This is a genomic window from uncultured Butyricimonas sp. (genome assembly GCF_959596855.1).
GTDB classification, from domain to species: Bacteria; Bacteroidota; Bacteroidia; order Bacteroidales; family Marinifilaceae; genus Butyricimonas; species Butyricimonas muris.
In genome coordinates, this window is sequence record NZ_CAUFYA010000001.1 from 173,015 (window position 1) to 230,685 (window position 57,671).

At 45.0% G+C, this 57,671-nt stretch carries 46 protein-coding genes, 1 tRNA gene and 1 pseudogene (2 of these 48 running past the window's edge); 32 read left to right on the top strand and 16 right to left on the bottom strand.

The features are described from left to right. The 11 genes and pseudogenes from Q5866_RS00630 to Q5866_RS00680 form a co-directional block, all read left to right on the top strand. A protein-coding gene (locus Q5866_RS00630; protein WP_303178117.1) for a SusC/RagA family TonB-linked outer membrane protein crosses the window boundary here: on the top strand, positions 1 to 2,644 show its 3' portion. The gene continues 1,022 nt to the left of window position 1, outside the view; the window shows 2,644 of its 3,666 coding nt (coding positions 1,023-3,666); its start codon lies beyond the left edge, outside the window; the stop codon is at positions 2,642 to 2,644. Positions 2,645 to 2,656: 12 nt separating this feature from the next. Further along, entirely contained in the window at positions 2,657 to 4,234 is a 1,578-nt protein-coding gene (locus Q5866_RS00635; RefSeq protein ID WP_186974908.1) for a RagB/SusD family nutrient uptake outer membrane protein, read from the top strand. An 11-nt stretch (positions 4,235 to 4,245) separates the two neighbouring features. Then, positions 4,246 to 5,265 carry a hypothetical protein gene (locus Q5866_RS00640; RefSeq protein WP_186974907.1) on the top strand — a complete coding sequence of 340 codons (1,020 nt, stop codon included), beginning with the start codon at positions 4,246 to 4,248 and terminating at the stop codon, positions 5,263 to 5,265. Positions 5,266 to 5,421: 156 nt separating this feature from the next. After that, a complete protein-coding gene (locus Q5866_RS00645) occupies positions 5,422 to 6,804 on the top strand; it encodes a TolC family protein (protein ID WP_292265052.1) in 1,383 nt (460 codons plus the stop codon). 91 nt (positions 6,805 to 6,895) lie between these two features. Next, the gene (locus tag Q5866_RS00650) at positions 6,896 to 7,798 is read left to right on the top strand and encodes an HlyD family secretion protein (protein WP_292265049.1); all 903 of its coding nucleotides are present in this window, start codon (positions 6,896 to 6,898) and stop codon (positions 7,796 to 7,798) included. A gap of 7 nt (positions 7,799 to 7,805) precedes the next feature. Then, complete coding sequence (locus tag Q5866_RS00655; protein ID WP_292265046.1) at positions 7,806 to 8,741, top strand: ABC transporter ATP-binding protein; 936 nt, start codon at positions 7,806 to 7,808, stop codon at positions 8,739 to 8,741. Continuing rightward, positions 8,734 to 9,465 (top strand): annotated as a pseudogene (locus Q5866_RS00660) (ABC transporter ATP-binding protein); the annotation flags it as partial. The gene Q5866_RS00655 and the pseudogene Q5866_RS00660, both read left to right, overlap by 8 nt. Position 9,466: 1 nt before the next feature. Next, the gene (locus tag Q5866_RS00665) at positions 9,467 to 10,591 is read left to right on the top strand and encodes an ABC transporter permease (RefSeq protein WP_099291359.1); all 1,125 of its coding nucleotides are present in this window, start codon (positions 9,467 to 9,469) and stop codon (positions 10,589 to 10,591) included. Then, positions 10,588 to 12,021, top strand: coding sequence for an ABC transporter permease (locus tag Q5866_RS00670; RefSeq protein WP_292265043.1), 1,434 nt, complete (start codon positions 10,588 to 10,590; stop codon positions 12,019 to 12,021). Before Q5866_RS00665 ends, Q5866_RS00670 begins: the two co-directional genes overlap by 4 nt. Positions 12,022 to 12,049: 28 nt before the next feature. Then, entirely contained in the window at positions 12,050 to 14,716 is a 2,667-nt protein-coding gene (locus Q5866_RS00675; RefSeq protein ID WP_292265040.1) for a zinc-dependent metalloprotease, read from the top strand. 6 nt (positions 14,717 to 14,722) lie between these two features. Further along, on the top strand, positions 14,723 to 15,823 hold the full coding sequence (locus Q5866_RS00680; RefSeq protein ID WP_292265039.1) for a thioredoxin family protein: 1,101 nt from the start codon (positions 14,723 to 14,725) through the stop codon (positions 15,821 to 15,823). 52 nt (positions 15,824 to 15,875) lie between these two features. On the opposite strand, the gene Q5866_RS00685 is transcribed toward Q5866_RS00680, so the two are convergent. Next, a complete protein-coding gene (locus tag Q5866_RS00685) occupies positions 15,876 to 16,982 on the bottom strand; it encodes a bifunctional 3-deoxy-7-phosphoheptulonate synthase/chorismate mutase type II (RefSeq protein WP_186974900.1) in 1,107 nt (368 codons plus the stop codon). Between the two features lie 601 nt (positions 16,983 to 17,583). Here Q5866_RS00685 and polA point away from each other — a divergent pair. The 17 genes from polA to Q5866_RS00770 all read left to right on the top strand — a co-directional run bounded on the left by polA (position 17,584) and on the right by Q5866_RS00770 (position 39,398). Next, on the top strand, positions 17,584 to 20,283 hold the full coding sequence (gene polA, locus Q5866_RS00690) for a DNA polymerase I (protein ID WP_186975006.1): 2,700 nt from the start codon (positions 17,584 to 17,586) through the stop codon (positions 20,281 to 20,283). Positions 20,284 to 20,296: 13 nt separating this feature from the next. Next, positions 20,297 to 21,070 carry a DUF4271 domain-containing protein gene (locus Q5866_RS00695; protein ID WP_186974899.1) on the top strand — a complete coding sequence of 258 codons (774 nt, stop codon included), beginning with the start codon at positions 20,297 to 20,299 and terminating at the stop codon, positions 21,068 to 21,070. 36 nt (positions 21,071 to 21,106) lie between these two features. Continuing rightward, positions 21,107 to 21,871: a uroporphyrinogen-III synthase gene (locus Q5866_RS00700; protein ID WP_186974898.1), complete on the top strand. Its 765-nt coding sequence runs from the start codon at positions 21,107 to 21,109 to the stop codon at positions 21,869 to 21,871. A 152-nt stretch (positions 21,872 to 22,023) separates the two neighbouring features. Continuing rightward, positions 22,024 to 22,449 (top strand): ribonuclease P protein component, encoded by a 426-nt coding sequence (gene rnpA, locus Q5866_RS00705; RefSeq protein WP_186974897.1) that lies wholly within the window; start codon positions 22,024 to 22,026, stop codon positions 22,447 to 22,449. After that, positions 22,409 to 22,630 (top strand): membrane protein insertion efficiency factor YidD, encoded by a 222-nt coding sequence (gene yidD, locus Q5866_RS00710; RefSeq protein WP_099291350.1) that lies wholly within the window; start codon positions 22,409 to 22,411, stop codon positions 22,628 to 22,630. The genes rnpA and yidD overlap by 41 nt, the downstream gene beginning before the upstream one ends. A gap of 60 nt (positions 22,631 to 22,690) precedes the next feature. Beyond that, positions 22,691 to 24,340, top strand: coding sequence for a S41 family peptidase (locus tag Q5866_RS00715; RefSeq protein WP_186974896.1), 1,650 nt, complete (start codon positions 22,691 to 22,693; stop codon positions 24,338 to 24,340). A 69-nt stretch (positions 24,341 to 24,409) separates the two neighbouring features. Beyond that, positions 24,410 to 24,480 (top strand) — tRNA-Gln (locus tag Q5866_RS00720). A gap of 76 nt (positions 24,481 to 24,556) precedes the next feature. Next, positions 24,557 to 25,099: a sigma-70 family RNA polymerase sigma factor gene (locus tag Q5866_RS00725; protein WP_186974895.1), complete on the top strand. Its 543-nt coding sequence runs from the start codon at positions 24,557 to 24,559 to the stop codon at positions 25,097 to 25,099. 83 nt (positions 25,100 to 25,182) lie between these two features. After that, positions 25,183 to 26,373 (top strand): FecR family protein, encoded by a 1,191-nt coding sequence (locus Q5866_RS00730; protein ID WP_186974894.1) that lies wholly within the window; start codon positions 25,183 to 25,185, stop codon positions 26,371 to 26,373. Between the two features lie 89 nt (positions 26,374 to 26,462). Beyond that, entirely contained in the window at positions 26,463 to 29,918 is a 3,456-nt protein-coding gene (locus Q5866_RS00735; protein ID WP_303178127.1) for a SusC/RagA family TonB-linked outer membrane protein, read from the top strand. Between the two features lie 12 nt (positions 29,919 to 29,930). Further along, positions 29,931 to 31,412 carry a RagB/SusD family nutrient uptake outer membrane protein gene (locus tag Q5866_RS00740; protein ID WP_186974892.1) on the top strand — a complete coding sequence of 494 codons (1,482 nt, stop codon included), beginning with the start codon at positions 29,931 to 29,933 and terminating at the stop codon, positions 31,410 to 31,412. A 24-nt stretch (positions 31,413 to 31,436) separates the two neighbouring features. Next, positions 31,437 to 32,786: a hypothetical protein gene (locus Q5866_RS00745; RefSeq protein ID WP_186974891.1), complete on the top strand. Its 1,350-nt coding sequence runs from the start codon at positions 31,437 to 31,439 to the stop codon at positions 32,784 to 32,786. A gap of 23 nt (positions 32,787 to 32,809) precedes the next feature. Further along, complete coding sequence (locus tag Q5866_RS00750; RefSeq protein ID WP_303178130.1) at positions 32,810 to 34,207, top strand: TlpA disulfide reductase family protein; 1,398 nt, start codon at positions 32,810 to 32,812, stop codon at positions 34,205 to 34,207. Between the two features lie 10 nt (positions 34,208 to 34,217). After that, complete coding sequence (locus Q5866_RS00755) at positions 34,218 to 35,084, top strand: fimbrillin family protein (RefSeq protein WP_186974890.1); 867 nt, start codon at positions 34,218 to 34,220, stop codon at positions 35,082 to 35,084. 23 nt (positions 35,085 to 35,107) lie between these two features. Further along, positions 35,108 to 36,571: a fimbrillin family protein gene (locus Q5866_RS00760; protein ID WP_186974889.1), complete on the top strand. Its 1,464-nt coding sequence runs from the start codon at positions 35,108 to 35,110 to the stop codon at positions 36,569 to 36,571. A 410-nt stretch (positions 36,572 to 36,981) separates the two neighbouring features. After that, positions 36,982 to 37,782 (top strand): ABC transporter ATP-binding protein, encoded by an 801-nt coding sequence (locus Q5866_RS00765; RefSeq protein WP_255469400.1) that lies wholly within the window; start codon positions 36,982 to 36,984, stop codon positions 37,780 to 37,782. After that, positions 37,779 to 39,398: a hypothetical protein gene (locus Q5866_RS00770; RefSeq protein WP_227217630.1), complete on the top strand. Its 1,620-nt coding sequence runs from the start codon at positions 37,779 to 37,781 to the stop codon at positions 39,396 to 39,398. The genes Q5866_RS00765 and Q5866_RS00770 overlap by 4 nt, the downstream gene beginning before the upstream one ends. Before the next feature lie 71 nt (positions 39,399 to 39,469). On the opposite strand, the gene Q5866_RS00775 is transcribed toward Q5866_RS00770, so the two are convergent. The 4 genes from Q5866_RS00775 to Q5866_RS00790 form a co-directional block, all read right to left on the bottom strand. Next, on the bottom strand, positions 39,470 to 41,104 hold the full coding sequence (locus Q5866_RS00775; protein ID WP_099291347.1) for a Zn-dependent hydrolase: 1,635 nt from the start codon (positions 41,102 to 41,104) through the stop codon (positions 39,470 to 39,472). A 168-nt stretch (positions 41,105 to 41,272) separates the two neighbouring features. Then, positions 41,273 to 42,049 (bottom strand): hypothetical protein, encoded by a 777-nt coding sequence (locus Q5866_RS00780; RefSeq protein WP_186974887.1) that lies wholly within the window; start codon positions 42,047 to 42,049, stop codon positions 41,273 to 41,275. 222 nt (positions 42,050 to 42,271) lie between these two features. Further along, positions 42,272 to 43,096, bottom strand: a complete 825-nt coding sequence (locus tag Q5866_RS00785; protein WP_099291345.1) for an outer membrane beta-barrel protein — start codon at positions 43,094 to 43,096, stop codon at positions 42,272 to 42,274. Between the two features lie 29 nt (positions 43,097 to 43,125). Continuing rightward, the gene (locus tag Q5866_RS00790) at positions 43,126 to 43,653 is read right to left on the bottom strand and encodes a hypothetical protein (RefSeq protein WP_099291344.1); all 528 of its coding nucleotides are present in this window, start codon (positions 43,651 to 43,653) and stop codon (positions 43,126 to 43,128) included. 71 nt (positions 43,654 to 43,724) lie between these two features. On the opposite strand from Q5866_RS00790, the gene dusB reads away from it, so the two are divergent. Continuing rightward, positions 43,725 to 44,711 (top strand): tRNA dihydrouridine synthase DusB, encoded by a 987-nt coding sequence (gene dusB, locus Q5866_RS00795; RefSeq protein WP_186974885.1) that lies wholly within the window; start codon positions 43,725 to 43,727, stop codon positions 44,709 to 44,711. Positions 44,712 to 44,718: 7 nt separating this feature from the next. Here the strand turns inward: dusB and Q5866_RS00800 are convergent, their stop codons facing one another. Continuing rightward, positions 44,719 to 45,453 (bottom strand): MIP/aquaporin family protein, encoded by a 735-nt coding sequence (locus Q5866_RS00800; protein WP_303178136.1) that lies wholly within the window; start codon positions 45,451 to 45,453, stop codon positions 44,719 to 44,721. A 35-nt stretch (positions 45,454 to 45,488) separates the two neighbouring features. After that, on the bottom strand, positions 45,489 to 46,988 hold the full coding sequence (gene glpK, locus Q5866_RS00805) for a glycerol kinase GlpK (RefSeq protein WP_099291340.1): 1,500 nt from the start codon (positions 46,986 to 46,988) through the stop codon (positions 45,489 to 45,491). A gap of 293 nt (positions 46,989 to 47,281) precedes the next feature. On the opposite strand from glpK, the gene Q5866_RS00810 reads away from it, so the two are divergent. Together Q5866_RS00810 and Q5866_RS00815 are read left to right on the top strand one after the other, a co-directional pair. Beyond that, positions 47,282 to 47,812, top strand: coding sequence for an NAD(P)H-dependent oxidoreductase (locus Q5866_RS00810; RefSeq protein WP_186975003.1), 531 nt, complete (start codon positions 47,282 to 47,284; stop codon positions 47,810 to 47,812). Positions 47,813 to 47,824: 12 nt separating this feature from the next. Continuing rightward, positions 47,825 to 48,439 (top strand): nitroreductase family protein, encoded by a 615-nt coding sequence (locus Q5866_RS00815; protein ID WP_227216941.1) that lies wholly within the window; start codon positions 47,825 to 47,827, stop codon positions 48,437 to 48,439. A gap of 33 nt (positions 48,440 to 48,472) precedes the next feature. Here the strand turns inward: Q5866_RS00815 and zupT are convergent, their stop codons facing one another. The 9 genes from zupT to pyrH form a co-directional block, all read right to left on the bottom strand. Next, positions 48,473 to 49,285, bottom strand: a complete 813-nt coding sequence (gene zupT, locus Q5866_RS00820) for a zinc transporter ZupT (protein ID WP_186974881.1) — start codon at positions 49,283 to 49,285, stop codon at positions 48,473 to 48,475. Positions 49,286 to 49,369: 84 nt separating this feature from the next. Then, a complete protein-coding gene (gene gltX / locus Q5866_RS00825; protein WP_303178141.1) occupies positions 49,370 to 50,899 on the bottom strand; it encodes a glutamate--tRNA ligase in 1,530 nt (509 codons plus the stop codon). Positions 50,900 to 50,909: 10 nt separating this feature from the next. Beyond that, complete coding sequence (locus Q5866_RS00830; protein WP_303178143.1) at positions 50,910 to 51,194, bottom strand: hypothetical protein; 285 nt, start codon at positions 51,192 to 51,194, stop codon at positions 50,910 to 50,912. Then, a complete protein-coding gene (locus Q5866_RS00835) occupies positions 51,194 to 51,376 on the bottom strand; it encodes a hypothetical protein (RefSeq protein WP_099291336.1) in 183 nt (60 codons plus the stop codon). Before Q5866_RS00835 ends, Q5866_RS00830 begins: the two co-directional genes overlap by 1 nt. Beyond that, positions 51,367 to 52,509 (bottom strand): 1-acyl-sn-glycerol-3-phosphate acyltransferase, encoded by a 1,143-nt coding sequence (locus tag Q5866_RS00840; RefSeq protein WP_099291335.1) that lies wholly within the window; start codon positions 52,507 to 52,509, stop codon positions 51,367 to 51,369. Before Q5866_RS00840 ends, Q5866_RS00835 begins: the two co-directional genes overlap by 10 nt. Before the next feature lie 290 nt (positions 52,510 to 52,799). Continuing rightward, complete coding sequence (locus Q5866_RS00845; RefSeq protein WP_186974877.1) at positions 52,800 to 53,996, bottom strand: pyridoxal phosphate-dependent aminotransferase; 1,197 nt, start codon at positions 53,994 to 53,996, stop codon at positions 52,800 to 52,802. Positions 53,997 to 54,054: 58 nt separating this feature from the next. Continuing rightward, positions 54,055 to 54,753: a Crp/Fnr family transcriptional regulator gene (locus tag Q5866_RS00850; RefSeq protein WP_303178146.1), complete on the bottom strand. Its 699-nt coding sequence runs from the start codon at positions 54,751 to 54,753 to the stop codon at positions 54,055 to 54,057. Between the two features lie 9 nt (positions 54,754 to 54,762). Continuing rightward, positions 54,763 to 56,646: a 1-deoxy-D-xylulose-5-phosphate synthase gene (gene dxs / locus Q5866_RS00855; protein WP_227216942.1), complete on the bottom strand. Its 1,884-nt coding sequence runs from the start codon at positions 56,644 to 56,646 to the stop codon at positions 54,763 to 54,765. 71 nt (positions 56,647 to 56,717) lie between these two features. Continuing rightward, positions 56,718 to 57,422, bottom strand: a complete 705-nt coding sequence (gene pyrH, locus Q5866_RS00860) for a UMP kinase (protein ID WP_099291331.1) — start codon at positions 57,420 to 57,422, stop codon at positions 56,718 to 56,720. Between the two features lie 120 nt (positions 57,423 to 57,542). Here pyrH and Q5866_RS00865 point away from each other — a divergent pair, with 120 nt between their 5' ends. Then, positions 57,543 to 57,671 carry the 5' portion of a glycosyltransferase gene (locus Q5866_RS00865; RefSeq protein WP_303178149.1) on the top strand. It continues 600 nt past the right edge of the window, so the window shows 129 of its 729 coding nt (coding positions 1-129); the start codon lies at positions 57,543 to 57,545; its stop codon lies off the right edge, out of view.

A 57,671-nucleotide genomic window follows, 5' to 3' on the forward strand; every position in this document is an offset into this window, starting at 1 on the left:
GGGTAAGGAGGGGCCTCCTACCGTACGTTACAGTTTCAGCGGAACGCTTTCTCGCAAACCGCGTTACTCGGACCGCAACGTGAACGTGATGAATTCGGCCGAGCGGGTGGCTTACTCCCGAGAAATTTTGGAGAAGAAGATGGAATATAGTGACAAGAACACGTGGATCGGTTACGAGAAGGCTTTCGAGGATTACCGTAACGGTTTGATGACCTTCGAGCAGTTCCAACAGCAAACAGAATATTACGAGACATTGGACACGGATTGGTTCGACGTGCTTTGCCGGGATGCTTTTTCGCATACTCATTCTCTCTCTTTCTCCGGGGGCTCGAAGACCGCCAAGTATTACGCTTCGGTGGGATACAACCGCCAGAACGGGGTGCTACAGAAAGAATTCGGGGATCGCTACACGGCCTCAATGAAAGTGACGTTGAATTATGATCGTTTTAATGCGACTTTTGATTTGAAAGGGAACGTGCAGAAGCAGGAGCACACGCCGTCGGATGTGGGGTTGATGGATTTTGCTTACAATACGAGCCGCGCCATACCGGTGTATAACGAGGATGGGTCGCTCTATTTCTATCCCAAAAAAATGGTTATGGGGGGAGATAATGCAGGAGAAGCGTGGTTCAATATCTTGAACGAACGGGATAATTCTTACGAGAACATCGACAAGAATCAGTTGTCGTTCTCGGTGAATGCCAATTATAACATTTTGGAAAACTTGAAATTGACGGGTGTGTTTGCCTACTCTATTTCCAACACGGATGATGACGTGTATCACGGTGCCACAACGCATTATGCCAAGTCGCTCGCTAAAAAGGGGTATTCATTAGATGATTTTACGGATCGTGGAAAAAACGGGGAGTACGATAAGGGTAGTTTCCGACAACATACTAATTTGCCGTACGGGGGTGAATTAAAAACGAATTCGACTAAGAACGAAAACTACAACTTGCAGAGTCGGTTGCAGTATCATATCTATTTGGATGAGGAGCAAGATCACATGTTGTCCGCCATGGCGGGATTTGAATTGACTTCTTCCCGCTACACGGGATTATCCAAAACATTCCGGTGCTACGTGCCGGAGCGGGGATTGCAAGTGGGCAATGTGGATTTCAAAGAATATGGTGAATACACGAAATGGTTGACCACGGATGCTAATGCCTTGGGTAAATTTAAGGACACGGAATCGAATAAACTTCGTTTTATGGGAGTGTTGAATTATAGTTATCAGAATCGCTATATCTTTAACGCTAATATGTCGGTGGATTATTCCAACCAGTTCGGTGACCGGGCGAGAGACAAGTTTTTGCCGATTTGGTCGGTTTCCGGTCGTTGGAATATGCACGAGGATTTATTGAAAAACGTGTATTGGGTGAACGACCTTGCCTTGACCGCTTCTTTCGGGTACCAGGGAACAACGCAAGCATCGCAGATTCCGGATTTGATTATGGTGAAAGGGGAGTTGGATCCGGCGTTCAATGAATTCGGTTCAACCATCAAATCTTTCCCGAACCCGGATTTGAGTTGGGAAAAGACGATGTCGTTGAACAGTACGTTGCACTTCTCGTTGTTCAACCATAAACTCAGTGGAACGCTTTCTTATTTCTACAAGAAGACGACGGATGCTTTCTTGAACAAGAAGGTGATGCAGGTGAACGGGGTATCCTCTTACTCGGTGAACGAGGGAACCGTGACGAACCAGGGTGTGGAGGTGAGTTTGAATATCAACCCGATCAACACCACCATGGGGGGAGGAAACCGGGATGGCTTTATGTGGCGTATCGACCCGCAGCTGGGAGGTATTGTCAACAAGTTAATCAACCGGGCGCTGCAGTCGAATGCCGAGGATCCGTTGCACGACGAGTACACCTACATGGATTTCTTGAACGGGAATGCACACGTGTCGGGAAAACCGTTGAACTCCTTCTACTCGTATGAATTCACGGGGTTGAGTGCCGATGACGGTCGCCCGACGTTTGCCCGCGTGGGAGAGGAGTATTTTGCCGAGTATGTCGATATGCCGAAGGCGGATGTCTTCACCAAGGTGATGCGCTATTCCGGTTGCCGCGTGCCTGTGTTGCAGGGAGGTATCTCCAACACTTTCTCGTGGAAAGGGTTCGTGCTGGACTTCAACCTGACGTACAGCCTGGGTTCCAAGGTTAGGTTGTTGAAGTTGTTTAACCCGGATGCCAAGTCGTTGGCGGTGTCGCCCATACAGAACTTGCGCAAGGAGATGGTGGACCGCTGGCAAGTGCCCGGGGACGAGAAGTACACGAATATCCCGGGGATATTACCTAAGAAAGCGTATGAAAATACACTCAATCAGGTTTGGTGGAGAGGAGAGCCTTACGCATTTGCCAAGAATATCTGGGAGATGTATAACTATGCCGACGTGCGGGTGATCAGTGGTAACTACTTGAAATTGCAGCGGTTGAATTTGCGTTACGTTTTCTCGGATGAGGTTTGCAAGAAGTTGCGTTGCAAGTCGATGTACGTGTCACTGTCCGGAACGAACCTCTTTACCTGGGCTGCGAAGGAGCTGAAAGGACAGGATCCCTCCTCGCAATCTGGTTCGGCAGACAAGATAAACGTGGCGGTACAGCCGACCTACTCGCTGAGCGTGAACGTGTCATTTTAAAACAGGTGAGTTATGAAAAGATATTTTATTGGAATTTGGGTATTGCTTTTGGGATTGACCGGTTGCTCCGATTTTTTGGAGGAGCAGTCGAATGAATACGCTTACGCCACGACTTGCAAGGATTTGAACGAGTTGCTGGTGGGGAGCGGTTACATGAAAAACGAGGTGATTAGTGGTACTAACGCACTAAAACCCAGTAATAAAACGGGGGTCTATTTCCCTTGGTTGAATGTGATGGATGACGACGCAGAGGAGTTTGTGAAGGGGGATTACAACGATACCGATCCCTCCACTATGTTGCGTGGTTTTTATGCGTGGGAGAAAGATCCGTGTAATACTTCCGGTGTATTGTATAACGATCCCACTTGGGGACGCTTGTACGAGCATATCGCCGTGGTGAACGTCATCCTGAACAAGGCAGAGGAGTTTACCAAGGAATCGGAGGCGGATCGCAATGCGGTGAAGGGGCAGTGCCATTTCTTGCGTGCCTCGTTCTACTACCTGTTAGTGAACCTGTATGCCAAGCCGTACGATCCCGTGACGGCAGAGCGGGACCCGGGGGTGCCCATCAAGTTGACGCACTACGTGGAGGATATTGAATACGAACGTTCAACCGTGGATAACGTGTATCAGCAAATCGTGAGTGATTTGAATGCAGCCATCGATTATTTGAAAGATTACGAACCGACTACCGTTCGGCGTGTCGGGTTGGATGCCGCTCGCACTTTCTTGAGCCGCGTGTATTGCTACATGGGGAAATGGGAGCTGGTGCCGGAGTTGTGTAATGCGGTGATTAACGGGAACAAGTATAGCTTGAAGAACCTGCCCGGGGCAGGAGTGAAGGATACTTCTTGGCTTGATGCCAATTCGCCCGAGATTATTTTCACGCAAGGGAGCAATAGTATCAACCGGGTATTCCCGCTCGTGAAAGGAAAGACGAATTCAGCCGCTTTCCGCGTGTCGGAGGAACTGGTGTCCTTGTTCGACAAACACGGCGTGAAGGATGGCGAAGCGAACGACTGCCGGAAAAAATTCACTCTTTTCCGGGAAGAGGTGCCTGCCAATGAAGGATTCTCGGGTTTCTATATTCCCCGTAAGGTAGGGGCTGCTCCTGTCAATGAAAAGAGTTTGTTTGTTTCGGATAACTTCACGTTGCGCCTGTCGGAGGTGTACTTGAATCTGGCAGAGGCATTGGCGATGACGGATCAGGAGGAGCCTGCCCGCGAAGCGTTGAAAAGTTTGTTGAAATACCGCGTGAAGGATTTGCAGCCGATCACAGCCACGGGCGAGGATTTGATCAAGTATATTCGCGACGAGCGTCGCTTGGAGCTTTGCTTTGAAGGACAGCGTTGGTTCGATTTGCGCCGTTATGCGGTTAGTCCGAAATATTTGGAAACGAAGAGCATCAAGCACAACGTGTACGGGAACTCGTATGGCGGTAACGGTACGCCCGGTATATTGGAGGGGTACTATCTGCTCCCGACCTACCCGGACGGGGGATGGGTATTGCCGATACCTGCCGTGGAAGTGGAACAAAGCGAGGGTAGCCTTGAGCAAAACAGCCGTGAAGATTGTCTCTTGTATAATTAAAATGGAAAGTTATGATGAAGATAAAAACGTTAGTTTGTGGATTGCTGTTAGGAGTATTAGGATATTCCTGCGGCGATAACGAGGCGGGTTCTGCATCGCACTTGGATGAGAATTGGTATAAGATTGAGTACGATCCGAATGCGGGGGAACTGGATCAGTTGATATATGACGTGTATGCGAACACGGGTTTCCCCATTTTCTACTCGGACACGATCGGGTGGAGCACCCGTTACGACCACGGGGGTAATTCTTACACGCATTATGAAATATTTAAGCCCGGGTATAGCTTTACGGGTTCCCTTGGTTCAATCGTGTTTACGATTCAGCGGGACGAGAGTAAGATTCAGATGATGGTGGAATTGCTGCGGGATTATGTGATAGAACCTTACATGAACAAGGAGTACGGGTCTAATTTTAAAGGGAAATACGGGCCGCACGCATTCTTGGTGTTGGATACCTTGATGAAGGGTAAGGTAGCGGATTCTTTGTATCGGGATTTGGGTGTGCTGGCATTGAGTTCCCGGTTCACAATGTCGAGGGGGAAAGTGAAAAACTTTATTCCCGTGGAGCAGATGACCGAGGAGGAGAAAAAGGGGTATGGTTGGCGATTGGCCATGTACGAGTTGAAGTATTTCTTTGAAGTGACGTACAAGGAGGAGTTGCAGGCTTATTTTAATATCCCGAAAGAAACACCGGATTTTTATGAAAAGTGGGATAAGAAGGATCTTTTTGAGTTAGGAGCACAGTATAATACACAGTACAAGGATTTGGTGGTTCCTGATTATCTTAGCGAGTTAAGGACAAACCCGAGGAGATACGGTGTTTTGCGATATGCTAAAGTAGACCAATATGGTGTTACTTTCCCGAGTACATTGCAAGACCTTATGGATTTTATGGAGATGATTTACACGAAGACAGATACTGAAATCCGGGCAGAGCATGGCGAATACTCGATGATTATTAAACGATACGAGGCATTATTGAATTTATTGAAGAAAAGCGGTTTGACACAATTTATCAAAGAGCAATAAGACAGATCAGTTCATTTAGTGAGAGAGGCGTCCGGGCAGAGTTCCGGGCGTCTTTTTTTTGCGATAAATTTTGGGAAGCGTGTACCCTGTTTTATGGAGGTGTTCGTTTTAATTTAAAATTTAGATAAGTATGTGTTCAGCTAACAATTGGAGTTTATGAGAAAGAGAGCGTTTTCTTTTGTGTGTATTATAATGTTAAGTGCTTCGCTTCGGGGGCAGGAAGTGGCTAGGGGTGGTCAACCGGAGCGGGTGATCACGATCGAGGAGTGTCAGCAGTGGGCGATGGATAATTACCCGGCGATACGGCAACATGGGTTGTTGGATCAGGCACGGGAATACACGTTATCGAATATTTCGAGGGTGTATATGCCGGAGTTTAGTTTGTCGGGAGTGGCGTCGTGGCAGTCGGAGAAGATGGAGTTGGATTTGAAGATGCCGGATAAGGTGAATATCAGCGTGGATTTGAACGAGGTTGCTCAAGGGCAGAATCTTAACTTGCCGACGATGAACGTACCGGTGTCGATTCCCCAAATGACGATTCCCGTGAGTGACCGGGATCGTTATAATGTGTCGCTGTCGTTAAAGCAGGCGTTGTGGGCAGGGGGAAGGATGAAGGCGGGAAAAGAGATGGCAAGCCGGGAGGTCGATATGATGCATGCTGGATTGGATGCCCAGTTATACGAGATCAAGGATAAGGTGAAACAGTTGTATTTCGGTTTATTGACGATAGAGGGGAGGGAGAAACAGTTGAATCGGGCGGACGAGATTTTGGATAGCCTGCGGGTACGAGCCGAGGTGGCTTTGAAAGAAGGGGTGATTTACGAGACGGATTTGGATGTGATAGACGTGGAGCGTATAAAATACAAACAGTTGCGGGTTGAACTGGAAGCCAAGCGGGAGGCTTGTCTGAACGTGTTATCGACTTTGATTCACCGACCTTTGTCGAAAGAAACCAAACTACAAGTTCCAGTAGTGGAGAGTCGTTTTGGAAATGGCGAGGTGAAGCGTCCGGAGTTGAGATATCTGGATAGCAAGATCAAGCGGCTGGATGCCGATTTGAAGATGCAGAATGCCGAGAACATGCCTAAAATCGGTTTGTTTGCGATGGGGGGATACGGTAAATCGGGATTGAACACGTTTGACAGTGATTTTAAGCCTTATTTTATCGGCGGGGTGATGGTAAGTTGGAATTTCGGAAAGTTGAATACACGAGGGAATGACCGGAAATTGATTAAGGTACAACAAGAGAGCGTGAGAAACCAACAAGAGAGTTTTATTTTCAACACGAAGATGGAAGTATTGATGCAGGATGCGGAAATCAGAAAATTGCAGGAGTTGGTAAAAAGTGACGAAGAGGCTGTGCGCTTGCGAGAGAGTATCCGGCAGGCATCCGAGGTGAAGTATGCGAATGGGGTGTACACGATCTCGGAGTTGATCACGGATGTGAATCAGGCGTTGATAGCACAGCAGGAAAAGGTACTGCGGGAGGTAGAGCTGAAGATGATGGTCTATTCAAAGAAAATAACGTTAGGTTTATAAAGTTCATAACGATTTATGATTTTGGATTTGAGATTTATGATTTCAAATTTTATTAAAGGATTTACGATTAGAGAATTAAATGTTTTTGGAGATGAAGAATACGATATTGGGTTTAGTAATTTTGGCTTGTCTGGGAGTTGGTTGCAAAGATAAAATGGAAGAGCGGGATGCATCGGGAATGTTTGAAACGAGAGAGGTAATCGTGTCGTCGGAAATGAGTGGAAGAGTGGAGCGATTGGAGGTAATGGAAGGGGATTACATAGAGGCGGGCAAGGTGGTCGGTTTGATAGACACGATGCAGTTGCATTGGTTGAAGGTACAGGCACAACAGGCGGTGAAGGCGGTGGACGAACGAATCCCGAATTTGGATAAGGTATTGGAGGTGTATCGTTTGAAGGTGGAGAAAGGGGAGAAAGAGTTGAAAAGGGTGGAGCGTTTGCTGGAAGGCAAGGCGGCTACACGGAAACAGTATGATGACGTGAAAGCGATGGTGGACGAGGGGCGTTCGGCTTTGGTGGGACAAACACATCAGGCGGAGGTGATGATAGCAGGGGCAAAGGCGGAAAGTGCGACAATAGCCCTGAAAGTAGATCAAGTAAACGATCAGATCCGGCGTTGCATGATTGTAAACCCTATCGAGGGGACTGTACTGGCGAAGTACACGGAAGAGAAAGAATTGGCAGCCCCGGTAAAGGCTCTGTATAAAATCGGGGATTTGAAAAACATGACGCTTCAGGTTTACTTGGAAGGCGGGCGTATAGGCGGATTAAAAGTCGGCGATCCGGTACGGGTATTTGCCAAATTGGGTGGCGGAGAAGAACGGGAATACCGGGGAAAAATATCTTGGATAGCCTCGGAAGCCGAGTTTGTTCCCAAAACGGTACAGACACAGGATGAACGGGATAATCTGGTATACGCCGTGAAAATCCATGTAGAGAACGACGGTTTCCTGCGGGTAGGGATGTATGCCGACGTGAAGTTTAACACGCTATAAATAAATTATGATTGTAGCGGAGAATATCAGTATGAAGTACCGGCAGGTATTGAAAGAGATCGTCGCCCTGAAGGAGATTTCTCTGGAGGTGAAGAAGGGGGAAGTGTTCGGCTTGATCGGACCTGACGGGGCGGGCAAGAGTACGCTGTTCCGGATATTGACGACGCTTCTTTTGCCTACCGGGGGGCGGGCTTCCGTGGGAGGATTCGACGTGATCGGCCAGTACCGGGAGGTGCGGAATATCGTGGGGTATATGCCGGGGAAGTTTTCCCTGTACCAAGACCTGTCGGTGGAGGAGAACCTGCGTTTTTTTGCCAGCGTGTTCGACACGACGTTACAGGCAAATTATGACCAGATAAAAGATATATACGAGCAACTGGCTCCTTTTAAAAACCGGAAAGCGGGAGCTTTGTCCGGAGGGATGAAGCAAAAATTGGGGCTATGCTGTGCCTTGATCCATAAACCGAAGGTATTGTTTTTGGACGAGCCGACGACGGGAGTCGACCCGATATCTCGGAAAGAATTCTGGGACGTGTTGAAGCGGCTGAGTGAGGACGGGATATCTGTACTGGTGTCGACGCCTTACATGGATGAAGCCCGGTTGTGTGACCGTATCGGTTTGATTTTCCACGGGGGTATGTTGGCGGTGGATACGCCGGACCGGTTGATCCGGAAACACGATAAAAAACTGGTCGCATTCCGGGCACGGGATATGTACCGGTTATTGCGGGACATCCGGGAAGAACCGGGGGTTTATTCCTGTTTCACGTTCGGGGATTCGCTTCACACCACGTTCAAGGAGAACGATTATCCCGTGGAACGGTTTGCGGCTTCCTTGAGAGGTGCGGGGCATACCGGGGTGGAATGGAACGAGATAGAGGCGGGTATAGAAGATTATTTTATGATGTTAACAAACGATATTAGCGATGGAACGGGTTATTGAAGTAGAGCGGCTGGCGAAGAAATTCGGGAGTTTCACGGCGGTGGACCATATCAGTTTTCACGTGGAGCGGGGGGAGATATTCGGGTTCCTCGGGGCGAATGGCGCGGGCAAGACCACTGCCATGCGGATGTTATGCGGGTTGAGCAAACCGACTTTCGGGACGGGACGGGTGGTGGGATTCGATATTGCCCGGGAGTCGGAAAAGATAAAGAGCAGAATCGGCTACATGAGCCAGAAATTCTCGTTATACGAGAGTTTGACGGTGCGGGAGAATATACGCTTGTACGGGGGGATTTACGGGATGCAACGTTCGGAGATTCGGGATAAAATGGATAAGGTGCTGGGGAATCTCGGTCTTTTGAAAGAACGGAACACGCTGGTACGTTTGCTGCCGCAAGGGGTAAAGCAACGTCTGGCGTTTTCGGTGGCGGCATTCCACGAGCCCCAGATCGTGTTTTTGGACGAACCCACCGGTGGGGTGGACCCCGCCGTGCGCCGGATGTTTTGGGAATTAATCTATCAGGCGGCAGCGGACGGGATTACCGTGTTTGTTACCACCCACTACATGGACGAGGCGGAGTATTGTGACCGGGTGTCGATCATGGTGGACGGGCGTATCGAGGCATTGGGTACTCCTGCTGTATTGAAGCAACAACATGGTGTTCCGGGGATGCAGGAGGTTTTTTATTTGTTGGCACGGAGGGCTCAAAGAAAGGACGGATGAGATGAAGATAAAGACATTTATAGATCAGTTTTTCGCTTTCACGCGCAAGGAGTTTTATCATATTCTTCGGGATCGGAAGACTCTATTGGTATTGGTGGTTTTGCCGATCTCGCAGTTATTGATTTTCGGTTTCGCGTTGAATAGCAGTTTGACGGAAATGCCCACGGCTGTGTTGGATATGTCGAATGACGCGATGAGCAGGCAGATCGTGGCGGAGATTGACGCGAGTTCCACGTTTAAAGTGGTAGAACATGTGCGTTCAATGGATGAGGTGGATGAACTGTTCAAGGGGGGACGCTTATCCCAAGTGTTCGTCTTTATGCCCGGTTTCGAGAAAGAGATCAAGCGGACGGGAGTGGGGAATATGCAGGTAATTATGGACGCGAGTTTACAGATCAATGCATCCACGTTGGAATCCTATATATTGGCAACATTATTGAGCTATCAACAGAAAATCAATGCCGGAAGGGAATTGCCGATACAGATTATTCCGGAAGTAAAGATGCGGTACAATCCCCGGTTGGACAGTGCTTTTCATTTCGTGCCGGGAGTGATCGGAATCGTGTTGATGCTGGTATGCTCGATGATGGCTTCTCTCGCTATCGTGAAGGAGAAAGAATCGGGTACGATGGAGGTGTTGCTGGTGTCGCCGGTGCGCCCGCCCGTGATTATTCTGGCAAAGCTGGTACCGTACCTGTTGGTCGGGATGATTAACATCGTGGTGATCCTGTTGATTTCGGTCACTATATTGAAAGTCCCGATAACGGGAAATATCTTCTTACTGTTTTTTGTCGGGACTATTTTTACCCTGTCTTCGTTGGCATTGGGGATTATGGTGTCGGTGTTGACAAAGACACAGCGGAGTGCCATTATCATTTCTATCGCGGGATTGATGCTTCCGGCTATCACGTTATCCGGGTTTATCTTCCCGTTGGATTCATTGTCTTTGGGGATGAAAGCGATAGTGCACATGATGCCGGTGACCTTGTTTATCTCGGCAGCGAGAAATATCATGATCAAAGGATTGGGGATGGATGCCGTTTACCCGGAATTGTTCGGGTTGGTGGCGATCACGGTGGTTTTGATTGTTATTAGTATCAAATGTTTTAAAAATCGGTTGTCATGAGGATGCTGGGATTTTTGTTACAGAAGGAGTTTATCCAGATATTCAGGGATAAAACGATATTGCTGATTCTGTTTCTGATCACGTCGATTCTGTTGTTTATTCTTCCCCCGGCAGCGAAGGTAAGGACATCCACGATCTCTTTGAGCGTGGTGGATCATGACCGCACGAGTACCTCTGCCAATTTTTTGCGGAAGTTGACGAGTTCGAACCAATTTCGGATAGGGGCTTACGCGGACACCTACGAGGAGGGATTGAAAGTGCTGGAGAAGAATAAGACCTCGGGGATATTGGAGATACCGAAAGGTTTCGAGAAAAATGTCATGGAACGTACAAAAGCCCCGATTATGCTGGAAATAGATGCCGTGAACGGCGTGACGGCAGGGCTTTCTTCATTTTATTTTTTGCAGATACTGGAGCGGTATATATGGGAGTACGTGGACGGGTTCGGTTTTCAGCCGGGTTTTCGGATGGAGTCACAGGAAGAGATCATGGCTCGGGTGGAAGCGGAAGCGCAAGCCGAAATGACGAAACGGGCTAAAGCGGAAGTCGCGTCACAGGCTCGATTGGCACAAGCGCAACAAATGATGCTGGCACGAGCGGAAGCGGAAACCCGTTTGCAGGAAGGGGTTGAAATGCCGCGAGCGAACCAATCCCCGGAAGCCCGCGTGACGGCAAAGATGAATGAATGGGAGAAAGGAGAAGAAATCACGGTACCCGGATTGATGATTGACGCGGGGGGCGCGGATGTGAATATTCCGCTTATCGAGAAACCGACGGAGTCGGGATTCGAACAGATCAATATGGTCGTGAATCATCGTTATAATCCGGACGGGGAGTCCAGTCTATACCAGATACCTTCACTTTTAGCTATTCTGGTGTGTATTATCGGGGCAGTGTTGTCGGCATTGAATATCGTGACGGAAAAGGAGAACGGCACCATAGAGCAGATGAACGTGAGCCCGGTGAAACGGAGTGCCTTTATCTTCTCGAAGATTATTCCCTCGTGGGTAATCGGGATGGCGATTCTTACGCTTGGATTGATTATCGTGTGGGCGTTGTACGGGATTGTGCCCCAGAGTAGTTACTGGAGCATTTACTTGGTTTCGTTCCTTTTTCTCGTGTCAATGGTCGGGTTTGGCGTGTTGATCTCCACGGCTTGTCGGAATCAACAGCAGGCAATGTTACTTTGTTTCTTCTTTTTGTTGATTATCTGTTTGTTGTGCGGGATGTGGACGCCGATTGACAGTATGCCGGGATGGGCTAGGGTGATAGCGGATATTAACCCGTTGCGCTATTACATCGAGGTCATGCGTCTGTTTTTCGCCTACGGCAGCGAGTTAAGGCATGTATTACCCCAGATTGGCGCTTTGTGCGTTTTTATTGTCGTGTTTAATGGTTGGGCGATTTGGAACTTCCGGAAAGCCAGATAGATATTTGTAATGTTTAAATATTGTATGTATGAAAAAGAGTATTGTATTTTTATTGGTGTCTTTGCTTTTGTTCTCTTTTTGTGAAGTGACGTCGGGTGCCGGACAATCGAAAAATGAGAAGAAGAAAAAAAAGGGCAAGGTTGAAGCGGTATCGACAAAAAAAACGCCGGATAAGCCTAAGGCAAAGCCGGTAAGCAAGTATGATAAATTGTTCAAAACCAAGGGGCATGTTGCCACGAAGGGAGGTTTCATGACCTTGCATAAAGTGGACGATAAATTGTACATGGAGATTCCGTTGAAATACATGGGGCGCGAGATGTTGTTAGGGTCCACGGCATCGGAATCCAGTAACCCGATGTTCTGCACGAACGGTTTCAAGACCAACACACCCCGGCATATTAAATTTACCTTTGAAAAAGATACTACCGTGTACATGCGCAGTGTCAACGCGGCGTTGGATTTACAGGTAGATAAGGAGCGCGGGGAATTGTTGAAGCAAAGGAATTTTATAGACCCGATGCTGAAAGCCTACAAGGTGGAGGCATTCAATAAAGACCGTTCCGCCGTGGTGATCAACGTGACTTCCTTGTTCACGGGCAACGAGTCGGATTTATCGCCGGTAAATGAAGGCGGGGGACAAATTACGATTAGCGCGTCGCCTTTAAAGGAGGGAACAAAATTGGATGAGATAAAAGCATTCGAGGATAACGTTATGGTCTCCACGTGGTATGCTTATAACGTGACGGTAAAGAGAGGGCGTTCCACTTTGGTAAGTAATGCTCCGTTGTCGGTAAAAGCTACCCGCTCGTTGTTATTGTTACCGGAAAAGAGAATGCGTCCGAGATACCCGGATTTCAGGTTAGGTATTTTCCAAACAGGAAAACATTGTATCACGGAAGCCGAGGACCAATTACTCAATTATTCTCTCGTGAATCGTTGGAGATTAGAACCCAAGGACCCGGAGGCTTACAAAAAAGGTAAATTGGTAGAACCCGTGAAACCGATAGTGTGGTACGTTGATGACGCTTTTCCCGAGTCGTGGAAAGAACCGATCAAGAAAGCCGTTTTGCGCTGGAATCAGGCCTTCGAGAAAATTGGCTTTAAAAATGTAATGCAAGTACATGATTTCCCGAAAAATGACCCGAATTTTGATCCCGACAACTTGAAATATTCTTGCATACGGTATATTCCCTCGAACACGCAGAATGCCATGGGACCCTCTTGGGTTGATCCGGTGACGGGTGAAATTATGACCGCTTCGGTGATTATTTACAACGATATAGTTAAGTTGATTAATCATTGGCGTTTTGTTCAAACGGCACAAGTGGATCCTCGCGTGCGAGCTAAAAAGATGCCGAAGGACGTGATGGACGAGTCAATTACTTACGTGGTGGCTCACGAAATCGGACACACGCTGGGATTGATGCACAACATGGGTGCTTCCAGTACTTACCCGGTGGATTCTTTGCGCTCGGCAAGTTTCACTCGAAAATATGGAACTACGCCTTCTATTATGGATTACGCCCGGTTTAATTACGTGGCTCAGCCCGGGGACAAAGGGGTAAAATTGACTCCGCCGGATTTAGGTCCGTACGACGAATTTGCCATTAAATGGTTGTACACGTATTTCCCCGGGGCAAAAAATTCGAAGGAAGAATTTAAAATACTGGAAGGTTGGGTAGACGAGAAAGTCGGGGATCCGATTTACCGTTTCCGCAAACAACAGGTGGCTTTCCGCGTAGATCCTTCGGCATTGGAGGAAGATTTGGGTGACGATCCGATGAAAGCGGGTGAATACGGGATTAAGAATCTGAAATATATTATGAACCATTTGAACGAATGGATCAAGGATGACCCGGAAGCTACTCACCGGAGAGCGTTGTACCAGAATATTGCCAACCAGTATGCCCGTTACTTGATGAACGTGGTTTATAATGTCGGTGGCATTTATTTGACGGACGTGAAAGACGGAACTTCCGGGAAACGGGTAGAGCCGGTTAGCCGCGAGAAACAACAGGCTTCTTTGAAATGGGTATTGAAGCAATTGAATGATTGCGATTGGTTGGATAACAAAGAGGTGACGGAAAAATTCGGCTTGGATGTGGCAACTTCTGCACGCCTTCAAAATATGGCAGTCATGGCGTTGTTCAACGCGAGCCGGAATGTCGTGTTGTCATCGCATATCTCTAAAAACCTGTACACGTTGCAAGCCTATTTCGATGATTTGTACAACGGGGTATGGGAGAGTGCGATTTCTAACCGGGAAGTGACTCAAGCCGATAAGATTATGCAAAATGGCATGTTGGCCTTCATGAAACAATTGTTGAAACCGTCACCCGGTCTGGCAGGACTTTTAGGAGGGATCACGAGTGAGGCGGGAACTCCTTCTTTAGACGAAATGAAATTGTACGGGTTGGATGAAATGATGGTGGTGGAATCGGGACAAGAATCTGCTTACGACGAGAAAGATCGTGAAATACTGAACAGCTTCGGTTTAGGATACGGCTACGGTTGGCAACGTCCGGTGAACACCTCTCTTATCGATGAAACTGTAGCCAACTGTTGTGGAATCGGTTTGAAATTGAGAACCTTATTAATGAGCAGAGCGATGGATGCCCCGGATCAGGCTTCCAAGCAGCACTATCAAGCCATGTTATTTATGTTGATGCAAATGACAGAAGGTATAAAAATCTAGTATAATATGAAGAGGATCATAATGTTGTTATTTGTCGTGATGTCGTTGGGCATCACGGCAAATGCCCAAGAAGGGGTTAAGTTCGAGGAACTAACGTTTAAAGAAGCGTTGGCTAAGGCAAAAGCGGAGAATAAACTCGTGTTTATGGATTGCTACACCTCGTGGTGTGCTCCATGCAAGAGAATGTTGAACACGGTTTTTGTGACGAAGGAAGCGGGAGATTTTTTTAATCCCCGGTTCGTGAGCGTGAAATATGATATGGAAAAAGGAGAAGGGATTGAATTGGCAAAACAATTTAACGTGAAGAGTTTCCCGACATTTTTTATATTCCGTCCCGATGGCAGTATTCAACACAAGATAGGCGGGGCAGGCTCGTTGAAATCTTTTATCGTTTGGGTAGAAAGAGGTTTGAACGAAGAAACCTCTTTTGATTACTTGAATAAGCAGTACGACAAGGGTGCGATCACGAAAGATCAGTTATTGACTTACTATTGGGTACTTATTTGTGCCGGGGAACAGGCAAAAGCGAACACGATTCTGGAAGAATTGAAAAAGCAAGTTGTCGATAGCGACAAGTTGAAAGCCGACTATTGGTTTTTGATAGAAGGGACGTCCTATGGCTCTGCCGATTTTAATTTTATTTTGAACAACTTCTCCAAATTGAAAGAGAGTGTGGGATTGGAAAAATTGGACAAATATTTGGCAGAAAATTACAATAAGACTATAAATGAGGCCATTCAAAAGAAAACGGTAAAGGATGAGAATGGCATGAAGAAATTATTCAGTCAAATTTCTAAAGAATGGGCTTCTTGCAGTTGGACTCCGGACAAGAGATTGCAGAATAAATTGAAATTATTGGAGGCTTGTGCCGCTCAAGATTCAAAGCGCATTATTTCTTGTATGGACTCCGGCTTGAATAAGCAGGAAAACACGAAATGGAACTTCGATTTGTGGGTGATTTTGTCTGCCTTGGATTTCGTTAACGTGAGTGGGGAGAAAGTGGATAACGCGAAGGTATTGGCTTTGGAAACGAGGATTAACGGGTATTTCGCTTCTTCCGAGAGCATGAAAAAAAGACTTGAACCATACTTTGAAAAATTCAGATAATCTCAGAAAGGCTTCTTCTGATCAATTTGTTATGTGAACGAGAGTTAGGTGTTTAGGCACCTAGCTCTTTTTTATTCATGATATCCGTTTGTCGGTCGATAGAAGCTTGGTGAATGGCTTTGAACACCCGTTCCACGAGTTCCACGGGGAGATTATTTTCACGTGCTTCTTCCGTGACGCGGGAGAGAATGCTTTCCCAGCGGTCGGGTTGGAGAATGGTGATGTTGTTTTCCTTTTTGTAAAGACCGATTTCCTCGATAATTTTCATGCGATTCGTGAGGGCTTCCATGATGGAAGAGTCAAGGGTATCTATTTTTTCCCGGAGTTCCTCGATGATTAAATGATTGGCAGAGTTGTTCGGGTGTGCTTCCCGGATAACCAGATGCTCTAGAATTTCCTTTAATTGCACCGGGGTAATTTGTTGTGCTGCATCACTTAGTGCGCAATCCGGATGAACGTGCGATTCCACGATCAGACCATCGAAACCGAGATCCATGGCTTTTTGAGATATCTCTTGAATGTATTCCCGGTGCCCGCCGATGTGACTGGGATCACAAAAGAGGGGCAATTGTTTAACGCGTCGCTTTAACTCGATAGGGATTTGCCACTGTGGTGTATTGCGATAGCGAGCGCTATTGTAGGAAGAAAAGCCGCGGTGTATGGCTCCCATTTTTTTGATCCCGCGCAAATAAAGGCGTTCAAAAGCCCCAATCCAAAGTTCTATATCCGGGTTGACGGGATTTTTGACGAAAACGGGAATATCCACACCTCGAAGAGCTTCGGCAATCTCTTGAACGGCAAATGGATTAGCGGTCGAGCGTGCCCCTATCCAAAGCATATCTATGTCGTGTTTCAAAGCGGCCTCGACATGGTGGGCGTTGGCAACTTCGGTGGATATCTTCAACCCTAAAGTTTTTTGGATATGCTGTAACCAAGGTAATCCTTTCATTCCGATTCCCTCGAAACAATTCGGGCGGGTACGCGGTTTCCATATGCCGGCACGCAGGACTTCTATCCCGTTGTTTTTCAATAGGGTTGCTGTTTCAAAAAGTTGTTCTTCACTTTCCGCACTACAAGGTCCGGCAATGACTAGCGGACGCTGTAATCGCGTGAACAAATTCCATTCCGGACAAGGTTGTATATCCAATTGATAGGTCATTTAATCTTTTCTTTCTTTGTTTGCGAGTTCAAAGATATTCTTTTCTTTTAAAAGAGGAACGTGATTTCGGATTTTAGACATGGCAACCACATCAAAATAGAATTGAAGGAAAAATTACCTCCTTTTTTCTCTTGAATTTAGGATAAGATAAGTTAAATAATATATAAATATAAGGTATCTACTTTATACTTGATTTATATCAACTCCTATTCATCTCCCATTCATCTCCTATTCAACTCCTATTTCAAAGGTAAAATAATAGTATTTTAATTGAAATTGAATAAAATTTGATAATATAAAAGTACATGGTATATTCATTATTTGTTATAGTAAAATAACTGAATATACCGAAACCTCATCTCGAGAAAGGGAGGATAACAGCAAAAAATATTTTGACACGATTGTCATGGATTTTGGATGAAAGACTCCACGACAGTCGGAACTATCATGGAGTGTGCGTTTGTAGGGAGGGCTGTAGACTTTGATATTACGCGTTTCGCGTTACGCGAAACGCGTAATTTTGATGTCTTTTTTTCAAAGTAGCTATCCGTGTAAAAGAAAAAGGCTAACTTTGTAAGAAATAATTTGAAAAGGAAAGATGATGACTAACGAGGAGAAAAAATTATACTTGCTGGATGCTTTTGCACTGATTTACCGTTCGTATTACGCGTTTATAAACAATCCCCGGATTACTACCACGGGAATAAATACATCGGCTACTTTCGGTTTTTTTAATTTTTTGCTGGAAATTCTGGAGTTGGAGAAGCCGACACATCTGGCTGTTGTTTTTGATCCGGAGGGACCGACATTCCGTCACGAGATGTTCCCGCAGTATAAGGCACAGCGTCCGCCCATGCCGGAGGACCTGAAAAAGTCTATTCCTTATATCAAAAAAATTATCGAGGGGTTGGGGATAGCTTGTGTCACCGTGGACGGATTCGAGGCGGATGACGTGGTGGGAACTTTGGCAAAACGAGGGGAAAAGGAGGGTTTTCAAGTGTATATGATCACGCCGGATAAGGATTATGCGCAGTTGGTGAGCGAGAAAGTTTTCATGTATAAACCGGGAAGATCGGGGAATAAATCGGAAGTGTGGGGTATCCCGGAGGTGCTTGACCATTTCGGGATAGAGCGGGTGGAACAGGTGATAGATATCCTTGGTTTGATGGGAGATACTGCCGATAACGTGCCGGGATGTGCCGGTATAGGACCGAAGAGCGCGGCGACCTTGATTTATAAATACGGGAGTATCGAGGGGGTGTACCGGCATATCGAGGAATTGAAAGGAAAACAGAAAGAGAGTCTGTTGTGTTGTCAAAATACCGTGTTTCTGTCGAAAGAACTGGTGACGATCAACACGGAAGTGCCGACAGACGTGAATGTTGCAGATTTATTCTTGGGCGAGATAAAAGACGATGTTTTAAAACCGATTTTCAATGAATTGGAATTATTCTCTCTGGCGAAGCGAGTTTTCGCGATAGAGCATGAGGAGAAATTAGTCGATACGATACATCCCGAGGAGGTGGAATACCGGGAATTGACGACGAAAGAGGAACGGGAAGAGTTATTGCAGACATTGAAAGAAGCCCCGGAATTTGTGTTGAACGCGATCTTCGGGGACGGGACAATTTATAATTCTTACCCGGATTACCTGTGTTTTTCCACGGCATCGAATAGTGCCTGTTATTTCCGGCTTCCGTCCGGGAAAGCGGAGGCGGAATGGGTGATACGGTCGCTCTCCCCGGTTTTTGAAGATGAAGGGAAGATTTTGATTTCCAATGACGTGAAAGACGATATTATTTGGTTGAGAAGGGTAGGGATCGAGGTGAAGAACCGGATTTTCGATATCAAGATAGCGCATTACGTGTTGCAGCCGGACAGTTCGCACGAGTTGGAGCGGGTGGCTTTGGAGTTATTGAATTATCGTTTGATTAAAGGTGATAATACCGAGAACCCGCAATTGTCTTTATTCCCGGAAGAAGGAAGCAAAAAAGACAAGGATTACGCGGAGAGAACGGATATTCTTTTCCGCTTGAAGAGTAAGTTGGAGGAGGCTTTGAAGGATGTCGGGCTCTACAAATTGTTTGAAGAGTTGGAGATGCCGCTTGTCGGGGTGTTGGCGGATATGGAGTACGAGGGTGTGTCTATCGACAAAGGTGCATTAAAAGAATTGTCGGAAGAATTGAAAGAGAAAATCGCGGAGTCTGAAAAGATTATATACGAGATAGCGGGGGAGGAATTTAATATCAGTTCACCCAAACAACTCGGGGAGGTATTGTTTGACCGGATGAATATAGACCCCGGGAATAAAAAGACAAAAACGGGGCAGTACAGTACTTCCGAGCAAGTGCTCTCGAAATTGGAAGAGGCTCATCCTATCGTGGGGCATATTTTGAATTACAGGGGATTGAAAAAGTTACTGACGACTTATGCCGAGGCTCTGCCTACATACATAGACCCGGGAACCGGAAAAATCCACACGCATTTTAATCAGGCAGAGGCTGCCACGGGACGATTGAGCAGCTTGAACCCGAATTTGCAGAATATCCCGATCCGGACGGAAGAGGGACGGAATATCCGGAAAGCGTTCATCACGGGTGATCCCGATTATGGCTTTTTCTCTGCCGATTATTCGCAGGTTGAATTAAGGTTAATGGCTCACTTGAGCGGGGCTCCCGGGTTGATTGATGCTTTCCTGAACGGGGAGGATATTCACGCGGAAACGGCGTCTAAAATATATCATGTACCCTTGAACGAGGTGACTCCCGAGATGAGACGGAGGGCTAAAACGGCGAACTTCGGGATTATTTACGGTATCTCGGCATGGGGATTGGCAGAACGGTTGAAAATCTCCCGAAAAGAGGGAAAAGAATTGATTGACGGGTATTTTAATTTGTACCCGGGGGTGAAACGTTACATGGAGGAATCCGTGGAAAAAGCCCGCAAGCAAGGGTACGTGGAAACGATCATGGGGCGTCGCCGTTACTTGAGGGATATTAATTCCAGAAATGCCGTGGTACGCGGAGTAGCGGAGAGGAATGCCGTGAATGCCCCGATACAGGGGTCCGCGGCTGATATTATCAAGAAAGCTATGATTTGTATTCATCAGAAAATCAAAGAGCGGGGGTTGCGTTCCAAGATGATATTGCAGGTACATGACGAGTTGAATTTTAAATGCCACCACGAGGAGATCGAGGAGTTGAAGCAATTGGTTATAGATTGCATGGAGCACGTGGTGAGTCTGGCGGTTCCCTTGACCGTGGGCACCGGGTACGGGAAAAGTTGGTACGAGGCACACTAAATGATGGTTGAATATGTTAGAACAAGTCGCGGATAGTGTGGTGCGGGATTCGAGCGTGTTTCCGGCTTTTTTATTGGAAGAATCGGTTTCCCGGATGCCGGCACCACCGATGGATACCTTGACGAATTACATCGGGTTGGTGGATGCAACCCCGCTGGAAGGATGGGATTTTCATCTTACCACTGGGATTTTAACATACATGGTAGTTTTTCTTGTTCTTGTCGCTTTACTTCGTTTACAGGGACGAGGATTTTTGTTGGCGGTATATTTCTATTTCTTCAGCAGGAAAAGGGATGTGGCGTTGATATCAGAGGGTACCCGTCAGAATTATTCCTTTGTACTTTTATCTATTTGCCTGTCTTTCTCGTCTTTGGCAATGTTGATTGCTTTTATGACGAGTGAGCCTTTCGTTTTTTCGAATGCGTTGTTTTATTTTCTGATCATATTCGGGTATTATATCGTGTTGCTGGGAACGGTGCGTCTTCTGGGCTGGACGTTTAACAGTCGGCATTGTGCTTCGGATATTATACTGAATTTGCGAGTTAGCGGTATCGTGTTGGGATTGTCTGTTTCACCTTTGGTCTTGGCTTTGTTTTTCGTGAAATCTTCTGCTGTAACAACCCTGTTTCACGTGATATTCGCCTTGTTTGTCATCCTCTTGATTTTTAGATTTATAAGATTGATTAAAATATTATATGGTTACAAAGTTTCAATTTTGTATATGATTTTGTACCTTTGTGGGCTCGAAATTGTGCCGATGCTTGTGTTATACAAGCTGTTGGTGTAATCGAGAAAGTTTGGTTAAATTTAAAAACAGAAAGTCTTGAAAATTAAGAAGATATTAGTTTCGCAGCCCAAGCCGACAACTGACAAGTCTCCGTATTTTGATCTGGCTGAAGAACTCGGTTTGAAATTAGAATTCAAGTCATTTATAAAGGTTGAAGGCGTAACAGCAAAGGAATTCCGACAAGAAAGAATTAATATATTGGATTTTACCGGAATCGTTTTCACGAGTCGTACTGCTATTGACCACTTCTTCAGAATTTGTACGGAAATGCGGGTAACTGTTCCCGATACAATGAAATATTTCTGTATTTCAGAGGCGATAGCGTTTTATTTGCAGAAGTATATCGTGTACCGTAAACGGAAGATTTTCTACGGGGATAAGAAAGTGGAGGATATGACGAAAATCTTGTTAAAGCATAAAACCGAGAATTTCCTTGTTCCGGTTTCTGATGTTCACAAGGAGAATATTCCCGCTTTAATGGACGAGTTAAAGCTGAAATACACGAAAGTCGTGTTTTACAGGACGGTAGCTAATGAAGTGGCAAATGATATCCCGGACTTGAAGGAGTTTGATATTATCGCTTTCTACACGCCTGCCGGAATCAAGTCTTTATTCCAGAATTATCCTGATTTTGAACAGGGTCAAACGATTATCGCGGCCTTTGGAGAGGCGACAGCCGAGGCTGCCACTGAATCCGGGTTAAGGCTGGATATAAAAGCCCCGACGGAGAAAGCTCCCTCGATGACGATGGCTTTGGAACAGTTTATTAAGGCTTACAACAAAGAAAATAAATCAAAATAGGAGGGTGTGTCAAACATACCCTCTCGTCTATAAGGTCCATAACGTCCGTAAGGTCATAAGGTCAAATCACGTCTATTATTTCATAATCATATCCACCGACTTTATAAACTTTATGAACCTTATAAACCGGGGTGTTTTACACCCCTTATCACATGGAAGAAACGATCAAATACACGTTTAGCAAAGAGGAACGCTTGTGTCACAAGGCAGGTTTCGAGGCATTGTTAGCCTCGGGACAAAGTTTCGTGAGTTATCCTTTGCGCGTTGTATACCGTTTCTACGCGAGGGATGAGAAAGATGCCCCGGCACGCGTGGCAATCAGTGTTTCGAAGAAACGTTTCAAACGGGCGGTAAAACGTAATCGGGTAAAACGTTTGGTGCGTGAGGGGTATAGATTGAACAAACAAACATTGTATTCCGCTATCCCGGAAGGTAAAACAATCGACATCTTGTTTATATATTTGCAGGATGATATCTTTGAATTTCATAAAATAGAAAAAGCAATCACCGGTGCTATTAAAAAAATTCTGGTCTATATTGAAAAAGATAATGGTAGGAATATTGCTGATTCCGATTAAGTTCTATCAGCTTTGTATCTCACCATGGACGCCCCCGAGCTGTCGTTATACCCCGACTTGTTCGCAATATGCAGTGGAGGCGTTACGCAAGCACGGACCAATAAAAGGATTGTATCTGGCAATAAAACGGATATGTTCCTGTCACCCTTGGGGTGGTTCCGGTTACGATCCGGTGCCTTAAAATTTGCTATTTTGTCGGATATATACTAATTTCGCTAGATTTTGATATTAAAATAAGGTTATGAGAAAAAATACACGCGTTATTATTATCATCTCGGGAGTGTTGTTATTGGCTTTCGGGATGTTGGGATTGAAGGAGGATAACAAAAGATTCCAGATTAGCAAGGGATTGGATATTTTTGCCACGCTTTTCAGGGATGTGAATCTTTTTTACGTGGATGATGTTCAGCCGGAGAAAATGGTGAAGGACGGTATTGACGCTATGTTGAAGAAATTAGACCCTTATACCGAGTTTTACCCGGAGTCCAGAATAGATGAATTTAAGATGATGACTACCGGAGAATATGCCGGAATCGGTTCTATTATCGGGATAAAAGGAGATTACGTGGTTATCCGTGAACCTTATCGGAATTCACCTTCCCATAAGGCAGGCTTGCTACCGGGTGATTTGATTTTATCCATCGACGGGGAAAACATGAAAGGAAAAACCGTTGAATACGTGAGTTCCCGCTTGAAAGGGCAACCGGGTAAAGAGGTCGTTTTGAAAGTTCAGCGGGTGGGTGAAGACAAACCCATGGAAAAGAGGGTGTTGCGCGAAATCGTGCAAATGCCGAGTGTGCCTTACTACGGGATGTTGAATGATCAGACCGGGTATATCTATTTCACCAGTTTCACGGATAAGGCTGCCGATGATGTACGGAAAGCGATCATGGAGTTGAAAAATAAAGGGGCACAGTCTTTGGTACTTGATCTCCGGGGTAACGGGGGCGGATTGCTTGATCAAGCGGTAGAGATCGCCAATTTCTTTTTGCCGAGAGGTTCTCTGATCGTGAGCACCAAGGGCAAGATGAAGCAGTGGGATAAAGAATATACCACGAGCAAGAACCCGTTATTGCCCGACATGAAGCTTGCCGTGTTGATAGACCGGGCTTCAGCTTCGGCTGCCGAGATATTATCCGGCTCTTTGCAGGATTATGACCGGGCTGTCGTTCTGGGAGAGCGTTCTTTCGGGAAAGGCTTGGTTCAGACCACTCGTGACCTCGTGTACAACACGAAATTGAAAGTCACCACGGCAAAATATTACATCCCTAGCGGACGTTGTATTCAAGCGGTGGATTACGCGCATCGTAACCCGGACGGAAGCGTGGGCGTGATTCCCGATTCTTTGATAAAACCGTTTAAGACAAAAGCCGGACGCACCGTGTATGACGGTGGGGGTATCACGCCGGATATCAAGATCGAGCCGGAGAAATACGCCCGGGTTTCACAGGAATTGGTGATGCAGGATATGGTGTTTGATTTCGTGAACGAATACGCGGCAAAACATCCTACATTGCCTGCTCCCTCGGAATTTGAATTGACCGATGAATTGTTCAACGAGTTCAAGGAATACTTGAAAACGAAGAAATTCGAGTATGAAACAGCCACTCAAGCCATGTTGGATAAACTGGTAAAGACCGCACGGGATGAGAAATATTACGATCAGATATCCGGTCAGATTGAAGCGTTGAGAAATGACCTCGGGCATTCTATAGATCGGGATCTGGATTCGTTTAAGAATGAGATTTCCGATATATTGGCCGATCAACTTATGGAGCGTTATTATATGCAGGAAGGAGTGCTGGAATATCATATCCGTAAAGACAAACATATCGCCAAGGCGTTGGAAGTGTTGGCTAATGACGACGAGTATCAAAAAATATTGAAGTGAAATGAAAAAATAGATAGTAGTTTTTTGAAATCCCAAAAAACTACTATCTTTGCACCGCAATAAAACAATTGCCCTATTGTGTAATGGTAGCACTACAGATTCTGGTTCTGTCTGTCTGGGTTCGAATCCTAGTGGGGCAACAAAATGGAACAAAGCCTTGTGACGATAAAGTCATGAGGCTTTTTTATTTGAAGTATTGTTACTATTTTTGCCTTCATGAAGGAGGCGTCATTATATTCACGTAAAACGTTTAAGGAAAAGGAACTTTTCGAAGAATATTTTTCTTTATATCTGCAATTTGCTTTAAAATATATTGCGGACGAAGATGTATGTAAAGATATTGTTCAGGAGGCATTTATTAATTACTGGAAGCAGGAGAACAGTTTTAACGATGAGGTTGCCTTAAAAGCTTATTTGTACAAGAGTATTCATCATGGTTGTTTAAATCAGTTGCGGCACAAAAGTATTCGGGAGAAATATTTTGAATCTTTGCCGGAAGATTGGGAGTCCGAGGATTATTTCATGGAAAATGTGCTAAAGGAGGAAGTTGCGAGTATTGTCCTTAAAGAGATAAATAATCTTTCGGAAACAAGTCGGGATATTCTGTTACGGTCATTAGAAGGTTATTCTAACGAAGAGATAGCCAATGAATTGAGTGTGTCTATCAACACGGTAAAAACCCATAAAGCAAGAAGCTACATAATACTTCGCCGAAATTTAGGACATTTGCGAGCTCTGTTGTTTTTCTTGTTTATCTGATATTTTTTCAAAAAAAATAATTGTTACTGTCATTCTTATTTTCTTGAGAAGTGTTTTATATATGAAAACACAAGATAATAGGAATGAAATCGAAGGTACAAACATGGATTCGGCTGGCTCGAAAAATCGGAAAGCAGGTTTTGGCTTCTTCAGAAGAGCGTACGGATGAGGGGGTGGAAGAATGGATGAATCAATCTTCAAGGAATGAAAGAATCTTTAAAGAATTGAAAGAGCCCGGGTTTTACTTGGAGAAGATGGCTAAGAAAAAAGAAATAGAGCAACGTTACACGTGGGACGAATTTGTGAAATGGAGGGGGCAACGAGAACGTCGGCAGAAGTTGTTTATCGTGCGTTACGTGGCTGCCGCGGTTATTCTATTTTCTTTAGGGACGTTTGTATGGGGACTGAATAGCCGGTTCGAAAAGCAACAAGTGACCTTAACATCGGGTATAAAACCGGGAGGTCCCCGGGCATCATTGATATTGAATAACGGGCAAGAGGTCTTGCTGGACAAACAAATGTGCATGGTAGAGGCTGATAGTTCCGTCGTGCTGAATAATAAGGAAGGGGAGTTATCTTACCGGAATATACGGGAAAATCAACGAGAAACGGGTTTTAACACGCTAAAGGTGCCGTGTGGCGGGGAGTACCAGTTGATTCTGGCCGACGGGACAATGGTACGGGTAAACTCCGGGTCGGAGTTAATTTTCCCGACACGATTCAACGGGGAAAAACGAGAGATTTTTTTGAAGGGAGAGGCTTATTTTCAAGTGGCATATGACTCGAAGAAACCTTTTTACGTCCGGGTACATGATTACGCGGTTAGAGTGACGGGAACGGCTTTTAACGTGACGTCGTACTCGGATGAATCACGCGTGATGACGACTCTGGTTGAAGGGAGTATTTCTGTTATCGGTAATGATTCCGCGTGGAATTATGATTTAACCCCGGGACATATATTGTCATTTGACAGGGAAACGTCACGGGTGACAACAGAAACGTGTGACCCGAGGATTTATACCTCGTGGGTGGATGGGGAGTTTAAGTTCCGTGATATGAGGCTGGAGGATATCATGAAGAAATTGAACCGTTGGTATAATTTTCAAGTAGAATTTGAAGACGAAGCGTTGAGAGACTTTCGTTTTAGCGGGGCCGCGGAAAAATATAATCCGCTTGAGTATTTTTTAAAGATGATAGAATCTATTACTAAAGTAAAATTTGATATTAAAGGAGAGAAGATAGTGATTAAAAATAACAAGAACAGGGAAGACTAAACTTCCCTGTTCCGGAAAATAATTTCATAACAGCAGTAATGTTTGCCGCATCTTCTGTTATGAGCATTATTAATAATAATAACAAATGTATGGAGAAAAAACGGAAAATTAAAATCCGGGGACAACTACATGGTGTGTTCCTGTTGATTTTGCTTTCTATCTCGGTTTTTCACGCGAATGAGGCTTATGCTCAAGAAAAGCGTTACACGCTGGAGATGGAAAATGCGACGTTGGGGCAGATTTTCGAGAAGATTTGCCAGCAACAGAATGTTGAGTTTGTGTACAAGACGGATGTCGTCGACGTGAGTGAACGAATGTCCGTGTCCCTGCAAAATCGTACGCTAAAAGAGATGCTGGATGTCATTCTGGCAAAGAAGTACTCGTACACGATTCAAGGACGGTACGTGTTGATTCGCAAGGTGGACGAGAAGGGGAATCAGGAAACGGTCGTCTATGTCGAGTTGAAGGGGGTGGTGAAAGACGAGAACGGGGAACCTTTGCCGGGAGTATCGATTGTTCTGAAGGGTACGACTATCGGGGTTACGACAGATGTAAACGGTACATTTAAATTATTGGCTCCTAAAAATGTGACTCCTGTACTGAAGTTTTCCTTTATAGGAATGCAGGCTGTCGAGTGTGAATGGTCGAAGGAGAAGAAAGAACTCGTGATGCACGAGGATGCCACTGCGTTGGAGGAGGTGACGGTTACAACGGGATACCAGACGATAGAGAGGAAAAGAATGACGGGAGCCGTGGATGTTATCACCGCGAGAGAAATCGAAAATAAGGGGTATGCATCCGTGGGAGATGTGCTTCGGGGTGCGATGGCAGGGGTTTCTACACGGAATATTTCCGGTAAACCCGGAGTTCTGCCCGAAATACGTATCCGGGGATTAAATTCTTTATACGGCTCGATGCAGCCGATGTGGATCGTGGACGGAACCCCGTTCTACGGGAGTCTGAATGATATAGAGCCGGAAGATATCGAGAGCATAACCGTGTTGAAGGATGCGGCGGCAACGGCGATTTATGGCTCTCAAGCTGCCAACGGGGTGATTGTGATCAAACGGAAAAGAGGACAGGAAGGGAGTGGTTCTATCCGAATTACATCTAATTTTTCAATGGATGAAGCCCCCAAGAATAAATTGGATCTCATGAATTCGGAGGAGAAAATAGCTTTTGAACGTAGTGTATACGAGGATTTTCCTAATTTCACTTCCGGGGGACGGGTGATCACGTTATTGAGGAACGCGGATATCGGTAAGATTTCCCGGGAGGAAGCGGAGGCTGAAATCGAGCGGTTAAGTAAAATCAACACGAATTGGTACGATGAGATTTTTCGGACCGCTTTTTCACAAAATCATGCTGTTGCTCTTTCCGGAGGTTCGGAAAAGAGTCAATACTACGCTTCTTTGAGTTACCGTAGAACAGAAGGGGTTGTACCCTCGAATGTTTACTCGAATTGGAGTGGGGTTTTGCGATTGAGCTATCAATTCAACCCGTTTCTTGGTGTAAATTTCGATATGTCTTCTGCCGTACGGAATGACAAGGATTCCGAAATGTCCGTGTCCCCCTTGCGTTATGCTACTTACGCTAATCCTTATGAACGACCTTATGATGACGAGGGAAATTTAGAATACGATCGTTCCTATACTTCCGAGTTGAGTTCGTTGAAAGACGGTTACAAGTATGATTTCAATATTCTGGATGAGATGAAACGAAATACATCTACCCAAAAATCAACGGATAATAATATTTCATTGGAATTGAATTTTCAGATTATGAAAAATCTGAAATTTACGACAAGGGGAAGTGTGTTTAATAATTCTCACGAAACTCGTACTATTTGGGAGCCGGGTTCTTATTCCTCTAAAGTAAATAATTGGATTGCACGTGTTTATACGGAATTGCCCGATGAATTGAATAATGGCGGGTTGGCAGAAAGTAATTCCCGGTCGCAAGGTTGGACGTGGCGCAATAACATTGAATTTAAAGATGGTTTCGGGGAAAAACATTTTGTGAGTCTTTACTTCGGTCATGAAGTTTCCGAGTACAAGTCCAATAGTAATTACGTGAAGTATCCGGAATACGATCCGGAGAAAGGATTGATAGGGGTACCGGAATTGGACGGAGTGCTTAGTGTTAATTCAATGGTTATGAATTTATTGGATGGGGTGTCGGAATCAAAGAGTCGTAGCGTTTCATTTTTTGTTTCGGGTTCGTATAGCTATTTGGATAAATATGTCGTTTCGGGAAGTGCCCGTATGGACGGTGCGAATATTATCGGTACCGCTAATCGTTTTTCCCCGTTATGGAACGCTAGCTTCAAGTATAATATGCATTCGGAGGAATTCATGAAAAAACGGTCATGGATAAATGAACTGGCCTTTCGATTTTCTTACGGGTATACCGGAAGTATAGATAAGAATGCTTTACCTTTTGGTGTGATGACTTTTAGTTCTACGGCCAAATATTTCGGGTATGATATTCCGACCTATATTCAACCGAAGAATCCGTCTGTGAAGTGGCAGAAAAAGGAAGACCGGAGTCTTGGGATGGATATTGCGTTACTGAGTAACCGGATTCGGGCGACGATTAATTATTATAATAACGTGACTCGCAATTTGTTGGATACGAAGGATCTTCCTATTTCGGTAGGGGTGAGTAGCATAAAGTATAATAGTTCGTCGGTGAGAAATTACGGTTGGGAGTTTTCCATGAATTCACAGATTATTCGGGTAAAGGAACTCATGTGGTCGGTTGGTTTCAATATGGGAATAAACAAAAGTAAGGTCATCGACACTTATTACAAGGATATCTCGGAGGTGCCGAAGGGATTTGATAGAACTACTCCTATTGAGGGAAGCTCCACGAGTGCTTGGTTCGGTTATCGTTTTGCCGGAGTGGATCCTCGGACCGGTCATACTTTGGCCTACGTGGACAATAGCAAGCGGGAGGAACCTATCGGTTTCCAACGGGAGGATGGTAAATGGGTTTTGGATATGGATGATTTGTATAATACGGATAAAGAGAATATCAAGGAAGAGTTGGGGGATAGCTATCCGTCTATAGCGGGAGGATTCCAGACCAATTTATCGTGGAAGAGGTTCACGTTGAGTTCGACATTCTCGTTTATGGCAGGGCATAAGATTACTGCTGCTTATTACGCGACATCCGTGGGTGGTTCGGTTTCTGCCGCTAAACAAAATGTATTGAAAAAAGAAGCATCCCGTTGGCGTAAGCCGGGGGATATAACTGATGTCCCGGGGTATTCTTCTGAAGGAACATTCTCTTCACTTTACAGCGAGTGGTATGATTTGAAACTGGAACGCGGGGATTTCTTGAAATGCACGAGTATTTCATTGGGATATCAAGTGCCGTCTAAAATATGCCATAAGGTTTTATTGACCTCGTTGCGGGTGAATTTGAATATTCGGGATGTGTTCACGATCTCCAGTTACACGGGACTAGACCCGGAGAATTTCGGCGGGTTTAGTTATCCGAACTCAAGGAAGTATATGATTTCTCTGAATATTGGGATTTAATGATTGTATGTTATGAAAAAAGGACTGATTGTAATATGGATACTGCTATTGATAAGTAGTGTCAGTTGTAAGGATTTTTTAAATCTGGTACCGAAGAACAAGAGGATTGTGGCAAACGTGGAGGATGTGAAAACAGAAATGTTGACTTACCTTGCCGCGATAACTTATTCGGCAGGGCTAATTCAGCCGTCTTACGGGGGATCTGTATTTCGTTTCCCTTTGTACAACGATATGGCTACCCGGTTGTGTTTGTACGAGGACGATATTGATATGTCTTATTATTCCGATCATACGGATATTGACGAGAAGAGCATGGGTGTGTATACCGAGTGTATTGACTGGAAAGGGATCTCTATAGCTAATGTTTTGTGGGAAAAGTGTTACGGCGCTATCGGTTTTATGAATGTGATTATCGACGATTTGGAAAAAGCGGGTGGATACACGGAAGCCGAGTATGAAACTATCGTGGGAGAGGCGAAGACCATTCGCGCTTATTATATCTTTAAGCTAATTCAATTTTTCGCTCCTTATCAGAATGACCGGTTGGGAATACCTTTGAATCTGGATTCGGAAAATGTGACTCCCGGTGATCGTTTGTCCCAGAAAGAAGTGTATAAGATTATCATCCGGGAGTTGGAAGAAGTGTTAGGCTACCGGACGGCGAGGGAGGATTGGAATATGTTCTATCATCCCGGAATCATGAAAGCTATTTTGGCACAAGTATACATGTTTAAGGCGGGTTCGGCTGCCGCGGAGAAGAATGATTGGGCGAACGCTGAAAAATATTCAGGAGAATTGATAGAAGGATACGAGCCGGAGAGTCTGTCGGAACAGCTTGCGGGGATGTTTTCCGGGAGTGTGCGGGAATATCAGGTAGGTGCTTCTAATTATCAATTAAGAATGACTTACCGGAGACAATTTGATTTCGGGAATATTTTTACAGGTATTTGGGCGGAGGGTAAGGCTCAACGGGTTGCAAACGAATTGCTTACCATGTATGATGATGATGATATTCGTTTGGCTGCATGGTTTAAGACAAGTGATGAAGAAGGAAGAACAATACATTATATCAATAAACCGGGTTACACGAGTTCAATAAATGAAGTGACCGTTCTTTTCCGTACTGCTGAAATGTATTTGATTAATGCCGAGGCGAAATGTAGACAGGATAGGGTACCGGAAGCAAAGGTTATGCTCGAGAAGTTCAAGAAAGCCCGGATACCCGGTTGGAGCGAATACACGGGAGCGAACGTGTTGGATGAAATTTTGAACGAGAGACGGAGAGAATTTTGTTACGAGGCGGGAACACGCTGGCTGGACATGAAGCGTTTGGGCGTAGAAACCAGTAGAGTCGGCGCGAGCAAGGAAGGACAGGGTGTCGAGACTTATACGCTAAAGAAAGATGATTACCGGTACGCGTTGCCTATCCCGACAGATATAGAACTGAACTTAAACAAAATGGAACAAAATCCCGGTTGGGGAAACTTGAAATAACTATCGTGAATAAAATAAGTATTTATGAATAGACTATTATTATTTATTATATCGCTCGTTTTGTTCGCGTCGTGTGACGAAGACGAGAAATATTACGAGAATCCCTTTTCATTGGGCGATATTAAATTGTTGAAAATCCGGGCGGATCATAAAACATTGCTCCCGGATGGGAATGCGAAGATGCAGTTTTATATTACTGCTTTCGGGATAAAGGAATTGCCTAATTACACGACGGAATACACGGGCGAAAATCAAGATACGGCGGTATATAACCCCAAGGTTGTCTGTGATACATTCGAGATTCCGGGAGATGCTATTCCTGCCGGGGTTATCAAATTATATGACGCCTCGGGGAAAGAGGTTTCCGATGCCGTTTATTCCACCACGGATGCAACGGAAAGGACGATCTATTTTTATGCCGGAGCGGGAGAATTGGAAAGTGAGAAAATAGGCGTTCAGATTCGTAAACTACCGGAGCAGGAGTACGAAGAACTGGTATTTCCTGTTATCTTCCACGTGCTAAATCCGGCAAAGAAGGTAGGTACTCCCTCGTTTGAAATAACGGCAGAAGCGGTAAACAAGAATATCGAAAGGTTGAATAACGTGTTCAATCGTTTGGTCACGACCGATCCTAACGGGGGAAACGCGAAGATTAAATTCGTTGCCGCGCAATATGACATTTCCGGGATAAAATTAAAGGTTGCGGGAATTCACCGTTGGGATATTAACGAATCGGAAGAGTTTGAGGATATTGGCGATTATGAGGCTTATATCCTGAAAAATCAATTGAATTTAATATATGATTACCGACATTATTTGAATATATGGTTGATAAATTATCCGCAAGGAGCTAATTTTTCAGTCATGGTACCGACGGTGATACTGGCAGGGGAAAGTATACCGGGATTGACAGCTGAGGAATGGCCATTAACAATATTCCCGAAAAAGCCAAGAGATGTCGGATTTTTTATTAACATGTCGGCATTCCTTAACCCGATGAGTTCTGCGGATTTCTTCGAGATATCCAATCCTTTCGCCCAGTTCTTCGGGTTGTTGACAACTCAGGCGACCGAGGATAAAACAACAACTAATTTGATTGATGGGGATACGGATTATTGTCCCGATACGTACTATTATTGGAATGACGGGCGGTCTGTTTTCAAGAACACGAGTAAGGAAGAAGACTCCGTGGATGAAGATACCGAGTATTTTACCTCTTATAATATTATGGATCGGTATAGCCGGAAAAATTCGGTCACAGTAGATCAGGTTGCCAGAATCCGGGAGCATATAAAAAAATGTCCTTCCCGTTGGATGTATAAATCGAAATACGCGTTGACGGGACTTCGGGAAGATTGGGATGCAGTTAAGTAAAATGAAAATAAAATAGAAGAATTATGAGAAAAATGTTATTTCTAGCAATTTGCTTGCTAATGTTCGAATGTGTGGTTTTTGCCGGAGAAAAAGGGATGAAATTAACGGTGAATCTGAAAAATGCCTTGATTATCGACAGGGCGTACGTGATGATGGGTGACACGAAAGAAGAGATCGTGCTGGGGGAAGATAAAACGGGAAGTCTTGAAATCGCGCTCGACGAGGGGCAGTACGCCACGTTGAAAATAGGATACGCTAAAAATTTACTTTATATTGAACCGGGGAAGAATCTGACCTTGACCTTGATCGCGAATAAAGACGGTTCTTTTTCTTTTCAAAAGAATGTTTTTGAATACGAGGGAGAAAAGGAGAATGAGAGGATTAATAAATATTTGAATGAGAATGGACTAAAATTTCTAGAAACTATTGATTTCGTGTTGGATGAAGATGAATTTTTAAACAAGTTGGCTGAATTCGATAAGGAGAATAGTAAATTAATCAAGAAGGCTAAATTCCCGAAAGAGTTTGAGGAGCAAGAGTTATTGCGGGTAAAATATCTGGTGTACGATCCGTTGGTACGTTATCCGGTTCAACATTTTTGGAAAAATGGTGGCGAGTGGTCCGGGATGGAACAATACGAGGAAACCCCAAAAGTGAAAGCACTTATACCCCAATTGTTTATGGACAGTGAACAAGCTTGGAATATTTATTCTTACCGAGGATATTTACAGGGAGGAATCGGAATCATCGCACAATCGGAATTTATGAGTAATGACAAGAAAAAAGCTACACTGGAACAGTTAAGCTATCTGACGGAACATTTTAAGACACCGATAATACTAGAGGATATTACTCAGGATTTGACATTGCGATATATTGAAGTCACGGAAGGAAAACCGTTGGGAGAGATAGAAACGTATTATAATCGTAACGTGAAAAGTGAGGCTTGTCGTCAGGAATTGGAGCGGGCTCTAAAGATGTGGGCGAAATTTTCCAAGAGAACGGAAGTGATGTCTTCTGACTATAAATATCAAGATATTAACGGGAAAATGGTTTCTTTGGACGACTTGAAGGGGAAATATGTTTACATTGATGTTTGGGCGACGTGGTGCGGACCTTGTAAAGCAGAATTACCATACTTGAAGGAATTGGAAAAGAAGTTTGAGGGAAAGAATATCCATTTCGTGAGCATATCTGTTGATGCCAATAAAGCGGCGTGGGTTAAAATGGTGCAGGCGGAGCAATTGGGAGGAATACAACTCCATGGAGGAAGTAAGGCTCAGATCATGAAAGATTATATGATCAAGGGTATTCCCCGTTTTATTTTATTGGACAGGGAAGGAAAAGTGATCGAGAAAGAAATGACTCGTCCCTCGAATCCGGACACGGAAAAGACGTTGAATGCATTGGAAGGTATTTAAATCAGAAATTATGAAGGCAAAAATTTATATATGTTTCACGTGGGTTTGTCTTGCGGTTTGTGTCGCCTGTCATTCCGGGAGCGAGAATGACGGGACGGAAGAGGGACAAACTAGAGAGGTGAGTTTTGCCGTTTCGCGATCCGACGATCTGTTTGCCCGGTCGGTGTCTTCGGGTTTTGAGGTGGGGGATTCAATAGGGATATATGCTGTAAAGCGGGATGTATCCGGGGAGATCGGTATCCCCGGCAAAACAGGAAATCAAGCTCATAATGCCAAATGGATAAAAACTTTAGAGGGTTGGACACCGGCATCCTTGAAGGATAAGATCGTTTACCCGCAAGATGGGGCGGAATTGGACTTTTACGCTTACTATCCTTATGACCGGAATGCAACTGCTCCCGACGAGATCTCTATGGCTGTGCAGACAGAGCAAGGGACGGAAGAGAACTTAAAGAAATCTGATTGGATGCGTGCAAGCAACACCGAAGGGATAAGCGAGGGTGAAGTCGAACTGAAATTTCAACATGTATTGTCATGTGCGGAAGTGCAGGTACAGACGGGAGGTGTTGCTCCGGATGCAGGTTTGGAAGTACACGTGACGGGAGTGAACACGGTATGTACTTATAATCTGGGGGCAGGTACGTTTCTTGGAGAGAGTGAAGTGGGAACAATCGTTATGCAGCGTTTGGATGCACCGGGGGAAAGTGGTTCTCTTACTTTTAAAGCGTTATTGCCCGCGCAGGCAATTGCGGCGGAAACACCTTTATTCCGTTGTTTACAAAACGGGAAAATATATATCTACCGGAGCGAAGGGATTGAGTTTACCGAGGGGAATCGTACCCGTTTTATTTTTACCTTGAAAGGCGGGGGAGAATAAATGTATCATGAAGAATGAATATTATGAAAAGATTATTATTGATTTCAATAGGAATTATTTTACTTCTTGTCACGGCTTGTGATGATGATGACAAGGGAGTAAAATTGTCCGGTACCCCCATTCGTTTATCCGGTAAAATAAGCGGCATGGATAACGCGAGTACCGAAACACGTTTCCGCGGAGGTGCCGGTGTGGGTGTTTATATTGCAGATAGAATAGCAGAACAGAGCGGTGATCTGACCGGAGCCCGTGTCAGAAACGGGAAATTCATGCAGAGTGCGGATGGTCTGGTAGGCGACCCTCTTGTTTACTGGGAACGGGCGACCCGGATAGATGTCGCGGCTTACTATCCTTATGCACGAGGCGGGGAGGATACCCCGGAAGCTTACTTGTTTCAAGTCGCGGAACGTCAGGACTCAATGCTGGACGGTCTTTCGAGATACGATGAAAGTGACTTCCTGTGGGCAAGAAAGAGTGCCGATTATCAGGAAGAACATATCGCCCTTTCTTTTCAACATTTGATGAGCAAAGTGATCATTAATCTGAAAAGTGATGCAATGATTCCGGGTGATATGGTCGGGAGTGAGGTGAATATACTCGGAATGTTGACAAGCGCATCGATTGATTTGAACACGGGTGTTGTAGCTGCTGTCGGGCAACCGGGTAGAGTGGTGGCGATACAGGATGATGTGGTGAAAAGCGGGTTTGAAGTTGCCATGAAAGTTATTCTCGTGCCACAGACCGTGGAAAAGGGGATAACGTGGTTGGAAATTAAAACCTTGGGAGGGTATTCTTATTTTTACGAATTACCTGAAAGCTTCACGTTTCAGTCCAGTAAACAAGTGACTTTGGACGTGAGTATAGAGAGTGGTGAGTGTCACGTGACGGTTGGAGAGATCGAGGATTGGACGGAAACGGGGAATCCTGTTTTGGGCGAGGCTGTCGAGGATTTGCCCGTGTTCGAATTGTACGACTTTTATAACTTGAACGGTGTGCAGGGAATTGTGATAGCCTTGGATGAAACCGGTAAACACGGGACATTAGTCTCTCTTGACGAAACGATTGAGCAATGGTGTACCGATCCGTCATTAATGGCACAGGCGTATAGTGATGATCCGATGGAGAATTTGGAGGAGGTGTTGAAATGTGATCCGACACTGGAGTATTTTCCGGCAATGAAATGGTGTATGGATAAGAACAAAGATGGTATTTCCGGTTGGTATATGCCTGCTTTACCCGAGTTGAAGAATTTCTGGAATCTGTTGAACACGGATTCGGAATTGATAAATGGCAAGATTCTGGCAACGGGAGTCCCCGGGGCTGTCGCTATTGAAACAGATCCTTTCGAAACTGATGGTTATTTCTCTTCAACATTGTCATTCTCAGACAATGTTCGGACAATGAATTTTTCTTGGTTTGGAGGAATCAGTACGGTTTTAATGGAACAAACGGATTATTGTAGCGTCAGAGCTTTTTACAAGTTTTAGATGGAGAAGATTGTCTGAAACTTGAGCAAGATGAAGAGGTTGTCCTAAAGAATTTTTGGGACAACCTTTTTACATTTCCATGTATCTTCCGTGGTGTTTTAGTTTAGACAGGTATTATCTTTACCCTAGACAAAATCCGGTGAAATAAACAGGGAAATAGGGGGAAGTAAGGGATTAAGTTCGATATGCTATCTATATACAGACTTGATACAGCTATCGGTGGACGGTTATAGTACAGGAATAATTTGAAAGCAAAACAGGCGTGTTCGCTTATCATTCTCTTGTTTCAGCCTTATTTTAAGGGGACATCACCGGGTGGAAATTTATCTATCAGGGGAGAATAATGAATATAAATTCTGTTATCTTTGTGAAAACGTGTGTAGGTAAGATGTTAAATGAATGATAGATATATGATGAACGACAGCGTGCTCCGGGTATCCGGTTTAAAGAAAAGTTTTCGGAAGGGGAAAGAGGAACTGCAGGTCTTGAAGGGAATAGACATGGAGATTTGCGCGGGAGAGGTGATTGGTTACCTTGGGAGTAACGGGGCGGGTAAATCCACCACGGTGAAGATCATGTGTGGGCTGATGGAGGAATATGCCGGAGAGGTTAATGTATTGGGATACGACTTGAGGAAGAACGATATAGAAATCAAGAAGCGGATTGGTTATATTCCGGAGAACGCGATCATGTACGAGCATTTGACTCCGATGGAATATCTCGAATTTATAGGTACGTTGTACGGGTTGGAGCGGGCGGATGTGGTTAAGAAGGTGGAAGAATTACTTTTATTGTTCGAGATGCGGGATAATGCAAACGAACGGATGTTGAGTTTTTCCAAGGGGATGAAACAAAAGATACATATTATTTCCGGCTTGTTGCATAACCCGGAGGTTATTTTTATGGATGAGCCGTTGAATGGTCTGGATGCCAATGCCGTTATTATCGTGAAGGAGATGATTGCCCGACTGGCGAAAGAGGGGAAGACGATTTTTTACTGTTCTCATCTGATGGATGTCGTGGAGAAGATCGCGACACGGGTGATTTTGCTCAACGAGGGGAAAATTATAGCTAATGGAACTGTTCATGAATTGATGGAACAAGCGGGTGTCGGTTCTTTGGAGAGCCTTTTCACGAGTCTGATCGGGGCATCAGGGCAGGTGGTTCAAGCGGAACGGATGGTTGATGTGTTTGAAAATAAAGAACAATGATTAAGGCTGTAATTTGGATTTTGCGACTTTTCCGTGGAGTGTTCACGCGTATGGGTGTTGACTTTGACAGGATGGTGGCTATCGTGACAGTGAAACTCACGGAATATGATCGTATCGACAGGTCTAAACGGAAAAAGGAAAGCTCGAATACGTTATTGCGGCAAGGTATCGCGTTCGGGATATACGGTACCGTGTTTTTCCTGTTCGGGGTCATGTCCGGGACGTTTGAAGTGTCGCTTTTGTTGTTTCATTCCTACTTGATGATCATGTTTATGATGAGTTTTATGATGGAATACTCACGGTTGCTTTTCGACCGGAATGATAATCAGATTCTACAACGTTTGCCCGTAAATTCCAAGACAATCCTGACTGCCCGTCTGGTGACGATGTTATCATATATGTTTTTTCTATCGGGTTGTATGTCTTTGATTCCTGCTATTGTTGTCTTTTTTTGGCAGGGAGTGTTGACGGGTGGACTCTTTATTATATCTGTTTTCTTGAATACGCTTTTTACTTTATTACTGGCGAACGTGATTTATCTCGGGGTGATGCGTTTTATTGCGGTAGATAAATTTGCACGGGTGATGAGTTATGCTCAGGTTATTCTGGTCGTCTCCGTCGCGTTGAGCTATCAATTGGTGGGAACGGTGATTCGGGAGATACAACTGGATATGTTTCATCCGTCAACGTGGATGTATTTTACCCCTTCCTGTTATTTTATGGCGTTCACGTTGATTATACAGCACTTTACTATTCCTGTTTTGGTGATGGCGTTATCCGGGGTAACAGGGGTGTTGTTGTTCGGTTGGATCGCAGTGGTTTATCTGGCACCCTATTTTTCGAGAAAAATGGGAATAATTGATGAATATGCCGCGATCGCGGGTAAGGGACGGAAAAAAGGCAAGGACGGTTGGCTTTACTCGCTGGCCCGGCTATTCGCGTGGAGTCCCGTGCAGGTTTCCGGTTTCGTGCTGGGATGGCGGTTGACGCAGGGGAATCTGAAATTCCGTCAGGCAGTGCTCCCGATGATTATCTACACGGTGTTTCTGGCGGTATTCTTTATTTACAAAGGACGCGACACCGGGGGGATTGGGTTTTATATCCCGTTTTACATGACATCGATGGTGAGTATCGGGATATTGATGGCTATGTCGATCATGGAGAAAGGGGATTTGCTGTGGTTGTATCGTTCAAGACCGCTTGCCCGCCCGGGGGCGTTGATCCTCGGCAGTTACAAGGCGTTGTACGTGAAGTATTATCTTCCCGTGTATGTCGCATTGTCTGCTGTTTTCGTCGTGAGGTTGCATTGGGTGATTATTCCGGATTTGCTGATGATTCTTGCCGTGAATACGCTTGTGAGTTACGTGTATCTTTGGTTTTCCGGGTTGCTTTTTCCTTTTTCCAAGGAGAAGGGAACGACCGATTCGGGACGAAATATATTGCGGATGCTGGCATTGATCTTCGTGTGGCTCGTGATAGGGGGAGTACATACCCTGTCCCAGCGCTTGTCGTGGTATGGCATTTGGATAGCTATCGCGAGCATGTGGGTATTGGCGGTGTTGATGGAATATGTTATTTGTCGTGTGGCTTGGAAAAAGGTGTTGGCTAATTACTAATTGATTTATTTACAATAAATAAAGGATGCCTTTTGTTAGACATCCTTTATTTATGTGTAAGGGACTTTTTATTATAGTCCGAGGACTTTTGTTCCTTGCTTGAAGAAAATATCTTTCGGGATACCTGCTCCGGCGATGCGGTCAAGGTCTTTTTGCAGTGTCGGGGGTACAACGCCTTTCTCTGCAACGAGTTTCGTGGCAGTTGCGATATCTCCGTTACCCTCGATCGTGATGTATTCCCCGGCGATGACTTCGATGTCTTTTTTCATCTTTTCGAAGTCGATCGTGTAGTATCCGGTCGTTTCGTCTTTCGTGATGGCTCCGCTTTCCATGAAATGGTTGAATTGCATCATGTTCGCTTTGCCATGTGCGCTGGCAGCACCGAAACGTACGGAACGGAAGATACCGGCGATAAAGGTCACGTAATTATCCATGAGGTCTTTGTTTTCAAGAATACCCCATTCCGCTAATTTCGTCACGCAGAATAACCCGAGGATATCCGCTTTCCCTTCCTCGATGGAAGTGTAGTAGTTTTGTAGGGCAGAACGCACGTCTTTTTTATCTTTAATCGTGTAATTCACTCCAAGACCGTGGGCAACTTCGTGGAACATTACGTTCTCGAAGAAGGCGTCGAAATTCACGTATTTCTGTTGCTCGGGTGCGATAACCAATTTAGAGATAGGAACAACCATTTTCTCGAACTTTGCCTGCATGGAGTTTTTCAATTGCAATTTGCGGCTTCCCTTGGCAGCGTGTACTCTCGGGTCGTTCGGCAGGTTGATGGCGATATTCTTGCTTCCGGCATTGCAATCTCCACCATAGTAAATCACGTCGTACGCGTTCATGTCCGGGTTGGCGTTCGCTTTCTCTTTCTTGTAAGCGGCGGGCACGGGAAGGTTGTTTTGTAGCTTGGGCAAGTATTGAGCGTATTCTGACAGGCGTTTACTCCATTCTTTATCTTTCACGAGGATTTGTCCGGAATGGGATGCCTTGTACCCGTAAAGTTGGTCTTCGTAAGTTTCGATAGGACCAACCACGAAATCCAGCGTGTTGTCTTGCATATCCATCCAAGCGAGGTCACTGGCAAGATAATCGTCATCAAGAAGGGCTTGTGCTCTTAATGACAAGTATTTCTTCAAGCCGGGATCTTCTGCCAACTCGGAGGCTTGTTTCAATAACTCGGAGGCTTTGGCAACTTCTCGCGGGTATGCTTCATGGAAAGGGATCACGACGAGATTCCCTTTGTCATCCCGGCGGATGATACTGTACCAATCCGTCTTGCGAGGGTCTTTCAAAGCGTCGAATTCTTCTCTTGTCATATCCGTCGGGTAGAAGTTCGCTCCCAGCGGTTTCGCTCCCACGCCGTCAATGAAAGGCTTGTTGGCATTCAAACGATCCCACGGTCCGTAATTAATAGAAAGATATTTCAAGGCTGCCGAGTCTTGTGCGAATGGTTTCATCAACGCAGCCTTGTCGCCATAAGCGTTTTGCCAGAAAATATTCTCCATGATGTCCGCCACTTCGATAAGGATGGGAATCATCTTTTTCTCGTTTTCCGTTAGTTTGCTAACGTCAGTTGTCAAGGTGAACTCCGCATATTGGTCAGCAAGTGGCTGATAGGGACTGGGTTGTTTGGTTTCTTTCTTTGCCTCTTTGCAAGAGAACAAGAAAATACCTAAGGATAAGAATAGGAATAGTTTTCTCATTTTTATAAAATTTGTGTTGAGTATTTGAGGAACGAATTTATAAAAACAAGCGGACTATTGAAAATATTTGGAATTAAAGATTATGATTCTGTGATTTCGATGGGGGCGATTGAAGGTAAATTAAAAATTCATGAGGTCAATAGATGTATCTATTGACCTCATGAATTTTCAAAACAGAATGGCAGCACCGAAACTTACTTGATGTAATTCCGGACCTTTATTTTTCTCGAATAGAGGGGTTATTCCGTAGCGGGCCCATACGGCAAAGTGATTACCACCCATTTGTGCCATGAGGTCAAAATTGAAACGGGGCATATTCAGGTTTCCCCGGTTACTGATCGTTTTGCTTTTGTGAGGAAATTTATTCTCTGTAATTTTTACCTTGGTTTGTGTGATGAAATTGTATGAACCCACGACTCCCATGTTGAAATGGAAACGGCTTGTTTTATTGGACGGGGATTGAAATTCGAGCATTAACGGGATGTTTGCAGAGAGTACTCTCAATCTGCTGGAAGAGATGGAGCCCTCGTCATAGGTGAAAGGTTCTATGATGCCTTTTTTATTTTTGTGGATAGCGATTTTGTTGTCGAACTCCATGTTTTGGAATTCGGCCCCGATGCCTGCCACGATACCAACAGTGTTTTTTTGTTTTTGTAGCCCGATGTTGATTTCAATGATGTTGAGAGCCACGGTGTAGGAGGTTTGTAGCTTTAGTTTCATGAAATCTTTGTTCTTGTAAGCGGAATAATCGCTTTTACCAAAGGTGATGAATCCACCGTAAATCCCTGCCACGTGTCCGTTGAAACGGACTTTCTCTTCTTTCTCATTTTTGAAGACACTGTCTTGACGGACGTTGGATGCCGATGTGGACGAGTTGGCATCCTGAGCCTTCAAGCCGTTTATGCCGAAAAGGCATATAAACAGCGCTAATAGTATTGTTTTCATCTCTTTATGTATATTTATATAACGTATAAGTTCCGATCTTTAGAACGGGCGAACCGTTGGTCGAATGGAGGGTACTTTTTGGAGTATCCCGGAAGTAATAGTTTTTACGTCACAACGTATGAAATGTTGTGACACAGTGATTTAAAAAGGTGAAAAACAACTCAATAAAGATTATTAATTCTGTGATTTAATGATAACTCTAAATTTTAACTTTAAACGTTCTTAGAAGTTTACCCCGAACCCGATAACATACGGGTGTAAATCAGGAGCTTTGCCTGATTTCATCATACGGTTGAGGGTATAGCTGCCCCACAGTGCCAGTTTGTCGTATCCTACACGGGCAACAATGTCTGCTTTTACCGGGTTCATGCTGTAATTTCCCGCTTTTTTGTAGCGACGTTTGTCCCCGTTCTCGTTTTTGTACACGACTTTGGTTTTCGTGTGTAATCTTAACCCGCCCATGATTCCGGCTCCCACGTATGCCCGGCGGTGATTTTTCGCGGGGAATTGCCATTCACAGATCAAGGGAACGGTGAGATAAAGGTTTTTCAATGAACTCTTCTTTACATGATCTATTTCCAACGGATATATTTTCCCGTTTTCTCCCCGTTGAATACTGTTTTTGTGCTCGAAACGGAAGCGTTGGTATTCTAATCCCAGTCCGGTAACAAGCCCGAAATTATTCAATTTATTCAGACGCATACTGTATTGGAACATGTTGAATTGCATTACCAGTGAATTCTTGCGTTGCAAGTCCATGAATGGAGAGCCGCCCGGAACAATATCATAATCCCCGAAATCGGCAAATCCAAGATTAAATCCGCTCCAGTGTCCCCGGAACCGTGGATTTTGGCTCCGTTGGTATATGTGTCGGTGGATGGGATCGCTTAATATTTCCGATTTCTTGACTTGTCTGCTTGTTTCTCTATCCTGCAAGTGTATTTCTTTGACGTCACGTCTTAGAGTGTCGCTCGTGCCTGTCCCGTTGTCCCGCGCCATAACGGGAATCGACAGCAATAATGCCAAGGGAATGATAATACTTTTCATGGTGATTTATTTTTTGTTGGTTGTGTTTCTTATTTATTGGAGTTGTCCAAAAAAGTAATAGAATTGAAGAATTTATTTTTCTGCGGGATGAGTTCTTCCAAGTCTTTCGTATTCGCACCTATAGATACTTGATACATACAATTATCTCTGAAAATAAATCTTTTATAGTACGTCATCTCTTCAAGCTCTTTCATTATCGTGTAGGTAATCTCCCATATCTCGACATTTTTTGATGGTATACGCTTTTCGCTGGTGAGTTTAGCGGTCGGCATTGAAACTGATTCTTTCTTCATGGCGAGATATAGCTGGTTGACCGTGTAAGCATCGAGGATGCCTTTTTCTTTCGTCAATTGCGTGCATACAACCCCGAAAACACAGGTTACGTTTTTCGTTTGGTATATCCATGAACGGATGTCATTCACGTCTTTTTTCAGACGTTCGCCCCGGCTAGGGAAAAGGAACGTGATTTGGTAGTCGCCTCTTATTTTTACCCATTCCTCTTTCTGTGGGGCGAAAGTTGCAAGTAATCCGATAAGAATAAATTTTATTATAGCCATATCCGTGCTGTTTATTTCGTGTGTTAAAGATAGAAATTATTATTTTTGTGGCAAAACTTATTTGATTGAAGATGATAGTCGGAGGAAAAGACGTAGGTGAGCGGCCGTTGATTTTGGCGCCGATGGAAGAGGTTACAAATCCCCCTTTCCGGAAATTCTGTAAGCGATACGGGGCGGATTGGCTCTACTCGGAATTTGTATCGGCGGATGCGTTGGTGCGTTCCATAAACAAGACCGTGAAGAAGTTGACGATAGAGGAGTCCGAACGTCCGGTAACCATTCAGATATACGGTCGCTTTATTGATTCGATGGTCGAGGCGGCAAAGATTGTTGAAGAAGTGCAGCCTGATTTTATAGATATAAATTTTGGGTGTCCCGTGAAAAGGGTTGCTGCGAAAGGGGCGGGAGCAGGAATGCTTCGGGATGTACCTTTAATGGTGGAAATGGCAAAGCAGATCGTGCAGGCCGTGAAGATCCCCGTTACGGCAAAGACTCGTTTGGGTTGGGATTGCGAGAATATTATCATTGACGATGTGGCAGAACGATTGCAGGATGTCGGGATTAGTGCTTTGGCTATTCACGGGCGCACCCGTTCCCAGATGTACAAGGGTGAGGCAGATTGGGAGCCTATCGCCGGAGTGAAGCGAAATCCCCGGATAAAGATCCCGATCATCGGAAACGGTGATATCGACACCCCGGAAAAGGTAAAAGAAGCTTTCGAGCGTTACGGTGTGGACGGGGTAATGATCGGGCGTGCCACGATCGGTAAGCCGTGGATATTTCAACAGATCAAACATTATATGAAAACGGGGGAGATTCTACCCGAATTGCCCCTGCACGAACAAATAGAGATTATCAAGGAACAAATACTGTTATCCCAAGAATGGTTGGATGAAGTGCGGGGATTATTCCACATGCGTCGGCACATGGCTTGTATGTTCAAAGGATTGCCCCATTTCCGTGATTTGCGGATTCAAATGCTGCAAGCCCCGACCATAGAAACGTTGTGGGAAGTGTTTGATAAGATTGAGGAGCGATACAAGGGAGAGGGGCTATAAAACCCCTCTATACAATCATATAAATTACTGCTGCCACAAGTGAGCCGGCTAATGGCCCTAAGATAGGAATCCACGCGTAATCCCATTGACTGCTTCCTTTTCCCGGAAGCGGGAGGATGGCATGCATTACACGGGGTGCGAAATCTCGGGCGGGATTGATGGCATATCCGGTGACTCCGCCTAAAGAAAGTCCGATTACCCATACGATGAAGGATACGGGAATTGCACCGACCGAACCCAATCCGATAGGGGTAGTTGTATCGACATCGGCTATCAGTTCAGCCCCGGTAATATAGAATACCGAGAACATCAATACGAAGGTGGCGATAAGCTCACCCCCGAAGTTTACCACGTTATGTCGGATTTCGGGAGCCGTGCAGAATACACCGAGTTTTGCCCCGGGGTCGTCCGTGACCTTAAAGTGGTCATGGTAGACAATCCACACGAGGAACGCACCCATGGCGGCACCCAGCATTTGAGCGATCACGTAAGAAGGTACACTTGCCCACGGGAATTTTTCCGCGATAGCGAAACCTATTGTAATGGCGGGATTCAAGTGGGCCCCGCTATATGGACCGGCGATGACGACTCCTGCAAAAACAGCAAGTGCCCATGCCGTGGTGATGGTAATCCAACCACCTTGAAATCCTTTGGTCTTTTTTAGCACGACGTTGGCTACTACGCCGTCACCCAAGAGGATCATCGTCATTGTTCCGAGTAGCTCTGCTATAAATGGTGACATGGAGAATTTATGATTTTAGATTTGTGATTATCGTTTTACAGTTCTTCCCAGTTACGGGCTCTTTCGATAGCTTTATGCCACATGTGAAGGAGTTTGTCGACCTCTTCTTCTGTCGCAACAGGGGAGAACTCCTTGTTGATGTTCCATTGTTTGCGCAGTTCTTCCGTGTCACGCCAGAAACCGATTGCCAATCCGGCGAGATAAGCCGCACCGAGAGCTGTTGTTTCCAGAATCTGGGGGCGAACCACGTGTGTTCTGTTGATGTCACTTTGGAATTGCATCAGGAAATTGTTGGCAACAGCACCTCCGTCTACCCGTAATTCGAGAGATTGGCGGTGAGTGTCATGCTCCATGGCTTTTAAAATATCGTACACTTGGAATGCAATTCCTTCCAGTGTTGCCCGGGCAATATGTGCGGGAGTTGTTCCTCGTGTGATTCCGAGAATGGCACCTCTGGCGTATTGATCCCAGTAAGGGGCACCCATTCCCGTGAGAGCGGGAACAAAATAAACTCCCCCGTTATCTTGAACGGATGTTGCGAGAGCCTCACTTTCCGAGGCAGTCCTGAGCAGTTGCATCCCGTCCCGTAGCCATTGGATGGCTGCTCCCCCCACGAATACACTTCCTTCCAAGGCGTAAGTAACGGAGTCACCGATTTTCCACGCGATGGTGCTTAACAGGTTGTTTTCCGATTTTACGACTTCGCTTCCGGTATTCATGACCATAAAACATCCGGTACCGTATGTCGTTTTCGTCATTCCCGGTTCAAGGCAGAGTTGTCCGAAGAGGGCGGACTGTTGGTCGCCGGCTATTCCGGAGATCGGGATTTTCGTCGAGAACAAAGTTGTACTGGTTTCCGAATAGACTTCGCTGCTGCTTTTTACTTCCGGAAGTATAGCTTCGGGAATGTCGAAAAGTTCCAGTAACTCTTTATCCCATTGCAATGTGTGAATATTGAACAGCATCGTGCGGGAAGCATTGCTGACATCCGTCACGTGTACCCGTCCGTGCGTGAACTTCCACACGAGCCAACTGTCTACCGTACCGAAACACAACTTTCCTTTTTCAGCCCGTTCACGTACACCTTCGACATTATCGAGAATCCATTTGATTTTTGTGGCGGAGAAATAAGCATCAATCAGTAATCCCGTTTTCTCCCGGATCATTTCAGTATATCCGTTTTCTTGCAATTCCCGGCAGATATCGGCAGTACGCCTGTCTTGCCATACGATGGCGCGATAGACGGGCATAGAGGTTTCCCTGTCCCAAATGATCGTGGTTTCACGTTGGTTTGTGATACCTATACAAGCCACGTCCAGTCCCGTGAGGTCTGCTTTGGCGATAACTTCGGCGGCCACGGAGGATTGCGTGTACCAGATTTCGCTAGGATCGTGTTCCACCCAACCCGGGTGAGGGAAGTGTTGTTCGATTGGTTTCTGTGACATGGCGACAATATTTCCGTCATGGTTGAAAAGCACGGCGCGGGAGGAGGTTGTCCCTTGGTCTAGTGCAAGTACGTATTTCGCTGTCTTCATGATAATGTAATATTATATGTTTTTCATTTGTCGTGACAATAAATGCTATATTTCTTACGTAATTTTTAAAATTCGGTTACATTTATAAAAATGAATAGTCGTTTAACCGGAAACATTCCCGATATTGAATTTAAATATGGATTTGCAAGTATCTTTTATTTTGTAAGAAGTTTAAGGGGGAAAACCGTTTTTTTTCGTATATTCGAAGTTGCAAACTGTAAATTAAGCTTATGAAAACAATTGTATTAATACTTGCGGTTATTTTTTCCGCGGGTGCTTTAAATGCAGAGAAAATGGAAAAAGCAAAGAATTCAGGAAATGTAGTGATCTTGTTGGCTCACCCGAATTTCAAGGAGTCACAGGCGAATAAGGCATTGATTGATGCCGTGAAAGATATTCCGGGAGTGGTAATTCTGGATTTGTACGCCAAGCCTTTTGACGCCGAGGCGCACAAGAAAATTTTATCGGAGGCGAAAGCGGTTGTGTTTCAATTCCCGTTTTATTGGGCGAGTGCGCCTTCACAGTTGAAAAAGTGGTTGGATGAGATTTTCACGCCCTTGGCACAAACCGAGGTGGTGAAAGGGAAACCGTTAATGGTGGCCACGACAACGGGTTCGGAATACGAGGCGTATCGTTCCGGAGGCAGGAATCATTTTACGATGGACGAGTTATTGCGTCCTTACCAGTTGACGGCTAATCATTCGGGTATGGTCTGGCAAACGCCTCACGTGGTTTATGGCGTGGCGACACCTGCCGGAGCCGAGAACGTGAAAGAAGGTGCAAAGGCTTATCGCCAGCGGATAGAAGCGTTATTGAAAAAATAAATGAAGAAGAAAATGAAGAAATTTAATACCTTTTACGTTCTGCTTGCCGTAGTATTGGTGATTGTATTTTTAAAAACATCATGTATGGGAGACGCGAAACAACAAGATGATCCGGTTTTGAAGACCAAGGCTGTTTTGGAAAATATCGCGGCACGCAAGAGTGTACGCAAGTATTTAAAGAAAGAAGTAGAGGAAGAGAAGATTACCGCTATGTTGAAGGCGGGAATGGCTGCACCTTCCGGGATGGACAGACGTCCGTGGGAATTTGTCGTGGTAACCGATCGGGCAGCGCTTGATTCGATGGCTGCAAGTCTGCCTTATGCCAAAATGTTGGCACAAGCACCGATGGCTATTGTCGTTTGTGGTGATTCTACCCGTTCTTCTTATTGGTACGTGGACTGTTCGGCAGTAACGCAGAATATTCTCTTGGCTGCTGAGGCTCTCGGGTTGGGAGCCGTATGGACGGCGGCTTATCCTTACGAGGATCGCATCGGGGTTGTCCGGAAATACACGGCTATGCCCGAACAATTTGTGCCGCTTTGTATCATTCCTGTCGGTTATCCCGATGGTCCGCAAAAAGCGAAAGATAAATACGATGAAAGTAAAATTCATCGGAATAAATTCTAAAGATAAAGGCTCGGTTAAATCGAGCCTTTATCTTTAGAACAGTAACAGGCTAAAAGCCATAAGCCCCATTCCGGTAACGAGTCCGTAAATAGACAAATGATGTGCGCCGTATTCTTTGGCGGTAGGGAGAAGTTCGTCAAGAGAGATGAATACCATGATGCCTGCTACAAGGGCAAACAGAACGCCAAGGACAACGGCATTAATCCCGATGAAGAAATAGATTAGAACGAAGCCGATAATAGCTCCGAGGGGCTCGGACAAGCCGGAAAGAAAAGACAGTTTGAATGCTTTTTTTCGGTTGCCCGTGGCAAAGAATATGGGGACCGATACGGCAATCCCTTCCGGGATATTGTGAATGGCGATAGCGAATGCGATCGGGTATGCTATTTCCGGGTTAGACAGTCCGGCAATAAAAGTAGCCAGACCTTCCGGGAAGTTGTGGATACCGATGGCGAGAGCCGAGAATATCCCCATGCGCATTAATTTCTTGTCATGAGGTTGTTGCGCCATGCTCTCGACGGATTTTACCTCGTGCGGGTTCTCGTAGGAAGGAATCAATTTGTCGATAACGGCAATAAGTCCCATGCCGCAAAAGAAAGCGATAGCCGTGATAATATCGGCAATCTTGCCGTCGTACACTTCCTCGATGGATTCTTTAGCGGTAGGAAACAACTCCACGAAAGAGACGTATATCATCACTCCTGCGCTGAATCCCAGCGAGAGGGACAGGAATTTTTTGTTCGTTTTTTTCGTCAGAAAAGCAATGGCACTACCAATTCCGGTCGATAGTCCGGCAAATAAAGTTAGCGTGAAAGCCAGCAACACGTTATTCCAAGAGATATCCATGCATTTCGGTATTAAAAACTAAAAGTTAGAAAGGGTCAGTGTGATCTTTTCCAACTTTTAGTTTTTGGTTTTTGTTTAATAGAGTTATCGCAATATATCTATAATACGGTGAAGTCGTGTTAAAGTTTCTTTTTTCCCTAAAATTTCAATAATGTCAAATAAATGAGGACCATCGGCGGCACCGATAATAGCCAATCGGAACGGACTCATAACCTTACCGAAGCCCATTTCTTTTGCCGTAACCCATTCCCTCACGGCTTCTTCCGTGTTGGGGGAGGTAAAGTCTTGTACGTTTTCCAGTACTCCGACTAGCTCTTGCATCAGCGCGGGTGTTCCTTCTTTCCAGAATTTTTTCACCCCTTTTTCGTCATAACTTTGCGGGGCTTTGTAGAAATACTGTGACGAATTGTAAATATCTGCCACGAAGTTTGCTCTTTCTTTCAGCAAATGGCAAATCTTCTCCAGTTTATTAATATCGTAAGAAATACCGTCCTTTGCAAGTAATTCATTTAACATGACAGCCAAATCGGCATCGCTCTTTTCCACGAGGTACTTGTGATTAAACCATTTTGCCTTATCCGGGTTAAAACGGGCACCTGATTTATTTACGCGTTCCAGCGTGAACTGCTCGCACAGTTCGGACAGAGAAAATATCTCTTGCTCCGTGCCGGGATTCCAGCCCAATAGGGCAAGCATATTGATAAAGGCATCGGGCAGATAACCGTCTTCCTTGTAACCGTGCCATTTTTCACCGGTTTCCGGATCGGTAAATTCCATGGGGAACACGGGGAAGCCCATTTTGTTACCGTCACGTTTGCTGAGTTTCCCGTTGCCGACGGGTTTCAGAATCAACGGCAGATGCGCGAACTCCGGCATGGTATCTTCCCAACCGAAAGCCCGGTACAGGAGTACGTGTAGCGGGAGGGAGGGTAACCATTCTTCACCGCGGATCACGTGCGAAATCTTCATCAGATGATCGTCCACGATGTTTGCCAAATGGTACGTGGGCATTCCGTCTGCTTTAAACAGTACTTTGTCGTCCAGAAGAGAGGTATTGAAATGTACTTCTCCCCGGATAATATCGTGTAATAGCAAATCTTCGTTTTCCGGCATCTTGAAGCGAATCACGTAATTTGCACCGTTATCCAAAAGGGCTTTTACTTCGTCCGCACTCATGTTGAGTGAATTCTTCATGTGCTTGCGAGTGGCGGCATTATACATGAATGTTTCCCCTTTTGCCTCATGTGCTGCACGTTGTGCGTTCAACTCGTCGGCACTGTCGAACGAATAGTACGCGTTGCCCGACTCCACGAGTTGGAGGGCATATTGTTTGTAAAGCGGTTTACGCTCGCTTTGGCGATAAGGTCCATATTCTCCTCCTGCACCTACACCCTCGTCCACGGTCAATCCGCACCATTTCAATGATTCGATGATGTATTCTTCGGCTCCCGGTACGTAGCGGGTTTGGTCAGTATCCTCGATTCTTAACAGGAAATCACCCCCGTTATGGCGGGCAAAAAGGTAATTAAAGAGGGCTGTTCTTACACCACCCAAGTGAAGGGCTCCGGTGGGGCTGGGAGCAAATCTTACTCTGACTTTTCTATCGGAAATCATATCTTTAGTATTATAATAGCTCGTTTTCTCCTTCTTGTTCTTTTTTTTCTTCTTTTTCCCGTTCGATGAGTTGCATCAGAAGGTTTTTGGCATAGGTAATCGCGTAACGTTCGGCTTCCTTTTTGGATGGGATGCCGCTCTTGATAGGCTCTGCATAGCTAAAAGGCTTATCAGGACCTTCCGTGAGAACGTAAAGAGTAAAATTACTATGTTGATTGCGGCTTTTACTGGTCAACCCGAACCACATTTCCACCGAGCGGTCTTTGAGATGTATATTGCGTTTGAACTTGTACATTACATGTTATTTCTCGGGGTATTCTTGAAATTGATGACTCCGACTGCAACAGCGAGTGCTGCCATGGCGCCCACGTTCACGTACACGGCAGTACGACTATTTTGCGGAGCAAAAAGACTAATCGTACTGGATATCATAATAAGGAATGCTGCTAGTATCAGCAAATATCTGGCTATTCGCATATATGTCTTTCTAAAGCATTTTTAACCGGGTTAGCGTAGATTTCGAGGAAAATGTTATTCAGCACGGAACGGTTTCCCTCGAGTTTATCCAACTTTTCAGTCATCACGCGGATGAAATTATCTTTTTCCTTCTCGCTGTATTTGGAGGTGAACTTGTTCGTGCCGTGAAGTAAGTCGTAAGCGACGTAATTATTCTCCCATAATTTGAAGTTACCTTGTATTCTGGAATCGATAAGCGTTGCTAGTTCAGCGATACGGTCGCCGTTATTGTCCTTGGCATCAATTTCTTCCAGTTCATGGTCAATCGGGGGTGTGATGGCAAAATGCACCCGTCCCTTGTATCCGGACAGACCTTGTTGCATACTTCTCATATCCGCGGCAGGAGTCTTGATATATTCACCGACAGTCTTTTGATATAATTCGTCGGTTTTCAGATCATCACAAGGTTCCCACTCGTAGGAGATGGATACAGGCACAACCCGTAATTCACGGAAATTCTCCACGAAACCTTTCGGACCACTCATGCGGAACATTTTCAGCAAACTGTGTTGCGTGCGGTCATCCCCGTTTTTGGTTCTTCCTTCTTTTTGAGCAATCCACACGGAATCCTCATTCTCGTGAATGACGTCACGCAAATAATGAGAACGCATATTCGCGCTGGTAATCATGTCACGCACGGGAAGTCCCCGCTCTATGATAAAGCAGGCATCCAGCTTCACGAGATCGGTCACCCATTTGTTGATTAACAAGTTGCTGCCGATAGCCGCTTCGCAATAGTGGCAGCCCCGCTCTGATAGCAATACGTTGAGTATTGCCGAGTCGAGGATAATATCCCGATGATTTGAAACGAAGAGATAACTTTTACCCGGTTCGATATATTCTAACCCCGTTGCTGTCACCCCGTCGGTCGTTCCTGCTATCAAACGCTTCATCGTGGGACCGAAAAAACGTTCCTGAAACTCTTTTCTGGTAGTGATACCTTTCAGTTGCTCTTGTATTTTAGTCTTATCAATCCTTGTCATTTGGGAAAAAAGTGCCAAAAACTCTTCTGCTTGGCTCAGTCGCTCCACGGCGGCTGGAATCTCTTCCCCCATGTAGGGTCTGATACTATTAAATTGGGAATCCGATGTCATGTCGTAATTTTAAAATTAGAAATCACGTGGCAAATATAGATAAAATGTTTTATAAAAGTGTGTCTGATAAGCTTATATTCGGTCTAAATGAGTGAAACGCCTTATTTTCTGTAAAGTTATGGTCGAAAAATGAGTCTTTAAAGTCGTTTTGCCGGATGCAGTTTATGAAGTCTGTAAGGTCCATAAAGTCTATAAGGTCTGTAAGGTCACAGAACAAGGGTCTAAGGACCTTTGACTTTATAGACTTTACAGACCTTATGAACTAGAAGGTGTGCCAAAGCACGCCTTGCTTATTTTCTACCGGGATAAACTTCAAGAGCCTTTGCCAATGTTTCCATGGCACCCTTGAGGTCTTCAATCTTCAACACGTAAGCAATTCTTACCTCGTCTTTACCGAGTCCCGGGGTAGAGTAGAATCCGCTCGCGGGAGCTACCATAACGGTTTGCTTGTTGTACTCGAAATCCTCGAGCAACCATTGTGCGAATTTGTCTGCATCGTCAACGGGTAATTTTACCACGGCATAGAAAGCTCCTCTCGGTTTCGGGCAAATAACTCCCGGCATTTTATTGAGGGCTTCAACCATGAAATCACGTCTTTCGATGTATTCGTTATACACGCTTTCAAAATATTCGGCGGGGGTATCAAGTGATGCTTCGGCAATGATCTGACCGATTGCCGGGGCGCACAAACGAGCCATACCGAATTTCAAGGCAGCCGTCATAACGTCTTTGTTGCGGGTAACCAATGCACCCACGCGAAGACCGCACTCGCTGTATCTCTTGGAAACAGAATCCAACAGGATCACGTTCTGTTCGATGCCTTGCAATTGCATTGTGGAGAAATGTTTGTATCCGTCATAGCAGAATTCACGATACACCTCGTCAGCGTACAGGTAAAGATCATGTTTCTTCACGATGGTAGCGAGTTGTTCCAGTTCTTCCTTGGAATACAAGTATCCCGTCGGGTTATTCGGGTTCACGATCACGATACCTTTCGTGCGGGGAGTAATTACTTTCTCGATCTCTGCAATCGGGGGCAAAGCGAAGTTTGTTTCGATAGAAGAGGTAACCGTTTTTACCTTTACGCCGCACATAAGAGCAAAAGCGTTATAATTGGCGTAGAACGGTTCGGGGATAATCACCTCATCACCCGGGTTCAACGTGGACATGAAAGCGATCGTGATAGCCTCGGAACCTCCGGTAGTTATCATGATATTCGTTTCGTCGATATTGATACCGATATTCTGGTAATATTTGGCTAATTTTTTTCTGTAGGAAAGATTTCCGGCAGAATGGGTATATTCAATCACCTTCTCGTTACAGTGTTTTAAAGCTTCTAAAGCGACCTCCGGGGTTTGAATATCCGGTTGACCGATATTCAAGTGGTACACTTTAATCCCTCTTTCTTTTGCTTTATCCGCGAACGGAACCAATTTGCGAATCGGCGAAGAAGGCATCGCCATCCCTTTTTCTGAAATCTGTGGCATAAGTTATTCGAGTTTAAATTTATCTTGCACAAAGATAGACATATTGAATGATTTTAAATCAATCAGCCAATTTTTTTAGTTTATCATGATCTAATAATTTTATTTTCCTTCCTTTGGCTTCTACCAGTCCCTCGTTCTTCAAATCGGAGAGCAGTCGGATCAGGGTTTCGGTAGCGGTTCCCACGAAATTACTCAAGTCTTCGCGGGTGATATTCAGTCGTAAAGTCCCGTCTTCTTCAACACCGAAATCGGAAGCGATAAGCAAGAGTATTTCTGCCAGCCGGGCTTTTACCGATTTCTGAGCGATATCACGGATATGACGATTGGCTTCTTCCAGTTCCTTGCAGGCGATTTGCATCATTTCATAAGCGAAATCCGAACTGTGTTTTATCATGTGTGTCAACGATGTATAAGAGATATAACACAATATACAGTCGGATAAAGTTTCCACCGAGGTACAAGCTAATTCATTACGGATGACAGAACGAAATCCGAACATTTCGCTCTCTTTCCCGAAACGAATAATTTGCTCTTTTCCGGTAATTCCGGTTTGGAAGATTTTCACGACACCTGAAAAAAGAAAATAACATCCTTTAATGCGAGAACCTTCTTTATAGATGTATTCGCCTTTTTTATAGAATTTTACCGTGTCATCCGTGAATAATGTTTCGAGGTACTCGTCAGGCACACCTTTGAATGTTAGCTTGAATTTGCTAATACATTCCGATAATTTTGGTATTGGAGCCTCTTCTTTCATGCTTTCCTTTTATATCGAACAAATTGCCCGGAATATAGATTCGCAATCATAACCACATTCACGGTATAACTGTTGTTGTGTACCGTGTTCCACGAACTGATCCGGAACACCCAAGCGCACAACCTTGGCGGAATACCCGTGATCAGACATAAATTCAAGCACGGCACTACCCAGTCCGCCCACGATTGTTCCGTCCTCTAAGGTAATGATTTTTTTGAATTTATGAAATATTGAATGGAGTAATTTTTCATCCAGAGGTTTGAGGAATCGCATATCATAGAAGGCAACCGAACGCCCCGTTCCCTTTTCAATAGCTTTGAGAGCCTCGTTCCCGATAGCTCCGATGGATACGATGGCAACATCCTCGCCTTCAATAATACAACGTCCTTGCCCGATAGGCAATTCCTTGAACGGGGTACGCCACTTGACCATTGTCCCGTTACCTCGCGGGTAGCGAATGGAGAAAGGTCCTTTGTCCGGCAATTGAGCCGTGTACATCATATCGCGTAATTCTTCCTCGTTGAGGGGAGAGGCTATTGTTAGGTTCGGGATACAACGGAAGCTGGCAAGGTCAAAAACGCCGTGGTGTGTAGCCCCGTCAGCCCCGACCAATCCTCCCCGGTCAAGACAGAAAACGACGTTGAGTTTTTGCAATGCCACGTCGTGTATTACTTGATCGTATGCTCGTTGCATGAAAGAAGAATAGATATTACAGAAAGGTACGTACCCCTGTGCCGCCAATCCTGCCGAGAACGTAACGGCGTGTTGTTCGGCGATGCCGACATCAAAACAGCGATCGGGCATCTCTTTCATCATGATATTTAACGAGCAACCCGATGGCATGGCGGGAGTAATTCCCACGATTTTGGGATTGGTATGAGCCAATTCCAGTATGGTATGACCGAAAACATCCTGGAATTTGGGCGGAGTATTTTCCTTGCATTCTTTGATGATTTCCCCGGTTTCTTTATTGAATTTCCCCGGTGCGTGCCAAGTCGTTTGGTCTATCTCGGCTTGTTTGAACCCTTTCCCCTTGACTGTGATACAGTGGAGAAGTTTAGGGCCTTTAATTTGTTTCAGGTCACGGAGAACCTTGACCAAGTGGTTGACATCATGCCCGTCCACGGGGCCGAAATACCGGAATCCCAGAGCCTCGAACAAGTTGCTCTGGCGTAGCATCAATGATTTGACGCTATTATCTATTTTCTGGATGAAGTTTCGGGCTCCCGGGCTGATTTTATTGATGCGCCCGAGAATATTCCAGATATCTTCTTTCAGTTTGTTATATGTTTTGGAAGTCGTGATATCGAGAAGGTATTCATTCATTCCGCCCACGTTGGGGTCAATTGCCATGTTGTTGTCGTTGAGAATAACCAGCAGGTTGGCATTATTAATACCCGCGTTATTCAATCCCTCGAAAGCCAGTCCCCCGGTCATCGCCCCGTCCCCGATAATTGCCACCGATAGGCGGTCTTCCTCCCCGTTCATTTTTGCCGCTACGGCCATTCCCAGCGCGGCGGAAATCGAGGTCGAGGAGTGTCCCGTCCCGAAAGCGTCATATTCGCTTTCGCTTCTTTTGGGAAAACCGCTGAGTCCCTTGTACTGCCGGTTCGTGCAGAAGTTATCCCTTCTCCCGGTAAGAATCTTGTGGGGGTAAGCTTGATGTCCCACGTCCCACACGATATTATCGTACGGAGTATCGAACACGTAGTGCAATGCCACGGTAAGCTCGACAACCCCCAATCCGGCCCCGAAATGTCCGGGGTGTTCCGAACACTCGTCAATGATTTTCTCGCGTAATTCCCGACACAATTGAATCAGGTCGTCTTCCGGCACCTTCTTCAAATCATCGGGAGAGTTTATCGTATCTAATATTCTTTTTTCTTCGTTCATAATTAACCATTGAAAAAAGTCTGAAGGTTTTCTCCCTTCATTTTCAATTTTCAATTTTCAATTTTCAATTATTAATACACGATTGTTCCGATATTTTCGCCCGAAATGACTTTTTTCAAGTTACCCGGTTGGTCCATGTTGAAAACGATAATCGGTAAATGATTTTCTTTACACATGGTCGTCGCCGTCAGGTCCATCACCTTTAGTCCCCGGTTGTATATCTCGTCATAGGTAATTTTATCGAATTTGGTTGCTGTCGGGTCTTTCTCCGGGTCGGCAGTATAAATACCGTCCACGCGGGTACCTTTGAACATGGCATCCGCCTCTATCTCGATGGCACGCAGGCTGCTCGCCGTGTCGGTTGTGAAATACGGGTTACCCGTTCCGGCACTCATGATAGTGACATACCCTTCTTTCAAATATTCCATGGCTTTTGCTTTCGAGTAGAATTCCCCGATAGGTTCCATGCGGATAGCCGTGAGTACTTTGTTTTTACATCCCTCGTTGTCTAAAGCCGAACTTAAAGCCAAGCTGTTGATTACGGTTGCCAACATACCCATGCTGTCGCCTTTTACCCGGTCGAAACCCTTATTTGTACCACTCAGTCCCCTGAAAATATTGCCGCCACCGATAACAATCCCTACTTGGACTCCCATTTTTGCAATTTCATGTATTTGACGGGCATAACTCTCCAAACACGTGGTATCTATACCATATTTTTGACCACCCATTAAAGATTCGCCGCTGAGTTTTAACAAAATTCGGTTATATTGCATATCTTTGTCTGTTTAAATTTTATAACAAAAAACTTAGTTTCTTCGCTAAAACGCAACAACAAAACTAATGAATTTTTGTTATAACTATAATTTAATTTGAGAATATAAATTTCACCGCAGATGAACAGAACCGCTAATTACGATCTAACAGTCATAGTGCCAGTGTATAACGAGGAGGGGAACATCCTAAGATTAGAGAAAGAGTTGGGGGAGTTTTTAAAGACAGCCAAGGCTACTTCTTGTGTATTG

What these genes read in the sequence shown, in the direction of transcription:
- Q5866_RS00635 (WP_186974908.1), top strand. Translation starts at nt 2,657, where the DNA reads ATGAAAAGATATTTTATTGGAATTTGGGTATTGCTTTTGGGATTGACC.
- Q5866_RS00640 (WP_186974907.1), top strand. Translation starts at nt 4,246, where the DNA reads ATGATGAAGATAAAAACGTTAGTTTGTGGATTGCTGTTAGGAGTATTA.
- Q5866_RS00645 (WP_292265052.1), top strand. Translation starts at nt 5,422, where the DNA reads ATGAGAAAGAGAGCGTTTTCTTTTGTGTGTATTATAATGTTAAGTGCT.
- Q5866_RS00650 (WP_292265049.1), top strand. Translation starts at nt 6,896, where the DNA reads ATGAAGAATACGATATTGGGTTTAGTAATTTTGGCTTGTCTGGGAGTT.
- Q5866_RS00655 (WP_292265046.1), top strand. Translation starts at nt 7,806, where the DNA reads ATGATTGTAGCGGAGAATATCAGTATGAAGTACCGGCAGGTATTGAAA.
- Q5866_RS00665 (WP_099291359.1), top strand. Translation starts at nt 9,467, where the DNA reads ATGAAGATAAAGACATTTATAGATCAGTTTTTCGCTTTCACGCGCAAG.
- Q5866_RS00670 (WP_292265043.1), top strand. Translation starts at nt 10,588, where the DNA reads ATGAGGATGCTGGGATTTTTGTTACAGAAGGAGTTTATCCAGATATTC.
- Q5866_RS00675 (WP_292265040.1), top strand. Translation starts at nt 12,050, where the DNA reads ATGAAAAAGAGTATTGTATTTTTATTGGTGTCTTTGCTTTTGTTCTCT.
- Q5866_RS00680 (WP_292265039.1), top strand. Translation starts at nt 14,723, where the DNA reads ATGAAGAGGATCATAATGTTGTTATTTGTCGTGATGTCGTTGGGCATC.
- Q5866_RS00685 (WP_186974900.1), bottom strand. Translation starts at nt 16,982, where the DNA reads ATGACCTATCAATTGGATATACAACCTTGTCCGGAATGGAATTTGTTC.
- polA (WP_186975006.1), top strand. Translation starts at nt 17,584, where the DNA reads ATGACTAACGAGGAGAAAAAATTATACTTGCTGGATGCTTTTGCACTG.
- Q5866_RS00695 (WP_186974899.1), top strand. Translation starts at nt 20,297, where the DNA reads ATGTTAGAACAAGTCGCGGATAGTGTGGTGCGGGATTCGAGCGTGTTT.
- rnpA (WP_186974897.1), top strand. Translation starts at nt 22,024, where the DNA reads ATGGAAGAAACGATCAAATACACGTTTAGCAAAGAGGAACGCTTGTGT.
- Q5866_RS00715 (WP_186974896.1), top strand. Translation starts at nt 22,691, where the DNA reads ATGAGAAAAAATACACGCGTTATTATTATCATCTCGGGAGTGTTGTTA.
- Q5866_RS00725 (WP_186974895.1), top strand. Translation starts at nt 24,557, where the DNA reads ATGAAGGAGGCGTCATTATATTCACGTAAAACGTTTAAGGAAAAGGAA.
- Q5866_RS00730 (WP_186974894.1), top strand. Translation starts at nt 25,183, where the DNA reads ATGAAATCGAAGGTACAAACATGGATTCGGCTGGCTCGAAAAATCGGA.
- Q5866_RS00735 (WP_303178127.1), top strand. Translation starts at nt 26,463, where the DNA reads ATGGAGAAAAAACGGAAAATTAAAATCCGGGGACAACTACATGGTGTG.
- Q5866_RS00740 (WP_186974892.1), top strand. Translation starts at nt 29,931, where the DNA reads ATGAAAAAAGGACTGATTGTAATATGGATACTGCTATTGATAAGTAGT.
- Q5866_RS00745 (WP_186974891.1), top strand. Translation starts at nt 31,437, where the DNA reads ATGAATAGACTATTATTATTTATTATATCGCTCGTTTTGTTCGCGTCG.
- Q5866_RS00750 (WP_303178130.1), top strand. Translation starts at nt 32,810, where the DNA reads ATGAGAAAAATGTTATTTCTAGCAATTTGCTTGCTAATGTTCGAATGT.
- Q5866_RS00755 (WP_186974890.1), top strand. Translation starts at nt 34,218, where the DNA reads ATGAAGGCAAAAATTTATATATGTTTCACGTGGGTTTGTCTTGCGGTT.
- Q5866_RS00760 (WP_186974889.1), top strand. Translation starts at nt 35,108, where the DNA reads ATGAAAAGATTATTATTGATTTCAATAGGAATTATTTTACTTCTTGTC.
- Q5866_RS00765 (WP_255469400.1), top strand. Translation starts at nt 36,982, where the DNA reads ATGATGAACGACAGCGTGCTCCGGGTATCCGGTTTAAAGAAAAGTTTT.
- Q5866_RS00770 (WP_227217630.1), top strand. Translation starts at nt 37,779, where the DNA reads ATGATTAAGGCTGTAATTTGGATTTTGCGACTTTTCCGTGGAGTGTTC.
- Q5866_RS00775 (WP_099291347.1), bottom strand. Translation starts at nt 41,104, where the DNA reads ATGAGAAAACTATTCCTATTCTTATCCTTAGGTATTTTCTTGTTCTCT.
- Q5866_RS00780 (WP_186974887.1), bottom strand. Translation starts at nt 42,049, where the DNA reads ATGAAAACAATACTATTAGCGCTGTTTATATGCCTTTTCGGCATAAAC.
- Q5866_RS00785 (WP_099291345.1), bottom strand. Translation starts at nt 43,096, where the DNA reads ATGAAAAGTATTATCATTCCCTTGGCATTATTGCTGTCGATTCCCGTT.
- Q5866_RS00790 (WP_099291344.1), bottom strand. Translation starts at nt 43,653, where the DNA reads ATGGCTATAATAAAATTTATTCTTATCGGATTACTTGCAACTTTCGCC.
- dusB (WP_186974885.1), top strand. Translation starts at nt 43,725, where the DNA reads ATGATAGTCGGAGGAAAAGACGTAGGTGAGCGGCCGTTGATTTTGGCG.
- Q5866_RS00800 (WP_303178136.1), bottom strand. Translation starts at nt 45,453, where the DNA reads ATGTCACCATTTATAGCAGAGCTACTCGGAACAATGACGATGATCCTC.
- glpK (WP_099291340.1), bottom strand. Translation starts at nt 46,988, where the DNA reads ATGAAGACAGCGAAATACGTACTTGCACTAGACCAAGGGACAACCTCC.
- Q5866_RS00810 (WP_186975003.1), top strand. Translation starts at nt 47,282, where the DNA reads ATGGAAAAAGCAAAGAATTCAGGAAATGTAGTGATCTTGTTGGCTCAC.
- Q5866_RS00815 (WP_227216941.1), top strand. Translation starts at nt 47,825, where the DNA reads ATGAAGAAATTTAATACCTTTTACGTTCTGCTTGCCGTAGTATTGGTG.
- zupT (WP_186974881.1), bottom strand. Translation starts at nt 49,285, where the DNA reads ATGGATATCTCTTGGAATAACGTGTTGCTGGCTTTCACGCTAACTTTA.
- gltX (WP_303178141.1), bottom strand. Translation starts at nt 50,899, where the DNA reads ATGATTTCCGATAGAAAAGTCAGAGTAAGATTTGCTCCCAGCCCCACC.
- Q5866_RS00830 (WP_303178143.1), bottom strand. Translation starts at nt 51,194, where the DNA reads ATGTACAAGTTCAAACGCAATATACATCTCAAAGACCGCTCGGTGGAA.
- Q5866_RS00835 (WP_099291336.1), bottom strand. Translation starts at nt 51,376, where the DNA reads ATGCGAATAGCCAGATATTTGCTGATACTAGCAGCATTCCTTATTATG.
- Q5866_RS00840 (WP_099291335.1), bottom strand. Translation starts at nt 52,509, where the DNA reads ATGACATCGGATTCCCAATTTAATAGTATCAGACCCTACATGGGGGAA.
- Q5866_RS00845 (WP_186974877.1), bottom strand. Translation starts at nt 53,996, where the DNA reads ATGCCACAGATTTCAGAAAAAGGGATGGCGATGCCTTCTTCGCCGATT.
- Q5866_RS00850 (WP_303178146.1), bottom strand. Translation starts at nt 54,753, where the DNA reads ATGAAAGAAGAGGCTCCAATACCAAAATTATCGGAATGTATTAGCAAA.
- dxs (WP_227216942.1), bottom strand. Translation starts at nt 56,646, where the DNA reads ATGAACGAAGAAAAAAGAATATTAGATACGATAAACTCTCCCGATGAT.
- pyrH (WP_099291331.1), bottom strand. Translation starts at nt 57,422, where the DNA reads ATGCAATATAACCGAATTTTGTTAAAACTCAGCGGCGAATCTTTAATG.